The 55,848-nt window shown below is 71.1% G+C and carries 55 protein-coding genes, 2 tRNA genes and 1 pseudogene (2 of these 58 only partly in view); 38 read left to right on the forward strand and 20 right to left on the reverse strand.

Annotation, left to right across the window (positions count from 1 at the left end; genetic code table 11):
- Positions 1 to 600, forward strand: the 3' portion of a protein-coding gene (gene idi, locus ACILSK_RS02715) for an isopentenyl-diphosphate Delta-isomerase (RefSeq protein ID WP_395725579.1). The gene continues 27 nt to the left of window position 1, outside the view; only the last 600 of its 627 coding nucleotides appear in the window; its start codon lies beyond the left edge, outside the window; it ends in the stop codon at positions 598 to 600.
- Here the strand turns inward: idi and ACILSK_RS02720 are convergent.
- Together ACILSK_RS02720 and ACILSK_RS02725 are read right to left on the reverse strand one after the other, a co-directional pair.
- The gene (locus ACILSK_RS02720) at positions 597 to 1,142 is read right to left on the reverse strand and encodes a DUF1697 domain-containing protein (protein ID WP_395725580.1); all 546 of its coding nucleotides are present in this window, start codon (positions 1,140 to 1,142) and stop codon (positions 597 to 599) included. The genes idi and ACILSK_RS02720 overlap by 4 nt on opposite strands.
- Entirely contained in the window at positions 1,139 to 2,113 is a 975-nt protein-coding gene (locus ACILSK_RS02725) for a LysR family transcriptional regulator (protein WP_395725581.1), read from the reverse strand. Before ACILSK_RS02725 ends, ACILSK_RS02720 begins: the two co-directional genes overlap by 4 nt.
- A 72-nt stretch (positions 2,114 to 2,185) precedes the next feature.
- On the opposite strand from ACILSK_RS02725, the gene ACILSK_RS02730 reads away from it, so the two are divergent.
- The 5 genes from ACILSK_RS02730 (at position 2,186) to ACILSK_RS02750 (ending at position 6,161) form a co-directional block, all read left to right on the forward strand.
- On the forward strand, positions 2,186 to 2,338 hold the full coding sequence (locus tag ACILSK_RS02730) for a hypothetical protein (RefSeq protein ID WP_395725582.1): 153 nt from the start codon (positions 2,186 to 2,188) through the stop codon (positions 2,336 to 2,338).
- A gap of 170 nt (positions 2,339 to 2,508) precedes the next feature.
- On the forward strand, positions 2,509 to 2,997 hold the full coding sequence (locus ACILSK_RS02735; protein ID WP_395725583.1) for a DUF3145 domain-containing protein: 489 nt from the start codon (positions 2,509 to 2,511) through the stop codon (positions 2,995 to 2,997).
- A gap of 203 nt (positions 2,998 to 3,200) precedes the next feature.
- Positions 3,201 to 3,716 carry a hypothetical protein gene (locus ACILSK_RS02740; RefSeq protein ID WP_395725584.1) on the forward strand — a complete coding sequence of 172 codons (516 nt, stop codon included), beginning with the start codon at positions 3,201 to 3,203 and terminating at the stop codon, positions 3,714 to 3,716.
- Positions 3,717 to 3,727: 11 nt separating this feature from the next.
- Positions 3,728 to 5,191, forward strand: a complete 1,464-nt coding sequence (locus tag ACILSK_RS02745) for a glycoside hydrolase family 3 protein (protein WP_395725585.1) — start codon at positions 3,728 to 3,730, stop codon at positions 5,189 to 5,191.
- Between the two features lie 82 nt (positions 5,192 to 5,273).
- Positions 5,274 to 6,161, forward strand: a complete 888-nt coding sequence (locus tag ACILSK_RS02750) for a hypothetical protein (protein ID WP_395725586.1) — start codon at positions 5,274 to 5,276, stop codon at positions 6,159 to 6,161.
- On the opposite strand, the gene ACILSK_RS02755 is transcribed toward ACILSK_RS02750, so the two are convergent.
- From ACILSK_RS02755 to ACILSK_RS02780, 6 genes are all read right to left on the reverse strand, one after another.
- On the reverse strand, positions 6,127 to 6,876 hold the full coding sequence (locus ACILSK_RS02755) for a hypothetical protein (protein WP_395725587.1): 750 nt from the start codon (positions 6,874 to 6,876) through the stop codon (positions 6,127 to 6,129). The genes ACILSK_RS02750 and ACILSK_RS02755 overlap by 35 nt on opposite strands.
- Positions 6,873 to 8,360: an acyl-CoA carboxylase subunit beta gene (locus ACILSK_RS02760; protein WP_395725588.1), complete on the reverse strand. Its 1,488-nt coding sequence runs from the start codon at positions 8,358 to 8,360 to the stop codon at positions 6,873 to 6,875. Before ACILSK_RS02760 ends, ACILSK_RS02755 begins: the two co-directional genes overlap by 4 nt.
- Before the next feature lie 175 nt (positions 8,361 to 8,535).
- Positions 8,536 to 9,762, reverse strand: coding sequence for a beta-ketoacyl-[acyl-carrier-protein] synthase family protein (locus tag ACILSK_RS02765; RefSeq protein ID WP_395725589.1), 1,227 nt, complete (start codon positions 9,760 to 9,762; stop codon positions 8,536 to 8,538).
- Positions 9,763 to 9,850: 88 nt separating this feature from the next.
- Entirely contained in the window at positions 9,851 to 10,093 is a 243-nt protein-coding gene (locus ACILSK_RS02770) for an acyl carrier protein (protein WP_395725590.1), read from the reverse strand.
- A gap of 91 nt (positions 10,094 to 10,184) precedes the next feature.
- Positions 10,185 to 11,165, reverse strand: a complete 981-nt coding sequence (locus ACILSK_RS02775; protein ID WP_395725591.1) for a beta-ketoacyl-ACP synthase III — start codon at positions 11,163 to 11,165, stop codon at positions 10,185 to 10,187.
- A complete protein-coding gene (locus ACILSK_RS02780) occupies positions 11,162 to 12,085 on the reverse strand; it encodes an ACP S-malonyltransferase (protein ID WP_395725592.1) in 924 nt (307 codons plus the stop codon). The genes ACILSK_RS02775 and ACILSK_RS02780 overlap by 4 nt, the downstream gene beginning before the upstream one ends.
- Positions 12,086 to 12,614: 529 nt before the next feature.
- On the opposite strand from ACILSK_RS02780, the gene ACILSK_RS02785 reads away from it, so the two are divergent.
- On the forward strand, positions 12,615 to 13,736 hold the full coding sequence (locus ACILSK_RS02785; protein ID WP_395725593.1) for a hypothetical protein: 1,122 nt from the start codon (positions 12,615 to 12,617) through the stop codon (positions 13,734 to 13,736).
- Between the two features lie 107 nt (positions 13,737 to 13,843).
- Here ACILSK_RS02785 and ACILSK_RS02790 read toward each other — a convergent pair whose 3' ends face one another.
- The 3 genes from ACILSK_RS02790 to aceE all read right to left on the reverse strand — a co-directional run bounded on the left by ACILSK_RS02790 (position 13,844) and on the right by aceE (position 18,677).
- Complete coding sequence (locus tag ACILSK_RS02790) at positions 13,844 to 15,106, reverse strand: PucR family transcriptional regulator (RefSeq protein WP_395725594.1); 1,263 nt, start codon at positions 15,104 to 15,106, stop codon at positions 13,844 to 13,846.
- A gap of 264 nt (positions 15,107 to 15,370) precedes the next feature.
- Entirely contained in the window at positions 15,371 to 15,574 is a 204-nt protein-coding gene (locus ACILSK_RS02795) for a cold-shock protein (protein ID WP_395725595.1), read from the reverse strand.
- A gap of 367 nt (positions 15,575 to 15,941) precedes the next feature.
- Entirely contained in the window at positions 15,942 to 18,677 is a 2,736-nt protein-coding gene (aceE, locus tag ACILSK_RS02800) for a pyruvate dehydrogenase (acetyl-transferring), homodimeric type (RefSeq protein ID WP_395725831.1), read from the reverse strand.
- Positions 18,678 to 18,981: 304 nt separating this feature from the next.
- Between aceE and ACILSK_RS02805 the strand changes: the two genes are divergently transcribed.
- The 3 genes from ACILSK_RS02805 (at position 18,982) to ACILSK_RS02815 (ending at position 20,043) form a co-directional block, all read left to right on the forward strand.
- The gene (locus tag ACILSK_RS02805; RefSeq protein WP_395725596.1) at positions 18,982 to 19,410 is read left to right on the forward strand and encodes a DUF3052 domain-containing protein; all 429 of its coding nucleotides are present in this window, start codon (positions 18,982 to 18,984) and stop codon (positions 19,408 to 19,410) included.
- A 16-nt stretch (positions 19,411 to 19,426) separates the two neighbouring features.
- On the forward strand, positions 19,427 to 19,897 hold the full coding sequence (locus tag ACILSK_RS02810) for a peroxiredoxin (protein ID WP_395725597.1): 471 nt from the start codon (positions 19,427 to 19,429) through the stop codon (positions 19,895 to 19,897).
- A 71-nt stretch (positions 19,898 to 19,968) separates the two neighbouring features.
- Positions 19,969 to 20,043 (forward strand) — tRNA-Val (locus ACILSK_RS02815).
- A 171-nt stretch (positions 20,044 to 20,214) separates the two neighbouring features.
- Here ACILSK_RS02815 and ACILSK_RS02820 read toward each other — a convergent pair.
- Entirely contained in the window at positions 20,215 to 20,799 is a 585-nt protein-coding gene (locus ACILSK_RS02820) for a TetR/AcrR family transcriptional regulator (protein WP_395725598.1), read from the reverse strand.
- 106 nt (positions 20,800 to 20,905) lie between these two features.
- Between ACILSK_RS02820 and ACILSK_RS02825 the strand changes: the two genes are divergently transcribed.
- The gene (locus tag ACILSK_RS02825) at positions 20,906 to 21,292 is read left to right on the forward strand and encodes a DUF1304 domain-containing protein (RefSeq protein ID WP_395725599.1); all 387 of its coding nucleotides are present in this window, start codon (positions 20,906 to 20,908) and stop codon (positions 21,290 to 21,292) included.
- A gap of 25 nt (positions 21,293 to 21,317) precedes the next feature.
- Positions 21,318 to 22,340 carry an NADP-dependent oxidoreductase gene (locus tag ACILSK_RS02830; RefSeq protein WP_395725600.1) on the forward strand — a complete coding sequence of 341 codons (1,023 nt, stop codon included), beginning with the start codon at positions 21,318 to 21,320 and terminating at the stop codon, positions 22,338 to 22,340.
- A 158-nt stretch (positions 22,341 to 22,498) separates the two neighbouring features.
- Here the strand turns inward: ACILSK_RS02830 and ACILSK_RS02835 are convergent, their stop codons facing one another.
- The gene (locus ACILSK_RS02835) at positions 22,499 to 23,263 is read right to left on the reverse strand and encodes a 20S proteasome subunit A/B (RefSeq protein WP_395725601.1); all 765 of its coding nucleotides are present in this window, start codon (positions 23,261 to 23,263) and stop codon (positions 22,499 to 22,501) included.
- 207 nt (positions 23,264 to 23,470) lie between these two features.
- On the opposite strand from ACILSK_RS02835, the gene ACILSK_RS02840 reads away from it, so the two are divergent.
- On the forward strand, positions 23,471 to 25,429 hold the full coding sequence (locus ACILSK_RS02840; protein ID WP_395725602.1) for a SpoIIE family protein phosphatase: 1,959 nt from the start codon (positions 23,471 to 23,473) through the stop codon (positions 25,427 to 25,429).
- 24 nt (positions 25,430 to 25,453) lie between these two features.
- Here ACILSK_RS02840 and ACILSK_RS02845 read toward each other — a convergent pair whose 3' ends face one another.
- The 3 genes from ACILSK_RS02845 to ACILSK_RS02855 all read right to left on the reverse strand — a co-directional run bounded on the left by ACILSK_RS02845 (position 25,454) and on the right by ACILSK_RS02855 (position 27,954).
- Positions 25,454 to 26,461, reverse strand: coding sequence for an ANTAR domain-containing protein (locus ACILSK_RS02845; RefSeq protein WP_395725603.1), 1,008 nt, complete (start codon positions 26,459 to 26,461; stop codon positions 25,454 to 25,456).
- Positions 26,462 to 26,780: 319 nt separating this feature from the next.
- Positions 26,781 to 27,350 carry a hypothetical protein gene (locus tag ACILSK_RS02850; RefSeq protein WP_395725604.1) on the reverse strand — a complete coding sequence of 190 codons (570 nt, stop codon included), beginning with the start codon at positions 27,348 to 27,350 and terminating at the stop codon, positions 26,781 to 26,783.
- Between the two features lie 115 nt (positions 27,351 to 27,465).
- Positions 27,466 to 27,954, reverse strand: coding sequence for a phospholipase A2 (locus tag ACILSK_RS02855; RefSeq protein WP_395725605.1), 489 nt, complete (start codon positions 27,952 to 27,954; stop codon positions 27,466 to 27,468).
- 345 nt (positions 27,955 to 28,299) lie between these two features.
- Between ACILSK_RS02855 and ACILSK_RS02860 the strand changes: the two genes are divergently transcribed.
- The 3 genes from ACILSK_RS02860 to ACILSK_RS02870 are packed head-to-tail and all read left to right on the forward strand — an operon-like array spanning position 28,300 to position 31,090.
- Positions 28,300 to 29,286, forward strand: a complete 987-nt coding sequence (locus ACILSK_RS02860) for a sensor histidine kinase (protein ID WP_395725606.1) — start codon at positions 28,300 to 28,302, stop codon at positions 29,284 to 29,286.
- Positions 29,283 to 30,398 carry a hypothetical protein gene (locus tag ACILSK_RS02865; RefSeq protein WP_395725607.1) on the forward strand — a complete coding sequence of 372 codons (1,116 nt, stop codon included), beginning with the start codon at positions 29,283 to 29,285 and terminating at the stop codon, positions 30,396 to 30,398. The genes ACILSK_RS02860 and ACILSK_RS02865 overlap by 4 nt, the downstream gene beginning before the upstream one ends.
- Entirely contained in the window at positions 30,368 to 31,090 is a 723-nt protein-coding gene (locus ACILSK_RS02870) for a response regulator (RefSeq protein WP_395725608.1), read from the forward strand. The genes ACILSK_RS02865 and ACILSK_RS02870 overlap by 31 nt, the downstream gene beginning before the upstream one ends.
- A gap of 128 nt (positions 31,091 to 31,218) precedes the next feature.
- On the opposite strand, the gene ACILSK_RS02875 is transcribed toward ACILSK_RS02870, so the two are convergent.
- A tRNA-Arg gene (locus ACILSK_RS02875) sits at positions 31,219 to 31,290 on the reverse strand.
- A gap of 73 nt (positions 31,291 to 31,363) precedes the next feature.
- On the opposite strand from ACILSK_RS02875, the gene ACILSK_RS02880 reads away from it, so the two are divergent.
- Positions 31,364 to 32,182, forward strand: coding sequence for an MBL fold metallo-hydrolase (locus tag ACILSK_RS02880; RefSeq protein ID WP_395725609.1), 819 nt, complete (start codon positions 31,364 to 31,366; stop codon positions 32,180 to 32,182).
- 24 nt (positions 32,183 to 32,206) lie between these two features.
- Here ACILSK_RS02880 and ACILSK_RS02885 read toward each other — a convergent pair whose 3' ends face one another.
- From ACILSK_RS02885 to ACILSK_RS02895, 3 genes are all read right to left on the reverse strand, one after another.
- Positions 32,207 to 33,277 (reverse strand): DUF3592 domain-containing protein, encoded by a 1,071-nt coding sequence (locus ACILSK_RS02885; RefSeq protein WP_395725610.1) that lies wholly within the window; start codon positions 33,275 to 33,277, stop codon positions 32,207 to 32,209.
- 98 nt (positions 33,278 to 33,375) lie between these two features.
- Positions 33,376 to 34,188 (reverse strand): DUF305 domain-containing protein, encoded by an 813-nt coding sequence (locus ACILSK_RS02890; protein ID WP_395725611.1) that lies wholly within the window; start codon positions 34,186 to 34,188, stop codon positions 33,376 to 33,378.
- Positions 34,189 to 34,193: 5 nt separating this feature from the next.
- Positions 34,194 to 35,156, reverse strand: a complete 963-nt coding sequence (locus ACILSK_RS02895; protein WP_395725612.1) for a DUF3105 domain-containing protein — start codon at positions 35,154 to 35,156, stop codon at positions 34,194 to 34,196.
- Between the two features lie 301 nt (positions 35,157 to 35,457).
- On the opposite strand from ACILSK_RS02895, the gene argS reads away from it, so the two are divergent.
- The 21 genes and pseudogenes from argS to atpA form a co-directional block, all read left to right on the forward strand.
- Entirely contained in the window at positions 35,458 to 37,122 is a 1,665-nt protein-coding gene (gene argS, locus ACILSK_RS02900) for an arginine--tRNA ligase (RefSeq protein WP_395725613.1), read from the forward strand.
- The gene (lysA, locus tag ACILSK_RS02905; protein ID WP_395725614.1) at positions 37,119 to 38,552 is read left to right on the forward strand and encodes a diaminopimelate decarboxylase; all 1,434 of its coding nucleotides are present in this window, start codon (positions 37,119 to 37,121) and stop codon (positions 38,550 to 38,552) included. Before argS ends, lysA begins: the two co-directional genes overlap by 4 nt.
- Positions 38,549 to 38,785 carry a hypothetical protein gene (locus tag ACILSK_RS02910; protein ID WP_395725615.1) on the forward strand — a complete coding sequence of 79 codons (237 nt, stop codon included), beginning with the start codon at positions 38,549 to 38,551 and terminating at the stop codon, positions 38,783 to 38,785. Before lysA ends, ACILSK_RS02910 begins: the two co-directional genes overlap by 4 nt.
- Positions 38,782 to 40,119, forward strand: a complete 1,338-nt coding sequence (locus ACILSK_RS02915) for a homoserine dehydrogenase (protein WP_395725616.1) — start codon at positions 38,782 to 38,784, stop codon at positions 40,117 to 40,119. The genes ACILSK_RS02910 and ACILSK_RS02915 overlap by 4 nt, the downstream gene beginning before the upstream one ends.
- Positions 40,116 to 41,210, forward strand: a complete 1,095-nt coding sequence (gene thrC / locus ACILSK_RS02920) for a threonine synthase (protein ID WP_395725617.1) — start codon at positions 40,116 to 40,118, stop codon at positions 41,208 to 41,210. Before ACILSK_RS02915 ends, thrC begins: the two co-directional genes overlap by 4 nt.
- On the forward strand, positions 41,207 to 42,115 hold the full coding sequence (gene thrB / locus ACILSK_RS02925) for a homoserine kinase (protein ID WP_395725618.1): 909 nt from the start codon (positions 41,207 to 41,209) through the stop codon (positions 42,113 to 42,115). Before thrC ends, thrB begins: the two co-directional genes overlap by 4 nt.
- Before the next feature lie 359 nt (positions 42,116 to 42,474).
- Entirely contained in the window at positions 42,475 to 44,511 is a 2,037-nt protein-coding gene (rho, locus tag ACILSK_RS02930) for a transcription termination factor Rho (protein WP_395725619.1), read from the forward strand.
- On the forward strand, positions 44,508 to 44,963 hold the full coding sequence (locus tag ACILSK_RS02935; protein WP_395725620.1) for a PPOX class F420-dependent oxidoreductase: 456 nt from the start codon (positions 44,508 to 44,510) through the stop codon (positions 44,961 to 44,963). The genes rho and ACILSK_RS02935 overlap by 4 nt, the downstream gene beginning before the upstream one ends.
- A 145-nt stretch (positions 44,964 to 45,108) precedes the next feature.
- Complete coding sequence (rpmE, locus tag ACILSK_RS02940) at positions 45,109 to 45,321, forward strand: 50S ribosomal protein L31 (protein WP_395725621.1); 213 nt, start codon at positions 45,109 to 45,111, stop codon at positions 45,319 to 45,321.
- 214 nt (positions 45,322 to 45,535) lie between these two features.
- The gene (prfA, locus tag ACILSK_RS02945) at positions 45,536 to 46,621 is read left to right on the forward strand and encodes a peptide chain release factor 1 (protein ID WP_395725622.1); all 1,086 of its coding nucleotides are present in this window, start codon (positions 45,536 to 45,538) and stop codon (positions 46,619 to 46,621) included.
- 91 nt (positions 46,622 to 46,712) lie between these two features.
- Positions 46,713 to 47,594 carry a peptide chain release factor N(5)-glutamine methyltransferase gene (gene prmC, locus ACILSK_RS02950; protein ID WP_395725623.1) on the forward strand — a complete coding sequence of 294 codons (882 nt, stop codon included), beginning with the start codon at positions 46,713 to 46,715 and terminating at the stop codon, positions 47,592 to 47,594.
- Positions 47,591 to 48,241: an L-threonylcarbamoyladenylate synthase gene (locus ACILSK_RS02955; protein WP_395725624.1), complete on the forward strand. Its 651-nt coding sequence runs from the start codon at positions 47,591 to 47,593 to the stop codon at positions 48,239 to 48,241. The genes prmC and ACILSK_RS02955 overlap by 4 nt, the downstream gene beginning before the upstream one ends.
- A 385-nt stretch (positions 48,242 to 48,626) precedes the next feature.
- The gene (locus ACILSK_RS02960) at positions 48,627 to 49,580 is read left to right on the forward strand and encodes a class I SAM-dependent methyltransferase (protein ID WP_395725625.1); all 954 of its coding nucleotides are present in this window, start codon (positions 48,627 to 48,629) and stop codon (positions 49,578 to 49,580) included.
- Positions 49,581 to 49,617: 37 nt separating this feature from the next.
- On the forward strand, positions 49,618 to 50,793 hold the full coding sequence (locus ACILSK_RS02965; RefSeq protein WP_395725626.1) for a glycosyltransferase family 4 protein: 1,176 nt from the start codon (positions 49,618 to 49,620) through the stop codon (positions 50,791 to 50,793).
- A 37-nt stretch (positions 50,794 to 50,830) separates the two neighbouring features.
- On the forward strand, positions 50,831 to 51,328 hold the full coding sequence (locus ACILSK_RS02970) for a hypothetical protein (RefSeq protein ID WP_395725627.1): 498 nt from the start codon (positions 50,831 to 50,833) through the stop codon (positions 51,326 to 51,328).
- Between the two features lie 147 nt (positions 51,329 to 51,475).
- Positions 51,476 to 51,865: a hypothetical protein gene (locus tag ACILSK_RS02975; protein WP_395725628.1), complete on the forward strand. Its 390-nt coding sequence runs from the start codon at positions 51,476 to 51,478 to the stop codon at positions 51,863 to 51,865.
- The gene (gene atpB / locus ACILSK_RS02980; protein ID WP_395725629.1) at positions 51,862 to 52,674 is read left to right on the forward strand and encodes a F0F1 ATP synthase subunit A; all 813 of its coding nucleotides are present in this window, start codon (positions 51,862 to 51,864) and stop codon (positions 52,672 to 52,674) included. Before ACILSK_RS02975 ends, atpB begins: the two co-directional genes overlap by 4 nt.
- A 109-nt stretch (positions 52,675 to 52,783) precedes the next feature.
- Complete coding sequence (atpE, locus tag ACILSK_RS02985; protein WP_395725630.1) at positions 52,784 to 53,005, forward strand: ATP synthase F0 subunit C; 222 nt, start codon at positions 52,784 to 52,786, stop codon at positions 53,003 to 53,005.
- 34 nt (positions 53,006 to 53,039) lie between these two features.
- Entirely contained in the window at positions 53,040 to 53,561 is a 522-nt protein-coding gene (locus tag ACILSK_RS02990) for a F0F1 ATP synthase subunit B (RefSeq protein ID WP_395725631.1), read from the forward strand.
- Positions 53,561 to 54,385, forward strand: a complete 825-nt coding sequence (locus ACILSK_RS02995) for a F0F1 ATP synthase subunit delta (protein WP_395725632.1) — start codon at positions 53,561 to 53,563, stop codon at positions 54,383 to 54,385. The genes ACILSK_RS02990 and ACILSK_RS02995 overlap by 1 nt, the downstream gene beginning before the upstream one ends.
- A gap of 55 nt (positions 54,386 to 54,440) precedes the next feature.
- A pseudogene (gene atpA / locus ACILSK_RS03000) lies at positions 54,441 to 55,848 on the forward strand (F0F1 ATP synthase subunit alpha) (its annotated part continues 87 nt past the right edge of the window); the annotation flags it as partial.

The raw sequence follows: 55,848 nt of genomic DNA on the forward strand, positions 1-55,848 counted from the left end.
GACCCGAAGCACCCGGGTCGACGTCCGTCACCGCCCGCTCGCCGGTTCCCGCTGTCCCCGCTGGACGCGAACGAGCAGGTCGTCCTCGTCGACGAGGCCGGCACACCGATCGGCGTCGCCGCCAAGGCGACCGTGCACGGCGCGCACACCCCGCGGCACCTGGCCTTCTCCTGCTACGGCTTCCGCTCGGACGGGCGGCTGCTGGTCACCCGGCGGGCCGACGACAAGGCGACGTTCCCGTCGGTATGGACGAACACCGCCTGCGGGCACCCGGCCCCGGGCGAGGCCGTGCCGGACGCCGCCGCCCGCCGCATGCGGTTCGAACTCGGCGTCGACCCGGTCGAGCTGCGGATGGTGTTGCCGGACTTCTCCTACCGGGCGTCCGACGGCGCCGTCGAGGAGAACGAACTGTGCCCGGTGCTGGCCTGCCGCATCGACGACGACCCGGCGCCCCGGCCCGACGAAGTGGCCCAGTGGGCGTGGTGGACCTGGTCGGAGTTCCTGGCTGCCGCCGCCGACCCGGACAGCGGTCTGTCGCCGTGGGCGCGGTTGCAGGCGCCGCTGCTGGACGCGGCCCTGTTCCGGGCCGGCGATCGTTAGGACCCCAGCTCGAGCAGCTTGGTGACGGTGTTCCAGTTCCGCATGGTGACCGCCGTGCCCAACGCCTTGTCCCAGTTGACCTGCCATAGCGTCGAGCGCGAGATGCCGTTCGGGCACCACAGATACAGGTGCCCGGCGACGAGACGGGCCTCGTCCGGCGCGGTATCGGCCTCGGGTCCCAGTTGAGGTACCGCAGCCACGGCCGCGGCGGCCGGCTTCTCGTCCAGGAACCCCAGGAAGTGCTTGGACCCCTCGGCGGCCCGTTCGCCGAACGGATCGGCGTCGACGGCCTTCCCGAGCTGGGCCGGACTGCGCACCAGCACCCGGGCGGTGACCCCGAGCTGCCCGGTCATCGCCTCCTCGATGGCCGTCGCAACGGACGCCGCCGAACCGGGCGCGGTGAACACTGCATTGCCGCTCTGCAGCAGCGTCCGCACGTCGGCGTAGCCGAGGTCGGACAGCAGCGCACGCAGGTCGGCCATCGCCACCCGCTTGTTGCGGCCGACGTTGATGCCCCGGATCAGCGCGATGTGGGTCGTCATGACGAGGCCATCAGCGCCGCGGAGGGCGGGGAAAGCACCACGGGCCGGCACTCGACCGGCCCGAGCGCCACTCCCTGGGCGATCCGGCGCAGCGAACCGAGCACCGGCGCGATGTGCGGCTGGTCGGCCGTGCCGGCCCGGATCTGCGCGCCGATCTTGCGGACCGGGCTGATCCCCTTCACCGGCCGCAGCACGATCGGCTCGTGCACGAACTCCGGCTGGGCCAGCCGAGGGAGCAGGCTCACCCCGTGCCCGGCCGCGATCAGCCCGACCACCCCGACGAACTCGTCCGCGTAGTGCCGGGCCCGCGGCCGGAACCCGGCACGCTCGCAGGCGTCCCGGGTGAGCTGCCAGCAGGGGACTCCCGGGTTGGCCAGGATCCAGTCGGCGTCGGCCAGGTCGGCCAGTTCGACCTCGTCGTGGCCGGCCAGCGGGTGGTCGAAGGGCAGGGCGACATCCATCACGTCGTCCAGCAGGTGCTCGGACCACACCCGCTTGTCGTCCTGGCCGGGCATCAGCTCGGTGCTGGTCAGAATGAGCGAGACGTCGACCGTCCGGGCGAGCAGGTTGTCCAGCGCATCCTCGGGCTCGACCTCCCGCAGCTCCACCCGGATGCGGGTGGACGTCGCCAGATCGGAGATGACCGGCACCGCGAGCGCCTTGACCGCCGAACTGAAGGTGCCGACCCGGACGGTGCCCGCGTCACCGCGCCGGTAGGCGGCGAGGTCGGACTCGGCGTGTTCCAGGTGGGTGAAAATCTGGTGGGCGTGCCGCAGCAGCAGCTGGGCCGCTTCGGTGAGTCGCACGCGGCGGCCGTCCGGCTCGAGCATCGCGGTGCCGGTTTCCTTGGACAGCGCCGCCATCTGTTGGGAGACCGCCGACGGGGTGAGGTGCACCGCGGCGGCGGTGGCCGCGATCGTCCCGCACCGATCGAGCTCGCGCAGGATCTCCAACTTCCGCACATCGATCATGCAGAGCATCTTACGCATTGGCGGAAGAAGAAACAGATGGACGTGATGATTTTTCCGGATCAGTCTTGACCCATGACAGCAGCCCTGATCCTCCTGGTCCTGTTCCTCCTCCTCGCCGTGGTCGGCCCCCTGTTCGGTGCCGACAGCCGCCGGTCCGATGGGTGGGCCGCCAGTGAACCCGAGTCCCCGTTGTGGTCCGACGCGGGAGCGGCCCACCTGCGTTGATCGCCGGTCGACCGCCGTGACCGGACGGTCCGGCAGGCTCAATCCATCGGGGGGTGGCGTCACGGCCACCCCACGGTGCACAATGTCAACGCAGGCCACACCCGTCGCCGGTAGTTGCGCACGTCCACGTTGGGGAAGAACGATGGAAGTGCGAGCGGAGGTGGACGGTAGTGACCCGTGGAGTGGTGTACGTGCACTCGGCGCCCGCGGCAATCTGCCCGCACGTCGAGTGGGCAATCGGCAGCGTGACCGGCGGTCGCGTCACGTTGTCATGGACGGCGCAGCCGGCGCTGCCCGGTGCCCTGCGCGCCGATGTCGCCTGGTCGGGCCCGCCGGGGACCGCCGGCAAGCTGGCCAAGGCCCTCAAGGCGTGGCCGATGCTGCGCTTCGAGATCACCGAGGAAGGCAGCCCCGGGGCGGACGGAGAACGGATCTGTCACGTCCCCGGACGCGGCGTCTGGCGGGCCGCCATGTCGGCCAACGGTGACGTCATGCTCGGCGAGGACCAACTGCGCTCAGTCATGGACACGGCGACCACTCTCGACGCCCTCCAGCACAAGCTGTCCGATCTGCTGGGCGCGCACATGGACGCCGAACTCGAACCGTACCGCCGGGCCGGCGAGGGGACCGCGGTTACCTGGCTGCACCAGGTCGGCTGAGCCCGCGCCGGGTTGCGTACCGGTGCGGAGAAATGGATAACACCGCTCACGCCGCCAACGTTGACGATGCGTGACAACCCGCGACCCGCTGATACGTCGCTCAATGTGGACATTGCGACAGTTCGCAATCCCACAGCTCGCTTTCTCACAGCGACGACGGCGGAGGGTTCTTCTGCATGCGGTTACGTGGCCGACGACTGACGATGGTGCTCACCATCGTCCTGCTCGTCGTCCTCGGCGGGGGAGCGTCGGCCGCCTGGGCCCTGGGCAAGACCCGGCCCGGTTCGATTCCCGATGGCTACACCGCCGGACCGTCCGGCGATGAATCCGTGGTGGTGTCCCCCGCCGCCGGACTGCACCCCCGCGCGAGCGAGATCCAGCAGACCTTGCAGACGTACTTCGACGCCATCAACCGGCGCGATTTCCCCGCCTGGCACACCGTCGTCGGGCCGGACCAGTCGGCCAACCAGACGTCCGCGGACTGGTCGCAGGCCTACAGCACCACGGTCGACTCGAACCTGGTGATCGCCGATATCGCCGACGATCCCTTGCGGGTCCGGACGATGTTCACCTCCGAACAGTCCGCCGAGTTCGCACCCAAACGGTTGCCGGCGACCTGCATCAACTGGGATCTGACCTACCTGCTCAGCGACCAGGACGGGGCGCTGACGTTGAGCGGGATCGATCCGTCGACGCAGTCGATGACGGCATGCCGGTAGCGTCCACGGGCATGGTGGCTCGCGGGCGTTTCCATTCGACCGGGCGTAGGTTCGCCGCCCGCACGCTGGCCGGCGCGACGGCGGCCGCGCTGCTGCTCGCCGGCTGCGCGGCCACACCCGAGCAGGGTCCGCCGCCGTCCATCGGCGACACGCCGTCGGCCTCGTCGGCGGCCGGGCCGAGCAGCCCGCCGGCAACGAGTGTCCCCGCGACCATGGCGCCTGCGGCGTCGGGGACGTCGGCGGCCGAGCCGACCGGGTCGCCACTGCCGAGCCCGCCGCCGGAACCGCCCCCGGCCCCGGCCGTGCCGCCCGGCGGCCCGGTCACCGGGGCCGACATGACGGCGGCGGCCGCCGCGGTCGCGGCGATGAGCACGGCCGACCGGGCTGGCACTGTGGTGATGGCCAGCTCGGCGGATGCCGTCGGCACCGATCTGGTCGCCCGGCTGCACCTGGGCGGCGTCATCCTGATGGGCTCCAAAGGGGCGATCGACGGCACCGCGGACGGGACCCCGCCGCAGGTCGCCGCCGTCGCCGGGGACCTGCAGGCGCAGGTTCCGGCCGACCAGGCCGGGGCGCCGCTGCTGATCGGCACCGACCAGGAGTCCGGGCTGGTGACCAGGCTGGTCAACGGGTTCACCGACTTCCCGGGGGCGGACGAACTGTCCGGCATCGCCGACCCGGACGCCGCGGCGGCGCTGACCGAGCAGGTCACCGCGGCCAGCGCGGCCGAGATGCGGGCCGTGGGCATCAACGTCGACTTCGCGCCCGACGCCGATGTGCCTCCGGAATCCGGGGTGTCCGGGGTGGCCGAACGCACGTTCGGGTCCGACCCGGACCGTTCTGCGCGGCTGGTGGGCGCCGCGGTCCGCGGCTACCAGCAGGGCGGGGTCGCCGCCACGATCAAACACTTCCCCGGGATCGGCCGGACGGCCACCGACACCCACAAGGCGTTGCCGACCCTGGACATCGACTGCCCGGAATGGAATGCGGTCGAGGCCGTGCCGATGCGCGGTGGCGTCGACGCCGGCGCCGCGCTGGTGATGACCGGGCACATCGATCTGCCGGCGGTCGGCACGGCGGGCGCGTCGTCGGCGCTGAGCTCGGCAGTGGTCACCGACCTGCTCAAGGGGTCCGGGGTGGCCGGTTGTGACGGGCTGAACTTTCACGGCGTGGCCGTGTCCGACTCGTTCCAGATGGCGCCGATCAAGAACAACTTCGGTCCCGAGGAGGCCGCCTGGCGCGGCGTCGCCGCCGGACAGGACCTGGTGCTGATGCCGACCGACCCGGAGGCCGCCGTGTCCGGCATCGTGGCCGCGGTCGACGGCGGGCAGTTGTCGGGGGAGCGGCTGACCGACGCTGCCACCCGGGTCTACGCGCTGCGGCTGGCGCTGGGCCGGACTCCGGCGCCCGGCCTGGACACGGTCGGGTCGGCCGACCACGAGGCGATCGCGGCGCGGGCGCGGGCGGCCGGCTGAGCCCCCGGGTCGTAGGGCGGTCGGACCGAATTCCCTGAGTGATCTTTGCGCCCGATGTCCGATTCGGTGGGACGATGGGTGGGTGGCCAACCCATCCGGCGACGGAGGTCGCTACCCTGCGTCCGACCGGATCGGCTCGACGCCGCGCGACCGGGTGTTGCCGGCCACCCGAGCGCTGTGCATGTTCATCGTCCCCTTCCTGCTGGTGGCCTTCGTGCTGCTGTACTTCTGGCCGTCCGCCGACGACACCGGACGGCTGTTCGCCTGGCGCATCGCGCCCGACTTCACCTCGATGATGCTGGCGTCCGCCTACCTCGGCGGCGCGTACTTCTTCGCGCGGGCGGTGGCGGCGACGCAATGGCATCGGATCGGCGGCGGCTTCCTGCCGGTCGTGCTGTTCTCCGGATTGTTGGGCGTGGCCACGGTGCTGCACTGGGACCGGTTCGTGCACGGCAACGTGGGCTTCTGGCTGTGGGCCGGTCTGTACTTCACCGCGCCCCTGCTCGTGCTGCTCGCCTGGTGGTCCAACCGGAGTCAATCCCCGCCGGCCACCGTCGACGACGTGCTGCTGGCCGGTCCGGAGGTGGCCGTCATCGCCGCCGCCGGCGTGCTTGCCTGCGTGACGGCGGTCGTCCTGTTCGTGCTGCCGGGATGGGCGGCCACCGTCTGGCCCTGGCCGTTGACGCCGTTGACGTCACGAGTGGTCGGCTCGATCTTCGCGCTGGGCTTCGCCGCCGTGCAGGTGCTGGCCGACCGGCGGTGGACCAGTGCCCGGCTGCTCGTCCAGGTCGCACTCATCATGCTCGGTCTGATGACGGTGGCCGCGGTGCGCACGCTCGGAGACTTCGCCGCCGACCGCCCGCTGACCTGGCTGCTGGCCGCCGGATTGGTCGGATCGCTGGTTGGCCTGGCCGCGCTGTACGGGCGCCGGGAGATCAGCCGAGCCGGGTCCCGGACGGCACGGGGCTGACCGTGGCCATCGCCCGGCCGCCGCCGCGGTGCACCAGCCATGCCCGGCCGGCGCCGGCGACGCTCAGCCCGCCGTCGGCGTCGATCGTCACCAGGGTGTTTTCGTCGATGCCCAGCCCGTTCCCGCGACCCTGCCCGGGCTCGGTGGCCCGGATGACCTCGATCAGCCGGGGGAGCGTGCCCCACTGGGCGCAATGCACGTCCACGCTCCATTTGGTGAGCCCCAGGCCCGGCACCACGGTGAGCTCGTCCAGATCCTCACCGGTGTCCTCCGGGCACACCGGCACGCCGCCGGAGCGCCAGCCGCCGACGATCGCCCACCGCGCGGCGATCGCGGCGCCGGCGGAGAACCCGGCGTACGGGCGGCCGCCGCCGGCCAGCCAGGATCGGATGTCGGCGGCAACCGGCACCAGCGCGTCGGCGTAGCCCGGGGTGAGCCCACCGTCGACCAGCAGGGCGTCGGCGTCGCCCAGCCGGGCCGGGTCCAGCCGCTCGGCGAGCGGGACCAGCAGTGGCCGGATCCGGCACGGGGCCACCGCCGTCAGCGTGCGGGTCCACCGCTCGACCCGCTCCGCCCCGTCGCCCTCGTCCAGCACGAGACACGCGATCGCCGGCGGTCCGCCGGCCCGGACGGTCGCATCGGCCAGGAACGGTGCGTACACCTGGGCCGAGGCGGCCGTGTCCCAGCCGCCGCCGATCAGATGCAGGGTGCTCACAGGGGAATGTTGCCGTGGCTGCCTCGGCCCGCCGGGGCAGCCGCGAGGGCCTCGGCCAGCTTGCGCCGGGTCTGCGCGGGGGTGATGACCTCGTCGACCACGCCGAGCTCGATCGCCCGGTGCACGCCGCCGGCGATCTTCTCGTGTTCCGCGGCCAGTTGGGTGTGCAGGGCCTCACGCTGCTCGACCGGGGCCGCCGCGAGCTTGCGGCGGTGCAGGATGCCCACCGCGGCCTTGGCGCCCATCACCGCGATCTCCGCGTTCGGCCAGGCGAACACCGCGGTGGCGCCCAACGAACGGGAGTTCATGGCGATGAAGGCGCCGCCGTACGCCTTGCGGGTCACCAGGGTCACCCGCGGCACCACCGCCTCGGCGAATGCGTGCAACAGCTTGGCGCCGCGGCGGACCACGCCGTCCCATTCCTGCCCGACCCCCGGCAGGTAGCCGGGCACGTCGACGATCACCAGCAGCGGGATGCCGAACGCGTCGCACATCCGGACGAACCGGGACGCCTTCTCCGCGGACTGCGAATCCAGGCAGCCGCCGAGCCGCAACGGGTTGTTCGCCACCACGCCGAGCGATCGGCCGGCCAGCCGGCCCAGCCCGATGACGATGTTGGGCGACCACCTGGCCTGCAGTTCCTCGATCGGCCCGTCCATGATCCGGTCGATCAGCGGGCGGACCGGGTAGGCCCGGTTGGCCCGCTCGGGCAGCACACCGGCCAGCTCCGGGTCGTCCGGGATGCCGCTGACGCCGGCGATTCCCGGCTGGGTGAAGATGCCGGTCACCCGGCGGGCGCGGGCCAGCGCGTCGGCCTCGTCGTCGGCCACGATGTGCACGACGCCGGACTTGCGGTGGTGCGCGACGGGTCCGCCGAGGGACTCGGAGTCCACGTCCTCGCCGGTCACCGACCGCACCACATCCGGCCCGGTGACGAAGACCCGGCCGTCCGGCGCCATGATCACGATGTCGGTCAAGGCCGGTCCGTAGGCCGCACCGCCGGCAGCCGCTCCCAGCACCACGGAGATCTGCGGGACCCGCCCGGACGCCCGGACCATCGTGGCGAACACCTGGCCGACGCCGTCCAGGGCCTCGACCCCCTCGGCCAGCCGGGCGCCGCCCGAGTGCCACAGGCCGATCACCGGCGTCCGCTCGCGCAGCGCCACCTCGATCGCGTCGACGATGTGCGCGCATCCCTCATACCCCATGGCGCCGCCCATCCGGGTGGCGTCGGTGCAGTACGCGACGACCTTGGAGCCGTCGATCCGGCCCCGGACCGCGAGCACGCCGGACGTGTCGGTGGTGTGCAGCGGGACCACCGTGCCCGGGTCCATCAGGGCGGAGAGCCGGACCAGCGGTTCCCGGGGATCGAGGGCGCGGGGGGCCTTCGCCGGCGGTGCCTCCCCGGTCGCGGCCTCGGCGGCCGGTTCGGTCAGGGCGCCAGGCTGGGCCGGCAGCTCGGTGTGAGGCAGGACTGCGGTCATGGTCCACTCCTGACGCGCCGGACAAACGCGGCGCCGTTGCCGAGAAGTTCCTCGCCTGGGCGAGGGTGACCGGGACGCGGGCACGCCGGCATGGCGAGTCGTCCCGGGGTGGTGGTACGGCCCGGCGGTCGTCGCCGGGCCCGGTCGCGTGTTCGCGTCGGTGACGTGCGGCGGGTCAGGCCGCCGTGAAGATGAGCGCGACGTTGTGCCCGCCGAAGCCGAACGAGTCGTTCAGCGCGGCAGTCAGGGTCACTTCACGGTTCTCCGTGGCCACGTCGACCTTGATCTCCGGGTCGATCGTGGTGATGTTGCGGCTGCCGGGGATGATGCCGTCCCGGACGGACAGCATCGTCGCGATCGCCTCGAGGGATCCGGCGGCCCCGAGCATGTGCCCGGTCATCGACTTGGTCGAGGTGACCACCGGGTGGCCGCCCACCGAGCGCAGGATGGTGTTCGACTCGGCGATGTCGCCGACCGGCGTCGACGTGGCGTGCGCGTTGACGTGCCCGATGTCCAGGGGGGACAGGTCGGCGCTGCGCAGCGCCTTGGCGATCGCCCGGCTGGACCCCTCGCCCTCGGGCTCCGGGGCGGTGATGTGGTACGCGTCGTTGGACATGCCGATGCCGGCCAGCCGTCCGTAGATCTTGGCGCCGCGGGCCTTGGCGTGCGCCTCGCGCTCGAGCACCATGATTCCGGCACCCTCGCCGAGCACGAAACCGTCCCGGTCGATGTCGAAGGGGCGGGACGCGGTCTGCGGATCGTCGTTGCGGGTGCTCATCGCCCGCATCTGGGAGAAGCCGGCCATCGGCAGCGGGTGCACGCAGGCCTCCGCGCCACCGGCGATGGCCACGTCGAGTTCACCGGACTTGATCATCCGGTAGGCCCAGGCCAGGCCCTCGGCGCCGGAGGCGCAGGCCGAGACCGGGGCGTGCACGCCGCCGCGGGCCTTGGCCCACAGGCCGACTGCGGCGGCCGGGCCGTTGGGCATCAGCATCGGCACGGTCAGCACGGCGACCTTGCGAACGCCGTCCTGTTCCAGGATGTCGTCCTGTCCGAGCAGTGTCAGCGCGCCGCCGATGCCGGTGCCGATCACCACTCCGAGCCGTTCCAGGTCCATCTCCGGCGCGCCCGCGTCGGCCCACGCCTCGCGGGCCGCGACCAGCGCGACCTGCTGGCAGCGGTCGAGCCGGCGCGCCTCCACCCGCGAGAGGACCTCGCTGGGTTCGACGACCAGCGGCGCGTAGATGCGCACGGGCAGGTCGTACTTCTCGGCCCAGGGCTCGGTCAGCGCCTTGACGCCGATCGTGCCGTCGAGAAGGGCCTGCCAGGTTTCCGGCGCGGTGCCGCCGATCGGCGTGGTCGCGCCGATACCGGTGACGACGACGTCGTGATCGGAGCTCATCGCGTGGGTTCCCTTCGGAGTGGAGCGGGGTGACGGTGGTGGTGGCATCCCGGCCGCAGGATGGTGCACCGCGGCCGGGCCGGGGCCATCAGGACTTGTTGGCCTCGATGTAGGAGACGGCGTCCCCCACGGTCTTGAGGTTGGCCAGCTCGTCGTCGGGAATCTTCACGCCGAACTTGTCCTCGGCCTGCACCGCGATCTCGACCATGGACAGCGAATCGATGTCCAGGTCGTCGGTGAAGGACTTGTCGGCGGTGACGTCGGCGGCACTCACGCCGGCGACCTCTTCGACGATCTCGCCGAGGCCGGCGATGATGTCCTCGTTGCTCACGGTGGTTCCTTTCGGGGTTTTCCGGCCGTTCCCGAGTGGGTGTGACGACGGCCGCGGTTGGAATGGCAACTGGGCATTCTGCCCCATTGCGTCAGGGACAGACGAACACTTGGCTGGCGTAGGTCAATCCGGCACCGAAAGCGACGGACAGCACCACCTCGCCGGAGCTGACCTCGCCGGCGGCGCGCATCCGGTCGAGCGCGATCGGAATGGACGCCGACGAGGTGTTGCCGGTGGTGACGATGTCCCGGCCGACCTTCAGATCGTCCCGGCCGCCCTCCTTGACGATCTTCTTCGCGATGGCGTCGATGATCCGCAGGTTCGCCTGATGGGTGACCAGCACGTCGATGTCGCTCAGTTCCAGCCCGGCCGCCCGGGTCGCCCGGATCGCGACCGGGGCGATGGCCGACGTGGCCCAGCGGAAGACCGTCTGGCCCTCCTGGATGAAGTGGCCGTTGCGGCCCTCGATCCGGATGGTCCGGGTGTGGTCCTCGTCGCTGCCCCACTGGACCGGACCGATACCCGGTTCGTCGGAGGGCGACACGACGACGGCACCCGCGCCGTCGGCGAAGATGATCGCGGTGGCCCGGTCGTCGGACTTGGTCCAGTCGGTCAGCTTCTCCGACCCGACCACCAGGACGTTGCGTGAGGCCCCGGTCCGGACGGCCTGGTCGGCCGCGGCGACCGCGTAGCAGAACCCGGCGCAGGCCGCGTTGATGTCGAACGAGCCCGGGGCGTGAATGCCCAGCAGGCTGGCGATCTGGGTGGACGCGTGCGGCGCGGGCGAATCCAGGCTGCAGGTGGCGGTGATGACCGTGTCGATCTCCTCGGGCTGCAGCCCGGCCTCGGCCAGCGCCTTCGCGCCGGCCTGCGCGCCCATGCTGGCCACGGACTCGTCGGCGGCGGCGAACCGGCGCTCGGCGATGCCGACGCGGGCCCGGATCCACTCGTCGTCGGTCTCCATGATCTTGGCGAGATCGTCGTTGGTGACGACCTTGTCGGGCCGGTAGTGACCCAGGCCGACGATCCTCGAACCGGGCGCGCCGGGAGCGGTGCCGATCTTGGCCGTCATGGCTGTTTCACCCCGGCGTGTTCGGCCGCGAACGCCGCGGCGGCGTCCAGATCGGCGGGTGTCTTGAGGGCCATGGTGGCCACCCCCTTGAGATCACGCTTGACGAGTCCGACCAGCGTGCCAGCCGGCGGCAGTTCCAGCACGCCGGTGACGCCGAGGCCGGCCAGGGTCTGCATGCACTGGTCCCAGCGGACGGGATGGGTGACCTGGGCGACCAGCAGCTGCAGGTACGCCTGGCCCGATCCGATGACGGTGCCGTCGGAGTTCGTCAGCAGCACGTGGGTGGGGTCCTGCGGGGTGAGGCCGCCGACGTGCTCGCGCAGCGCGTGCTCGGCGCTGGCCATGAAGGACGTGTGGAAGGCCCCGGCCACGGGCAGCGGGATGATCCGGACGCCGGCCGGGGGCTCGGCCTTGAGCTGGTCGAGGGCCTCCAGCGGGCCGGCGGCCACGATCTGACCCCCGCCGTTGACGTTCGCGCCGACCAGATCGAGCTCTTCGAGCGCGGCCAGGACGGCATCCGTGTCGCCGCCCATCACCGCGGACATGCCGGTCGGGGTGAGCGCGCACGCGGCACCCATCGCCTGCCCGCGGACCGCGGCCAGTTCGACGGCGTCCAGATCGGCGAGGACGCCGGCCACCGACGCCGCGGCCAGCTCGCCGACGGAATGTCCGGCGACCGCGGCGGTGGACGGAATCCGCAGGTAGCGGGCCGCCAGCAGGGCGGTGGCGACCACCAACGGTTGGGTGACCGCGGTGTCCTTGATCTCCTCGGCCGTCGCCTCGGTGCCCAGCCGGGTCAGATCGAGATGGGCCCGGTCCGACATCTGGGCCAGCGCCTCGGCTGCTCCGTCCAGTTCGAGCCAACTGGAGAGCATTCCGGGTTTCTGGGCTCCCTGACCGGGAGCGACGATGGCCAGCACGCCATCTACCGTGACATGTCCGGTGGGGGCATGGTGATGACGGACGCCACCAAGTCGTGAGGAGTCTTTTGTAGGGATCCCACAGTCAACCCGGTGGGAGTCACCAAATCTTGATCATCGTCACAGGGTTGGTGCTGGTGTTAGGGCCGGTTCGTCGTGATTGACCCGCGCGCGGCCCGGCCCGGCCCGGGTTGGGCTGGCCCGGGCCGGGCCGGGTTGGGCCGCGCCGGGCTGGGCTGGGCTGGGCTGGCGGGCCGGTTCGCTGATCAAACCCGCGGCTGAATCCGGCAAAACGGGCACAAGGCTCGGAATTGATCAGCCAACCGCTGTCGAGGCCCGGCGTGCGCTGATCAAACCCGCGCTCGAAGCGGACTAATAGGACATCGAGCTCGGATTTGATCAGCGGACCGCGGCCGCGGCCCGGCGGGCCGTCGGTTGCGCGGGCTCCGCTGTGGACAACTCGTGCCCAGTTGTCCACACGGCACAAGAATTTTCCCTGTGACCGGCCGGCGACCCGCAGGCTGCGGGAATGTCCGCGACGATCCCGCCGATTCTGCTCGCCGCCCTCGCCGACGGCGGCGACCTGATCACCGCCGCACGGTGCCGCGAGCTCGGCGTCAGCGCCGACCGGATCGAGCGGCTGCTGCGGTCGGGTGCTTTGACGGCCCTGGCCAAGGGCATCTACGCCGAGCGGCGAATTGTCGCCGGTCTGAGCGAGTGGCCCGCGTTTCGCCTGCGCACCCGTGCGTTCGTCATGGCGTCACCACCCAACACCCATGCGTCGGACTGGTCGGCGGTGGCCCTGCACGAATTGCCCACTCGGCCTGAACCGCCGGCGGTGCCGAGCGTGATCCGGCTGGGGTCGCGGGGCAGCGGGTCGAACCGCACCCTGCATGGCCGAACCCGGTTCGCCGCGGTGGCCGATCGTTGGCTCACCGAAGTCGACGGCACGGCGACGCTGCGCCCGTCGTTCGCCGCTGTCGACCTGGCCCGCGGATGCGATCGGCGGATGGGGCTGATGCTCGCGGACGGAGCCGCCACTCGCGACGGTTCACGGGAGGAGCTGGCCCGTGCCGAGCGCGACATGGCGGCGTGGCCGGGCATCCAGCTAGCGAGGTGGGCCGTGGCCAACTCAGATCCTGACGTCGAGTCGCCCTTGGAATCTGCCGGCCGGTACGCCTTCTTGCGGGCCGGGCTTCCACCCGGCGTCTGCAACATCTGGGTCGGTGACGGTTATCCGCGCTTTCGCCTCGACCACTACTGGGCCGAACATCGGCTCGCCGCCGAAGCGGACGGCATCGACAAGTACGGGCTGACCGATCCGATGGAGGCGGTCCGCGCTGAGAAGCAGCGCGAGTGGCAGCTGCAGGAATGGGGCATCCGGGTCGTCCGCTACACCTGGAACACGGCATTCCTGACGCCCGACGTGCTGGCCGGCCGGATTGCCACGATGATGCGCGTCGAGCCGCTTCCCGCCGATCGTCCGGTCCAGACCTGGCTGCGACGGGAGGGCTTCGCCGTCCGCGGGATGACGCTGCCGGTGGTGCGCTGGTCCGACCCGCCGCCGCCCCTTCGTCGATCGCACTCGCCGGGCGACGCTGATCAAACCCGCGCCGCCGGGGGTCGGATGTCCGGTTCGGCCCGGCTTTGATCAGCGAACCGGGATGACGCCGGGCGACGCTGATCAACCCGCGCCGGCGGGGGTCGGATGTCCGGTTCGGCCCGGCTTTGATCAGCGACCAGGGGGAAAGCGCGCCGTCAGGGGGTGGCGGCCAGCCGACCGAGGATGACGGCCGTCTGCAGGACGAGCAGGTCCCGGGGATCCCACGGATCGCGGCCGGTCAGGTCGGCGACCCGGTGCAGGCGGTAGCGGACCGTGTTGGGGTGCACGAACAGGTTGCGGGCGGTCGGTTCCAGCGCGCCGCCGGCGGCGAGGTAGGCGTCGACCGTGGACAGCAGGTGCGGGGCGGCGGACAGCGGGCCGTACACCGAGGCGCGCAGCCGGGCCGCGGCCCGCGCGTCCCCGGCGAGCACCCGCTCCGCAAGCAGATCGTCGGCGTCGATCATCCGGGGCGCGTCCGGCCAGGCGGCCGCCACGTCCAACCCGGCCAGCGCGTCGGCGGCGGAGTTGATGGCCGCCCGCAGGCCGCTGCCGGCCCGGCCGAGCACGACCGGACCCTCGCCGAACAGGGACTCGACGCCGGCCTCCGGCGGCGCCGCGCCGGCCAGCACCAGCACCAGCCGGTCGCCGTGCACCCCGGACATTGCCGATCGTCGCGTCTTCGCGGCCCAGTCGGTCACCGCCGCCACGGCGTCCGCCCGGTCTCCCGTCGGGGCCGCCCCGGCCACCACCACGGTGTCTGCGGTCGGGTCCCAGTTCAGGGCCGCCGCGCGGGAGGACAGCGTGCCGATGTCCTCACCGCGGACCACCCCGTCGACCACCGCGGCCTCCACCCGGGCGTCCCACGCACCCCGGGTCTCCGCGGCGGCCGCATAGACCTCGGCCGCGGCGAACGCGATCTCCCGGCTGTAGCGCAGCAGGGAGTCGCGCAGGGCGATCTGTTCGGCCTCGTCCGCAGCCAGCGCCGGCAGGTCCTGTTCGGCGACCATGATGGCCACCCGGACCAGCTCCACGGTCCGCCGCAGCGAGACGGCGCGGACCAGCTCCCGGGGCGCCGTGCCGAACACCTCGCCGGTGATCCGGTACTCGTCGCTGCTGGCCTTGGCCCAGACCACGTAGCCGGAGATGCCGGCCTGAGCGACCAGCGTGACCCAGGAGCGCTGTTCGGCCGGCAGGGACCGGAACCAGGGCAGCCGTTCGTCCATCAGGGCGAGCGCGCGGCGGGCCAGCCGGCCACCCGCCCGCTCGATCTGGGCCAGGGTGTCCTCGCTGACCCCGTACACGGCCGCCGGAGGCGACCCCAGGGCCGAGCTGACGGCCCGCAACACCGATGACGGGGTCGGGCCGGGCAGCCGCGCCGGATCGACGGCCGGCGGGTCCAGGGTGCCGTCGGCCGTCATGACGGACAGCCTGCCACCTCGGACCGGGCCGGGACGGCGAGCGCGGGACGGGCCGGCGGGCGACAGGAGCGGCTGGGGGACAGCGACGACGGCCCGGGGGTCGGGACGGCGAGCGCGGGACGGGCCGGCGGGCGACAGGAGCGGCTGGGGGACGGCGACCACGGCCGGGGGCCGGGACGGTGAGCGCGGGACGGACCATCCCCCGGTACAGCACAGGGCCCGTACCGGCGGTGCCGGTGCGGGCCCTGGTGACGGAACTCGGAATCAGGCGGCGCTGACCCCGGTGGCCTGCGGTCCCTTGGGCGACTGCTCGACCTCGAAGTTGACCCGCTGTCCCTCCTCGAGCGACTTGTAGCCGGAGCCACCGATCGCCGAGTAGTGGACGAACACATCGCCCGACCCATCGTCCGGGGAGATGAAGCCGTAGCCCTTCTCCGCGTTGAACCACTTGACAGTTCCCTGCGCCATGCTTGCTCTCCTCGAGCGTTTGTCCGCGGTTGCCCGCTGATCGAACACCCCGGCCGATTCCTTCTCCGGCCGGGTGATTGCGCTTTACCCCGTGCATGCCATGCGGACACCAGGAGAAGAGCAACAACGTGCGTACCGTACCGCCTCTCCGGGCGCCATGCCAGCAGGTAGGCGGTCAAGAACCGATCAAGACTCCGGCCTGTTCGATCGCCGAAAGTGCCGGTCGCCGCCATCACTCGTCCGCCGGCGACCCTCGTGGGCGGGGGCGATCAAGCCCAACGAAGAAGGCGCGGACGCAACCGGCTCCTGATGCCGAATTGCGGTCCGCGCCGTCTCGTTTGGTTCTCAATTCACCCGCTGGGCGGACCTAGGAATCGCCACCCGCGTTTCCGGACCGTCCGGCCAGCACGTCGTGCAGTTGGTACTTCTCGGCCGCCTCGGCGGCCGCGCCCTCCCGGTAGGCGCCGCGGCGTTCCAGCGCGGCGAGGGTCGCGACCACCATCGACGGACCGTCGATGAGGAAGTGCCGGCGGGCGGCCGCCCGGGTGTCGGAGAAGCCGAACCCGTCGGCACCCAGGGCGACGAAGTCACCGGGCACCCAGGGGGCGATGAGGTTCTGCACCGCCCGCTGCCAGTCGCTGGTCGCGATAACCGGCCCCTCGGTCTGCGCCAGCACCTTGGAGATGTACGGCACGCCGACCTCGGCGGCCGGATCCAGCAGCCTGGCCCGCTCGATCCGCTCGGCGTCCCGGCTCAACTCGGTCCAGCTGGTCACCGACCACACGTCGGCGGCCACGCCCCAGTCCGCGGCCAGCAACTGCTGCGCCTCGAGCGCCCAGCGCACCCCGACGCCGGAGGCCAGCAGCTGCGCCCGCGCCTTGCCCTCGGTCTCGGCGGCCGGCGAGAGCTTGTAGATGCCCTTGAGTAGACCCTCGACGTCCAGGTCCTCCGGCTGCTTGGGCTGCTGGTACGGCTCGTTGTACAGGGTGATGTAGTACATGACGTTCTCGCCGTGCGGGAACTCGTCGCTCCCGCCGTACATCCGGCGCAGGCCGTCCTTGACGATGTGCGCGATCTCGTAGCCGTAGGCCGGGTCGTAGGACACGAAGTGCGGCTGGGTGGCGGCCAGCAGGTGCGAGTGTCCGTCACCGTGCTGCAGGCCCTCGCCGGTCAGCGTGGTGCGGCCGGCGGTGGCGCCCAGGACGAACCCGCGGCCCATCTGGTCGCCGATCGCCCACATGCCGTCGCCGGTCCGCTGGAACCCGAACATCGAGTAGAAGATGTACATCGGGATCATCGGTTCGCCGTGGGTGGCGTACGCGGTGGAGACCGCGGTGAGGGTGGCGATGGAGCCGGCCTCGTCGATGCCCTCGTGCAGGATCATGCCCTGTTCGGACTCGCGGTAGGCCAGCATCAGCTGGGCGTCGACCGCGGTGTACAGCTGCCCGGACGGGTTGTAGATCTTCTGCGTCGGGAAGAACGAGTCCATGCCGAAGGTGCGGGCCTCGTCGGGGATGATCGGCACCACGCGGTTGCCGATCTCCGGGTCCTTGAACAGGTCGCGGACCAGCCGGACGAACGCCATGGTGGTGGCGATCTCCTGCTTGCCGGAGCCCTTCTTGAGCACGTCGTACAGCTTGTCGCCGGGGAGCACCAGCGGCTTGGCGGTGACCCGACGCTCGGGCACGAAGCCGCCGAGGCGCTTGCGGCGATCCAGCATGTACTGGATCTCGTCGGAATCCTGGCCGGGGTGGAAGTACGGCGGCCGGTAGACGTCCTCGAGCTGGCTGTCCGGGATGGGCAGCTGCAGGCTGTCCCGGAACTCGTGCAGGTTCTGCGAGGTCATCTTCTTCATCTGGTGGGTCGCGTTACGACCCTGGAACGACGGCCCGAGCCCGAAGCCCTTGATCGTCTTGACCAGGATGACCGTGGGCTGCCCCGTGTGCTGGGTCGCCGCGTTGTAGGCCGCGTAGACCTTGCGGTAGTCGTGGCCACCGCGGCGAAGCCGCCAGATGTCCTCGTCGGACAGGTCCGTCACCATCTGCTTGGTCCGCGGGTCGCGGCCGAAGAAGTGCTCACGGATGTAGGCGCCGTCGTTGGCCCGGTAGGTCTGGAAATCGCCGTCGGCCGTGGTGTTCATCAGGTGGACGAGGGCGCCGTCCTTGTCCTTCTCCAGCAGGCGGTCCCACTCGCGGCCCCAGATGACCTTGATGACGTTCCAGCCGGCGCCCCGGAAGAAGGCCTCGAGTTCCTGGACGATCTTGCCGTTGCCGCGGACCGGCCCGTCCAACCGCTGCAGGTTGCAGTTGATGACGTAGGTCAGGTTGTCCAGGCCGTCGATCGCGGCGATGTGGATCAGCCCGCGGGACTCGACCTCGTCGAGTTCGCCGTCGCCGAGGAACGCCCAGACGTGCTGGTCGGAGGTGTCCTTGATGCCGCGGTGGTGCAGGAAGCGGTTGACCCGGGCCTGCTGGATCGCGTTCATCGGGCCCAGGCCCATGGACACGGTGGGGAATTCCCAGAACTCCGGCATCAGCCGGGGGTGCGGGTAGGACGGGATGCCGCCGCCCGCGTGCGACTTCTCCTGGCGGAAACCGTCCAGGTCGTGCTCGGACAGCCGGCCCTCCAGGAAGGCCCGCGCGTACATGCCGGGGGAGGCGTGGCCCTGGAAGAAGACCTGGTCGCCGCCGCCGGGGGCGTCCTTGCCGCGCCAGAAGTGGTTGAACCCGACCTCGTAGAGGGTCGCCGACGACGCGTAGGTGGAGATGTGACCGCCGACGCCGATGCCGGGGCGCTGGGCCCGATGCACGAGCATCGCCGCGTTCCACCGGATGAAGCCGCGGTAGCGGCGCTCGATCGCCTCGTCACCGGGGAAGAACGGCTCCGACTCGGTCGGGATCGTGTTGATGTAGTCAGTGGTGGTCAGCGCCGGCAGCGCGATGTGCTGCTGCTTGGCGCGGTCCAGCATCCGCAGCATCAGGTAGCGCGCGCGCTGGCTGCCGCCGGCCTCGAGCATGGCGTCGAACGAGGCGAGCCACTCGTTCGTCTCTTCCGGGTCGATGTCGTGCAACTGGGCGGCGATGCCGTCCTTGATCAGCGTCATCCTCGGCGCCGGTTCGTTCACTGTCGTCAACGCGTACTCCTTCAGGCAATCGTCGGCCGGGGCCGCATGGTGCGCCGAGCCGGTCGGGTACATCGACCCGTTCGGCGCCGTCAAGCGGTTCCCATCCTCTCGCATCATCGGGTGGCATCGCTCGTCGGAACGGGGCTTTTTGGCTCATTGGTGGTGCTGCTGTCGGCGCGGCCGGGCGATCGAATTAAGGTATGCGGCCAAGGACAGATCACGGCAGGAATCGGATGAGCGCAAGCCGGTTCGCGGCCGGGACCGTGAAGGGATGCGATACGGAGTGAGTGACGTCGCAGGGTACGCCGTAGCCGCGGCTACCCGGCTTGGCCTGCAGGCTGGGGACACGGTGGGGGAGTCCGGGTACGACGAGGACGTCGACCACGACCTGCGGGACGCGATCGCCGACCTCATCGAGTCCGAGTTGCTCGACGACGACTCGGACGAGGTGCTGAACGCGGTGCTGCTGTGGTGGCGCGACGGTGACGGCGACCTCACCGACGCCCTGATCAACGCGGTACCGCTGCTGGCGGCCGACGGGGTGATCTGGCTCATCACCCCCAAGACCGGACTGGACGGATATGTCGAGCCGAGCGAGGTGGCCGAGGCAACGCAAACCGCCGGCCTGGCCCAGACGACGTCGGTGAACGGCGGGCCCGGTTGGATGCTGGCCCGGCTGGCCCGGCCCAAATCGGGAAAGGCACGTCGTTGATGAAGGAACAGGGCTGATGTCGGGTCAGGGATTGTCCGTCGGTGCCACCGCGCCCGACTTCACGTTGCCGGACGCGAACAAGACCCCGGTGACGCTGTCGGAGTTCCGGGGGCGTCAGCCGGTGCTGCTGGTGTTCTACCCGTTCGCATTCTCCGGGACCTGTACCGGTGAGCTCTGCCAGCTCCGGGACGACCTGTCGACCTTCGAGTCGGCCGGCGTTCAGGTGCTGGCCATCTCCTGTGACACGTCGCAGTCGCTCAAAGCGTGGGCCGAGCAGCAGGGCTACCAGTTCCCGCTGCTGTCCGACTACTGGCCGCACGGTGCGGTGGCGCAGGCCTACGACGTGTTCTTCGACAAGGCCGGGATGGCGTTGCGCGGCACGTTCCTGGTTGATGTCGACGGGGTGATCCGCTTCGCCGAGGTGAACGGTCCGGGGCAGGCGCGCGACCAGTCGGGGTGGCAGCGGGCCGTCGCGGCCCTGGCCTGAACGGTGCGGGGCCGGTCCGCCGGAGTGGAATACTGTCTCGCGGCCGTCCGGCAGTGTCGGGCGGCCCGACGGGGCGCGTAGCTCAGCGGGAGAGCACCCGGTTTACACCCGGGCGGTCGGCGGTTCGAACCCGTCCGCGCCCACCACCGCTCCGGTGGCTACTCCGTAGGCTCCCGGGGTGAGCGACGCGAGCACTGTCCCAAGGCCGACCGGGAGGTGCAGGCCGTGCTGGTCGAGCCCCAGGGCACGGTGAACACCGGCGATGCCGGCGGGGCGATGACGGCGCAGCTGCGCGAACTGCGCTGAGTGCGCCCGACTCATTCCCGGGCGGCGATCAGTGCGCGGGCGGTGTCCAGGGCGCCGGCGGCCTGGGCCGGGTCGACGCGGACGAGCGCGAACGCGGCGACGACCAGCCCGGTGCACGCGTTGGCGAGCGTGTCCTGCTCGGCGCCGCTCAGCTGCGGCAGCCGGGCGCGGACCCCGCGACCGAGGCCGGCGCGGAGTTCGGCCCGGTAGTCGGCGACGATCCGGGCCACCTCGTCGTCCTGCCCGATCGGGGCGCCGGCGGTGTTGACCAGCAGGCAACCGCTGCTCGCGGGCAGTGTGTCGGCCCGCAGGAGGGCGGCGCGCAGACCGGTCAGGTAATCCTCGAGCGCGTCGGGTCGGACGGGGTCGGCCATCAGCGGCGCCAGCCGGGGGCGGACCACTTCGACCAGGTAGCTGTTCACCGCGGCACCGAACAGGCCGCGTTTGGAGCCGAACGCGTGGTAGATGCTGGAACGGCTCAATCCCGTCGCTCGTTCCAGATCGGGCAGCGCGGCCGCCTCGAACCCCTGCGCCCAGAACACCGACCGGGCGGCGCGCACGACCTGGTCGGTGTCGAATGACTGTGTGCGTCCCATCACTACCCCTGCCCGGCTCATTGTGCACTGACCGATCCAGTATATAGTGAACCGGTCAGTACAGAATATCGAGCGCCGGCTGGCGCAGCGAAGGAGCCCTTCGGTCATGGTCATTGCCGGTCTCGTGCTCGCCGGTCTGGCGGCCCTGGTGCACGTCTACATCTTCTATCTGGAATCCTTCGCGTGGACCGGTGCGCAGGCCCGGCGGACGTTCGGCACCACCGCCGCCGAGGCGGGCACGATGCGGGAGCTGGCGTTCAACCAGGGCTTCTACAACCTGTTCTTGGCGATCGCGGTGTTCCTGGGCATCGCCCTGTACGCCGCCGGGCAGCCGGTCGTCGGCGCCACGCTGGTGTTCACCGGGGCCGGCTCCATGGCCGCCGCGGCGTTGGTGCTGCTGCTGTCCAGCCCGGACAAGGCGGCCGCCGCCCTCAAGCAGGGCCTGATTCCGGCGCTCGGCGTGATCGCGCTCGCCGTCGGCCTCGTGCTCTGACAATCATTGCCAAGGAGAGAGTTTCATGACGAATTCGACCAGTACCCAGATCCGGTTGGCCCGCCGTCCGCAGGGTTGGCCCACCCATGACGACTTCCGCACCGTCACCGTCGAGTACGGCGACCTCGCCCCGGGCGAGGTCCGGGTGGTGAACGACTTCGTCTCGGTCGACCCCTACATGCGTGGCCGGATGAACGACGTCCGCAGCTACGTCGCGCCCTACGCGCTGGGCGGGACGATCACCGGCGGTGCGATCGGCCGGGTCGTCGAATCGGCCTCCGACGCGGTGCCGGTCGGTGCGGTCGTGCTGCACCAGCACGGCTGGACCGACGTCATCCAGGCCCCGGCGCAGACGTTCCGGGTGGTCCCGGACGTGCCCGGGATCCCGCGGTCGCTGCGGCTGCACATCCTGGGGATGACCGGCCTCACCGCCTACGTCGGGCTGACGGCCATTGCCGGGCTCAGGCCGGGGGACACCGTGTTCGTCTCCGGCGCGGCCGGTGCCGTCGGCAGCGCGGTCGGGCAGATCGCCAAGCTGCTCGGCGCGGGCCGGGTGATCGGGTCGGCCGGCTCGGCCGAGAAGGTCCGGCTGCTGACCGAGAAGTACGGCTATGACGCCGCTTTCAACTACAAGGACGGGCCGGTGCGGCAGCAACTGGCCGCCCTGCCCGAGGGCGTCGACGTGTACTTCGACAACGTCGGCGGCGACCACCTCGAAGCCGCACTCGACGTGATGAACGACGGCGGCCGGCTCGCGCTGTGCGGGGCGATCGCCGGTTACAACACCACCGATCGGCCGTCCGGTCCGGACAATCTGGCCAACGTCATCACCCGTGCGCTGACCATCAAGGGCTTCACCCTGGCCGGTTACCTGCACCTGGCACCCGAGTTCACCGAGCGGATGACCGGCTGGTTCGCCGCCGGGCAGATCGCCTACGACGAAACGATTGTCGACGGGATCGAGCACGCCGTCGACGCCTTCCTCGACATGATGCGCGGCGCGAACACCGGCAAGATGCTGGTCCGGGTCGGGTCGGCACCGGCCTGATCGCCGCGAGACCTGGCGCGGCGGCGGAATGATCACCCGCGCCCGGCCTCAGCGCAACGTGGGCCGCGGATCGCCGTCCAGGACGGACATCAGGATCGCCCGATGAGCCAGGCCGGCGGCCGGAGCGGGGTCCACGTCCACGCTGACGGTCGATATGGCTACGGCCGGGCGCGGCCGGGCTCGGCGACCAGCTCGTCCAGGTCGGTGACGGCCGGCAGTTCGTGCAGCGCGGCCATGATGTGCTTCTCCCAGAGTTCCAGCAGGCGATGCAGGATCGTCGAATCCTCGGTGATCCGGAACTCGTCGATGGTCAACGCATCGGTGCGATACACGCCGAGGTCGTACGGCGGACCAACGGACAGGTTGGCCCGCGCCGTGCTGATCATCGAGGCCAGCGCGATCTTCGCGGCGGCGGCCAGATCGGCGTGTGCGCGAACCGCGATGTCCAGCATGAACTTGCCGTACTTGGACTCGCCGATCTGCAGGAAGGGCCGCTCGTCGGAGGCGCGGATGTAGTTGCCCTCCGGGTAGACCAGCATGATGTCCGGCGCGCTGCCCCGGAGCTGCCCACCCAGGATGAAGGTCGCCGTCCCGTCCGCGCCGGAGGACATCAGCCCGTCCCGGTGCGCGGCGACGACGGTACGGCTCACCCGCCCGACATACAGCGCCGCCTGGAACATCTCCTCGACGGTGGCCAGCGATTCGGTGCCGGCCGGCGCGGCCAGGTCGTGGTGGATCCGGTCGAGCACCTCCTGGGTGGTGGCCAGGTTCCCGGCGGACTGCAGGACGAAGATCCGATCCGGGGCCGGCCGCAGGATGTGCAGCTTGCGGTAGTTGCTGATGTTGTCCACGCCCGCATTGGTGCGGGTATCAGACATGAAGACGAGGCCGTCGTCGAGGCGAAGGGCCAGGCAATACGTCATGTGGACTCCCCGGATGAGGGCCCGCCGACGTCGGCGAACCGGCGCCGCAGGCTATCGGTCCGATTCTTCGACGCATCGACCGGGGGTGGACCGGGAACAGGGTCATCGGTGTGTCGGTGGAAGTGCGTGCACCGATCACCATCCGCCCGGTCGGTTCAGCAGCGAGCCGGCCGGGCCACATACGACGGCGAATGCGACAGTGGTGAGGTGAGCCAGGCCCTGCCGAGCGAACCGGCCGACACGCCCGGTGACGTGGCCGCGGTGATCGACGCGTTCGACGAGTCGCCGGCGATCCACGTCGCGCTCGAAGGCCCCGACCACGTCATCGTCGCCATGAACGCCGTGTCTCGGCGGCTCCTGGGCGATCGGCCCGCCCTGGGTCGCCCGTGCCGCGAGGCGATCCCGGAGCTGGCCGGGCAACAGCTGCTGGAGCGGTTGGACGAGGTGTTCGACTCCGGGCTGCCGATCACCGCCCGCGATTGGCGGGTGCTGCTCGACGCCGACCAGGACGGTGCGATCGACCTGGAATGGTTCGTCACCTTCGTGATGTCGCCCTGGCGTCTGCCGGACGGCACCATCCGCGGGGTGATCGTGCAGGCGATGGACACCACCGCCCAGATGCAGGCGCGCCGGCAGGCCACCCAGCGCGGCACCGAATTCCGGCGTCGCTACCGGGCCGCGCTGGACGTCATCGACGAATTGCAGCGGGCGCTGCTGCCCTCCAGCCTGCCCGTCCTGCCCCAGCTGGAGTTGGCGGCCCGCTACCTGCTGGCCGACGTGGAGCACGCCGCCGGCGGGGACTGGTTCGACGGTTTCATGCTCGCCGACCACCGGCTCGCGGTGATCGTCGGCGACGTCGTCGGTCACGGGGTGGCGGCGGCCGGGGTGATGAGCCAGCTGCGGTCGGTGCTGGCCTACCTGCTGGACGCCGAGATCGAGCTGGCGCCCGCGATCGCGGCGCTGGACCGGTACGCCTCACGCACGCCCGGCGGGTTCGCCGCGACCGTCTGCGTCATCCTGATCGACCCGGCGGCCGGCGAGCTGACCTACGTCACCTGCGGGCACCCGGCCCCGTTGGTCGTCGACCCGGCGGGCACCGCCCGGTTCCTCCCGCTGACCGGGCACCGGCCGCTGGGCGCCGGGGCCTCGGCCACCCCGTTGACGGCCACCCTCGGCACCGGTGAGGTCCTGGTGCTGTACAGCGACGGGCTGGTCGAACGGCCGGGCCGCACCTGGGAATCGGGGCTGGCGATGCTGGCCACGGTGGTCGGCGACGCCGTCCTGGGGCGCGGGCTGCCGCTGGACAGCCCGAATTCGGTTCCCGAGCGGGTGTGTGCGCACACCGTCGAGCTGATGACCCGTCCCGGTCACCTCGACGACGTCACGATGGTGGCGGTGCAGCGCCGGGCGCTACCGGTCGCCCCGTGGTACGCCCAGTACCCGGCCCGACCGGACCAGCTCGAGTCGATCCGGGCGGACCTGCGGACCTGGTTGCGGGACCTGCAGGTGACCGACGAGGACGAGACGGCACTGGCCCTGGCGGTCAGCGAGGCGGCGGCGAACAGCATCGAGCACGGTTTCCGGCCCGGATCACCGGGGGCCGTGCGGGTGCAGGCGAACCTCACCACGCGCGGCGACGCACTGCTGGTCGTCGCCGACGACGGCGTCTGGCAGCCACCGATCACCAAGGCCGGCACCCGCGGCCGCGGGCTGGCGATGGTGTCGGAAGCGGTGGACGACTTCACCGTCGACGCCGAACCGGCGGGCACGGTCGTGCGGATGCGCCGCCGGCTGCACCGGCCGATCGGATTGGTCGCCGGGACCGGGGCGGTCAGTATCGCGGCGGCGCAGTTCCGGGCGTTGCCCTCCGGTCCGATCGGGGCGCGGCTGATCACCGTGTCCGGTCCGGTCGATCTCGAGTCCGCACCGCTCCTTCGGCAGGAGGTGCTGCGGGCGGGGCGGGGTGGCGAGCTGCCGGTCACCATCGACCTGACCGGGGTGACCCACCTGAGCAGCGCCGGCGTCCAGATGCTGCACACGCTGTCGGCGTCCGGTCAGCCGGGCGCGCTGCGCACCCCGCCGGTGCTCGTCACCGGGCCCGGGTCGCCGGCCGCGTTCGTCCTGGACCTGGCCGGACTGCCCCACCTGCCGCCCGAAGGCGGCTGAGCCGACGACGCTGAGCCGGCGGCGTCAGCTCACCGCCTGCTCGACGCTCTGAAATCCGGACAGCCCGGCCGAGCGCACCGACGGGAGCGACCCGAGTTCGCCGAATACCAACCGCAACGGGGTGCCCTTGCCGGCGCACCGCCGGTGGAACTGGGTCAGCACGGCGAGCCCGACGGAGCCGAGGTGGGTGAGTTCGGACAGGTCGACCACCACCGGCGCCGGGCGCTCGGCCTGCCCCACCGCGGTGGCCAGGACCGCGGTGAACTGCGGTCCGGTCGACAGGTCGACGTCGCCGGTGACGTGCAGCACGGGGACGCCCTGCTCGACCGTCACCGTGGTGACCAGGTCACCGGCCTCCGACGCCGCGGACGGCTCGGCCCGGCCGCCGGCCAGCGCGAAGAAGACCTCGTCCAGCCGGCGCCGGCTGTCCCCGCTCATCGGAACCCCTTGCGCCGTCGCGTTGACCAGGGTGTCGGCCAGGTCGCGCAGCTTGACGTTGGACCGTTGCGAGTACCAGCGCAGGAGGTTGAACGCGGCATCCTCGTCCATCCCGTAGACCAGCATGAGCGCGCCCTTGGCCTGGTCGATCGCGGCCCGGGACGCGCCCGCCGCCTCCACCGCCGCGTGGGTCGATTCGGCCAGGTCCCGCCGGAAGCTACCGGTGATGTCCACCATGAACCCGCTGATCCGGCGGATCTGCTCGGCGCCGTCGAGTTCGGCCTGGCCGACGCTGATGATCAGGCGTTCGGTCTGCCGGCTGTCCACGATCCGGTGCCGGGACGCGAACGGCCGGCCGGTCCGCATCGCTTCCAGCACCGCGGTCACGGTCGTGGTCCGGTCGTCCGGGTGCTGGTGGGCCAACATCAGGGCCGTCGTCGGAACGACCTCGCGCGGCCCGAATCCGTGCATGACGAAGATCTCGTCCGACCACGTCCACGCGTCGTTCGGTGCGTCGTAGCCGAACCGGCCGACCTGTTCGATCGTGGAACCGGAGATCCCGGCCACCGCCTCCGCGAGGAGGTCCGTCACCATCCGTCACCGCGCCCAATCGTCCGGCCTGTCGATCTCACTGTTGATCCGTGCGTCACCGCCTCGGGGACCGTGTTCCATCATAGGAATGTGATGTCTCGTTCACCCGACTAGCAGGGTACGGATGGGGCGCGGATGGGGTACAGCAAGGTCAGGTGCGTTCCTTGACCCGGGACAGTGGGCCGCACCAGGCCTGGCCGGTCAAAAAGTCGGCCGGTCCAGGCCGCCTCACCCGATCCATCGGTGCGGTCCTGACGGTCGGACAGGGCGGCGCCCCGACCCGAGGGGCCGAGGCGCGCCGAGTTGACCGGGGGAGCGATTACTACCAGCGACCTCCGGTGAATCGCGGCGGCCACCAGTAGACGGCCGCCCACAGGCCATGGCTGTTGCCGGCGCCCCAGCCTGCGGCAGCGCCGATCAGCCAGTTGCCAGCGGCGGAGCACAGCGCGCGCGGTATCCGGATGGCGCATGCCGCGACTGCGGCGGGCACCGCGCCCCGGGCAATATCGGCGTACGAGGCGGTGATCCAGAAGTGATCACCGGTGAATCCCGTGGCCAGCACCTGTTGCACGCGGGCGCCGGAGGGTGTTGATCCGGTTGCCTGCGGGGATGCGCCGTCACCGACCGTCGCCACCCCGGCGAACGCTTCGTTCAACTGCGCGATGATCTCCGCCCGCTGCCGCGGGGTCGCGGTGCGTTGCCGCCATTCGACGAGTTCGGCGGGACTGAGTGTGATGACGGAGTCGGTGATCTCCGGCGTCACCGGTGTCGCCCGTCCGGCGATCGTGCCGGAGCCGAATCCCGAGAGCGTCAAGGCGATCACCGTCGCCAGCGCGGCGATCGCCACTGCGCTCCATCGGATGGCCTGGCGCCACGAATGTACAGCGGTCATGCGGTACCTCCCGATTGCGGGCCGACCCCCAGCGGGTCGGCGAACAGACCCCCGTGGGCGGGGGGACGACGTCGGCGCAGATCCGAGCGGGCGCCGGCCGGGTCGAGGGCCCGCCTCAGTTGTCGAGCGGACCCAGGTAACCGGTGCCGAACGTGCGGACGGCGCGGTAGTAGACCGAGGCCCAGGTCGAGCACTGCCGGCCGGCCCAGGACGCCGTCAGGTCACTGCCGTGCTGCCACCGGCAACTTGCCTGCAGATCACCCAGGAACCAGCTGTCGCACTGCAGGCGGCTGACCCAGTAGGTCGGGCGGCCGTCCCGCGGGAAGCCGATGTAGCACCCGTCGTGATGGACGCAGGCGTGGGCGAAATCGAAGATCCCCGGCACCGAGCTGATCTTCGCGCCGGGAGTGGAGCATCCGTCGCTTGGCCATGGATGGGGCCCGCTGTTGCCCGGGGTGGCATTGCCCTGCCCGGTGTGGGCCGCGGCAGGGGCCGCCGGCAGGAGCAACAACAAGCCGGCCGCCAGGGCGAACGCGGCGCCCCGGCGCCCGGTGCTGCCGATGGGGCTCCGGCTGCGCGGCGGGCGTCGCCGTCGTGTCGACATCCCCATCGATCCCCCCAGGTTGTTGCTCCTCCACCGTTTCTCGGCCCGACAATTGTGGGCCCGCCGGCCGGTGGCCGGCGTCGGGTGTTCGCCCCTCATTGCCGGTTGCCGGCCGGCGGGAGCCGCCTGTGCCGTTGGCGAATGACCGTCGGTCGCGGACCACTATTCTTGCGCCCTATGGGGTGGACGGGGTGGGTTCGTGCGCCGGCGGCAACAGGGGATTCGGTGCCCGGTGTCGGGCGCCGCTATGCGGCGACAACCCGTGTGGCCACGCTGATTCCGACCGTTGTTGTGGCCATCACCGCGGCTGACCCCGGGTCGATGCGGCTGATCGTGTCCGGATTGATGATCGTATTCACCCTGTGGAGTGCATTCTATGCACACCGGATCACCTGGCCGGCGGGCGAATGGCTGACGTGGGTTGATATTGCATTTCTGGTGCTGCTGTCGATATCGGTGAAATGGACGGTCCCCGCCGACTGGATGGTGGCCGGCCAATCGTGGCTGGTGCCTTTCGTGTCGTTCGCCGCCGTCAGCTATCAGTTCTACGCGTCGAGGGTGACCGGTGCCGCCGCTGCTGTCGTCCTGGCGGTCGCGATGGTCACCGGCCTGGCGATCGCGTTGCCCGCGGGCACCTGGTCCGACAGCCTGATCACCGCCGCCTGGTCGGTGGTGCTGTGCCTGCTCGGTCGGATGCTGCGGGTTCTGGTGGAACGTGGTGGGCGGGCGGCCCGACGGGCCGCCGGCGAACTCGAGACTCTCCGGCGCGAGCAGCAGGTGGCTCACGCCGTGCGGTCCGACGAACGCCGGATGCTGGACACGCTGCACGACACGGCGGCCAGCACCCTGCTGATGGTCGGCATGGGCGCCGCCGGGCAGGACGGGGGCCGCACCCTGGTCGACCGGGTGGCGCGAGACCTGGCGGTGCTGGAGGCGATTCCCGAGCCGCAGGCGGCGCGCGCGGACCTGGTCGAGTCGGTCGTCTCCGCCTGTGCGGGACACGACATCGAGGTGCGGTTCGACGGGCCCGCGGAGTATCCGTGCGACGGGGAGGCCGTCCGGGCCCTGTCCGGAGCTGCCGGCGAGGCGGTGCGCAACGCCGCGCGGCATGCCGGCGTCCACTGGGTCCAGGTCCGGGTGCATGGTGACGGTGGCCCGGTCATCGTCGAGATCATCGATCGGGGAAGGGGTTTTGATCCGAGTGCGGTGACGATCGGGCGTCGCGGGATGCGCGGGTCGATCGTGCGCCGGATGGCCGACGTCGGCGGCAGCGCCGCGATCCGGTCCACTCCGGGCACGGGCACCGTCGTACGCCTGGGCTGGCCGGCGTGACGCCGGACCCGGCGCCGGCGCGCCCACCCTCCAGCCCGGCGGACCGCTACCGGTACGGCCTGCGCATCGGGGTCACCACCGTGGCGGGCACCCTGCTGCTCACCATGAGCATGTTGCGCAATGTCCGCTCCTACCATCCGGTCTGGTCCCAGGCGGTGGCCTGGGCGGTCCTGGCCGGGGTCGTGCTCATCGGCGTGGCGCAGGTGGCGCGGCACCGGCCATGGGGGCGGTCCCGGCCCGTGGCGATCGGCGCCGTGCTCACGGCCTCGGGGCTGTCGATGGCCGGTCTGCCCGCGGGGGCCGCGACGACCGCGGCGGACTGGTCGACGGGGGTCGTCGGCTGGGTGGGCCTGGTCGTGCTGTTCGATCGTCCACTGGCCGTGTTCGTCGGCTTCCTCTGTGTCCACGAGGCGATGGTGTTGGTGGACGTGCTGGTGACCCGATCCGGTGAAGTGGACACACTGCTGAACGCGCTCAGCGGCGCGATCGGCACCCTGGGCTATCCGCTGGCCGGGGCAATCGCCGCCACCGCGCTGGCCGGGGCGGCCCGCACGGTCGAGCGGTCGTGGCGGGAGAGCGAGCTCCTGCGAACCCGTGAGGTCATCGCCGCCCGGCTGCATTCCGGTCGCCGCCATCGTTTCGCGACGTTGGACCAGGGCGTCCTGCCGTTGCTGCGCGCCCTGCGCGACGGCACCGCCGAGCCGACGGATGCCCAGGTGCGGCGCGCATGCTCGATCGAGGCGGCGCGACTTCGGCGCCTGTTCGCCGAATCCGAGGACGCCGACAATCCGTTGTTGCACATCGTCCGGCATTGCGTCGACGTCGCCGAGCGCCGGCATGTCGTCGTCGAGCTCCAGGTCAGCGGCCAGTGGCCGGACCCGCCGGACGAGGTGCGGCGGGTGTTGACCGACGGCCTGCTGATTGTCGTCTCGACCGCGGTCAGCTGGGCGCGGGTGACCCTTGTCGGCGCGACCGGTCAGCTGACGCTGGGGGCCGTGGGCGACGGTGTCGAGATACCGGCAGCGGAATCGACGGTGACCAAGGACGTGGTGGTGGATACGATCAGCGAAGGGAGACTGACATGGGTTCAGGCTCGGTGGACGATGCCGTGACCCGGGGGGTCCCGGGCGAGGGGACGGCGGCGCCGCCGACGGCGCTGATCACTGCGGTCCTGGTCGATGACCACGAGGTGGTGACCGCCGGGGTCCGCTCCTGGTGCGCCGCCGCGGATCCGCCGATCGACGTGATCGAAGCCGGTGCCCGGCTCGCGGCCGCCTGGACCGGCCCCGGCGCAACGGCCGATGTCGTCATCATGGACTTGCAGCTCTCCGGCGGCGCCCAGGAGTTCGGCGATCTTCGTCGGCTGGCCCAGGCCGGTCGCCGGGTCGTCGTCTACACCGGCGACGGCCGCCGGGCCACCGCGGTGAAGTGCATCGGCCTGGGCGCGCTTGCCTTCGTGGCGAAGTCGGAGGGACGCGCGCACCTGGTCGCCGCGGTCCGGGCCGCCGCCGCCGGGCGCGCGTACACCCCGCCGTCGTTGTCCGGGGCCATCGCGGCCGACGACGCCGCGGATCGTCCACGACTGGCGCCGATGGAACTCGAGGCGCTGCGGGCCTGGTTCGCGTCTTCGTCGAAAGGGCTGGCCGCAGCGATGCTGGGCATCAGCCCGCGCACTGTCGACACCTATATCGAGCGTGTCCGGATCAAGTACGCCGCGGTCGGCCGGGAGGCGCCGACCAAGAGTGCACTGGTGGCGCGGGCGTTGGAGGACGGTCTGGTCACGCTCGACGATCTGGGCCGCTGAGGGCCACGACGCGACGACCGGGCGATCGGCGGACGAGGCGACTCACGCGCGCCACCAGGACCTGGAAGAGCGAACAGCCGAACCTACGGCGTAGGTTCGGCTGCCCATGATGCGCCCGGCATCACACGTGCCCCCGGCAGGATTCGAACCTGCGCACCCGCCTCCGGAGGGCGGTGCTCTATCCCCTGAGCTACGGGGGCGCGGCACGCAACATTACCGCATCGCCGGCGTCGCCCTGACCAATCCTGGGCCGGGCGGCCTACTGTCGGCCGGATGGACCTGACCCATCCGATGTGCCGGACCTGCGGGGTGCAGTACGAGGCCGGTCCCACCCCGGCGCGTTGCCCGATCTGCGAGGACGACCGGCAGTACGTGCCGCCGGCCGGTCAGCAGTGGACGTCGATCGGGGAACTCGTGGATGCCGGGTTCCGCAACCGGCTCGCGCCCGAGGCGCACGGACTGATCGGGATCGGCACCGAGCCGCGATTCGCCATCGGGCAGCGGGCCCTGCTGGTGCCGGGTGCGGGCGGGAACCTGCTGTGGGACTGCATCTCGCTGCTGGACGACGAGACCGTCAGCGCGGTCCGGGACCGGGGCGGGGTGGCGGCGATCGCCATCTCGCACCCGCACTATTACAGCTCGATGATCACCTGGAGTGAGGCGTTCGGCGGGGTACCGGTCTACATCCACGAACGCGACCGGCAGTGGGTGCAGCGGTCCGGCAACGTGCGGTTCTGGTCCGGCGACGGCATCGAAGCGCTGCCCGGACGCACCCTGTACCGGGCCGGCGTCCACTTCGCGGGCGGCACGATCCTGCACTGGCCGGCCGGTGCCGACGGGCGCGGTGCCCTGCTGACCGGGGACATCTTCCAGGTGGTGGAGGACCGCCGCTGGCTCTCGTTCATGTACAGCTACCCGAACTACATCCCCGAGCATCCGGACACGATCCGGCGGGCGGTGGACCTCGTCGACCCGCTGGACTTTGCGGTGATCTACGGCGCCTGGTGGGACAAGGTCCTCACCGAGGACGCCAAGGGCGCGGTCGTCCGGTCGGCGCGGCGGTACTTCCACCACATCGGCCTGCAGTTCTGACCCTGCCGGCCCGCGGGTCGGCGGTCAGAGCGCCAGCACCGCGACGCCGGCGGCCACCGCACCGAGGGCGCCGACGGCGGCCACCCACAGCCCGATCCTGGACTGGGTGTCGAAGGCGGTGGACCAGCCGGCCCGATCCAGTGTGGTGCTGACCAGCTGGTGCAGCTCGCCCGAATCGAGCCGGTAGTCGACCACCTTGGTCACCCCGTCCGGCCCGAACGCCCAGATCTTCTCCGCGCCGACGGCCCAGACCCGGCCACCCGCCGATGAGACCCGTCCGGTCAGCCGGGGGACCAGCCGGCCATCGGGTCCGGCGGCCCACTCGAATTCGCTGAGCAGGTCGGAGCGGGCCGCCTTGCCCGGTCCGACGGGGGACAGGGTCGTCGAGTACGACGTGGTCAGGCCCTGCCGTTGCAGCAGGGCCCACCAGCGGGCGTCGGCCAGATCGATCCGGACGGTCACCGCGTCGCCGGACCGGTCAACCGTGTACGGGGTGCCGGTGGTCCGGCGCGCCAGGTCGCGCACCACCTCGTCGAACGTCCAGGGGCGTCCGAGATCGGTGGCGGCGCCGGGGTCGGCCGGGATGGGGCCGGCAACCCGGGCGCCGGGGGCCGGCGTGATCGGGCCGGGACGTCGCCGCAGACCGAGGGCCAGGAGGGTGGCGCCGAGAACGCCGAAGAGCAGCCCGGTCCCGAGCCCGACGAACAGCAGCAGCGTCGCGCCGCCCTCGACGGTGCCGGCCCACACCGCCTGCTGCGGGTCAGCGGGCGGGAAGGCGACGGCGACGGTGTCGCCGGTGGACAGGTCGCCGCCTGAGCGGACGCCGCCGATATCGGTGATCCGATAGGTCCGGCCGTCGGCGGTGAACTGCACGTCGTAGTCGCGGGTGGTCCTGGTCTTGCCGTTGCTGCGGGAGGTGTGCACGTCGACGTCGACCACGGTGGCGCCGGCCCGGGCCGTGTAGGCCGAGTAGTCCTTCGAGCCGATGAGCACGAACACCGTGCCCAGGACGAGGCCCACGGCCAGGAAGACGGATCCGACGATGATCATCAACCGGTTCCGGCGAGGAGGTGCGAACGTGAGTGCGGTGGTCATCGGTGTCTGTCCCCAGGGGTGCGGAATCCTGCTGCCACGCGTCAGGACGGGGCCGGAGCCGCAGAAATACCGCCCCGTGACGCGGACCGCACCGGGATTCAGCCGGCAGGGGCAGGCAGCGGCTCGGCACCCCGCTCGGCGAGCATCTGGGTCATCACGGAGATCTCCGCGGATTGGGACTGGGCCATCTTGTCGGCGAAGTTGCGGACGACGGGGTTGGTGGCGTGCTCGGCCGCGTACTCCATCATCGGCTGGCCGCCCTGATGGTGACGGATCATCAGCTGCAGGAAGTAGATGTCCGATTCCGTCCCGCGCAGCGCCTGCAGGCGCGCGATCTCGCTGTTCGTTGCCATCCCCGGCATCAGCGGGGTCTCGCCCGCCGAGGTGGCGGGTGCGCTCGACGGTGCCGACGTCGCACGGGTGGCGCCGGTCGGCGCGGCGGTCGGCGCGGCGGACGTCATCGCGCCCATGTCGTGCCCGCCCTGGCTGCCGGACATCCAGCCCATCCGCGGGGCGTCGGTCGACTCGGGCAGATCCCACAGGGACAACCAGCCCTGCATCTGCCCGATCTGATCGGTCTGCGTGTAGCCGATGTCGTAGGCCATCACGCCGATCTCCGGGTCCTGCGTGTTCTGCTCGGCGTAGTGCGCCATCAGCACACCCTGGTCGTGATGCACGATCATGTCCCGGGCGAAGCCGGCGTCCACCGACGAGCTGTCCGGCGTCGCGGGCTCGGAGCGGAACGCGCCGGACAGGGCCAGCCCGAGGGTCGCGCCGACCAGCAGGAGGACGACCGCCGCCGCCACCAGCAGCAGGATGGTGACCGGGCGGGACAGTCCGGGGCGGGGCGTGGTGACGTCGCCGGGCGGGCCGGCGGCGGAACCGGATGTCGGGTCGGTCGGCCGGGTCATCGTGGTCAGCCCGCGGTGGTCGGCGTTTCCGCGGCCGGCGGTGACGGCGCCTCCGCGGGCGACTGATCGGCGGTCGTCACCGGGACCGAGGCCGTCGCGTCGACCGACTCGTCACTGCTGGCCACCGACATCTCGGTGGAGTTGACCACGCCGCCGGTGCCGGACATCGGGATCGCTCCGGCGCCGGGCGGCGTCGGGTCGAAGGCCGGCGGGTTCGCCGTGTCGAAGGACGGCTGCTGGCACGTCGCGCCGGTCTCCGGGTAGACCCAGCGGTTCTGCCGCAGCGCGGTGACGAACTGCTTGACCCGCTCGTCGGACGCGGAATCGACCTTCAACTGGTGCGCCCAGGCCTGCAGGGCGATCGGCCGGTCCAGGCCCGGGTAGGGGGACAACGAGGTGTACGGCTGACCGTTCACCAGCGACTTCAGGACGTCCAGGTCACCCGGTGCGATGGTGTCCGGGTTGTAGGTGATCCACACGGCCCCGTGTTCGAGCGTGTGCACCATGTTCTCGTTGCGCACGGCGGTCTGGTAGACGATGCCGTTGCAGTTGGCCCATGTCCCGTCGTGCGGGCCGCCGACCGGCGGGAACCGGTTGTAGGCCACCCGCTGGTCCGCGTTGATGTGGATGGCGGCCTTGTAATCGACGTAGCTGGCCGGACCGTCGGCGGTGGCCGGGGTGTTCGCGCCGACGTAGATGCCCGCGATGTTCACCGACGGGTCCTGGTTCGACTCCGACGGTGTCCATGGCGCGAGCGCGTCCGCGGCCGCACTCTTCTCCTGCGTCTTGTTGAACACCACGAAGAAGATGCCGGCGGCCAGTGCGACCACGGCCACGACGGCGGCGATCGTGAGCCAGGGCAGGCCCTGCCGTCGGGAGACCACCGGCGCGGGGGGACGGCTCTTCTTCGTGCTCTTGCCACTGACCATGATGCGGGTGCGGTCCTTGCTGTTCGACGCTTGTTCCAAGGTGCTTCCGCCGGTCTCGGCAGGAGCGCAGGGTGGCCGGTGGCCGACGGTCCAGTCTACGTACCGGCCCCGTCGCGTCTGCGTGAGCGCGGGGACCGTCGTCGGCACGGTCGGCCGCCGGATCCACGACGCGCCGCGCGAGGGCGCCGCCCGCGGCGGCGGAGTCGACCGATCCGGCCGGAATCCGGTCGGGTCCACGTCGCCCGCCGGGTGCCCGGGGACCCGGCCGCCCGTCGGCCGCACCGCGCCGTGGAACGCCCGGCGTGCAATCACCCCGGCGGTTGCTTCCTAGAATGGCCCGGTGGATCCCGTGCAGTTGGCCGACGCCGTTCGCCGTGCCCTGGCATCGGCCGTGGCCGACGGTCACATCGACGTCGAGGTACCGGCCGACATTCCCCTCGACCGTCCCAAGTCCCGCGACCATGGCGACTACGCCACCCCGATCGCGATGAAGCTGGCCAAGGCGGCGCGCCGGCCGCCCCGGGAGATCGCCGAGGTACTCGCCGCCCACCTGCGAGCGGCGCCCGGCATCGCCGATGTCGAGATCGCCGGTCCGGGCTTTCTGAACATCACCGTGGAGACCGCCGCGGCGGCCGCCCTGGTCGGCCGGATCGTGGCCGACGGCGCCGGGTACGGCGCCGGCGATGCGCTCGCCGGCCGGCAGGTCAATCTGGAGTTCGTCTCGGCCAACCCGACCGGACCCATCCACATCGGCGGTGCCCGCTGGGCCGCGGTCGGCGACGCGCTGGGCCGGATCCTGGCCACCCAGGGCGCCTCGGTGCTGCGCGAGTACTACTTCAACGACGCCGGCGCGCAGATCGACCGGTTCGCCCGCTCGCTGCTGGCCGCGGCCCGGGATCAACCGGCCCCCGAGGACGGCTACGGCGGCGACTACATCGGCGAGATTGCCGGCCGGGTGACCGCCGAGCAGCCCGCGGCCCCGGACCTGCCCGACGAGCAGGCGACCGAGATCTACCGCCGGGCGGGCGTCGAGCTGATGTTCGAGGAGATCAAGGCCACCCTGCACACGTTCCGCACCGACTTCGACGTGTACTTCCACGAGAACTCGCTGCACGAGAGCGGTGCGGTGGACGCCGCCGTGCAACGGCTCAAGGACTCCGGCCATCTCACGTTCGCCGACGGCGCCTGGTGGCTGAACTCCATGGCCTACGGCGACGACAAGGACCGGGTCGTCATCAAGTCCGACGGGCAACCCGCGTACATCGCCGGTGACCTGGCCTACTTCCTGGACAAGCGCTCGCGCGGCTTCGACCTGTGCATCTACATGCTCGGCGCGGACCACCACGGGTACATCGCCCGGCTCAAGGCCGCCGCGGCCGCGTTCGGCGACGACCCCGACGTGGTCGAGGTGCTCATCGGACAGATGGTGAACCTGGTCCGGGACGGCCAGCCGCTCCGGATGAGCAAGCGGGCCGGTACCGTCATCACCCTGGACGACCTGATCGAGGCGCTGGGCGTGGACGCCGCCCGGTACGCACTGATCCGCTACTCGGTGGACACCACCCTGGACCTGGACCTGGACCTGTGGACCCGGCAGACCAGCGACAATCCGGTGTTCTACGTGCAATACGCGCACGCTCGGCTGGCCTCGCTGGCCCGCAACGCCGCCGACCTGGGCATCGACCTCGGTCTGGAAACGGGGGGGACCTACGACCCCGCGCTGCTCGACACCCCGCGGGAGTCGGAGCTCATCGCGCTGCTCGCCGCGTATCCCGGGGTGCTGGCCACCGCCGCCGAGCTGCGCGAACCGCACCGGGTGGCCCGCTACCTGGAGGACCTGGCCTCGGGTTACCACAAGTTCTACGACTCGGTGCGCGTGCTGCCCCTCGGGTCAGAGATGGCAGGGGCGCCGACTATCGCCCGGCTCTGGCTCTGCGCGGCCACCCGGCAGGTGCTGGCCAACGGTCTGGCCGTGCTCGGCGTCGACGCCCCGGAGCGGATGTGAGGACGCATCCGGCGGGGCCCCGCTCGGGTGAGCTGCACCCGGACCGGCCCGGGCACGGCGCGCCCCCCGACCTGAACCGGCTGGACCCGACGGTCTGGCCGCGCGGTGCGACCCGCACCGACGCCGGCTCGATCAGCCTGGCCGGAGCGGACGTTCGCGATCTGACCAGCCGCCACGGAACCCCGCTGATGGTGATCGACGAGGCCGACTTCCGCAGCCGTTGCCAGGATTTCGCGCACGCGTTCGGCGGCGCCGGCAGCGTGCACTACGCCGGCAAGGCATTCCTGTGCAGTGAGATCGTGCGCTGGCTGGCCGACGAGGGGCTGGCGCTGGACGTGTGCACCTCCGGTGAGCTGAAGCTGGCGCTGCGGGCCGGATTCCCGCCAGCGCGGATCGCGCTGCACGGCTCCAACAAGTCCGACGCCGAGCTGGCGCTGGCGGTCCAGAACCGCATCGGGTCGATCGTGATCGACTCGTTCGACGAGATCGCCCGGCTGGCCGGATTTGTCGAGCATCGGGCGGACGACCCGGTGCCGGTGATGGTCAGGGTGACGGTGGGCGTCGAGGCGCACACGCACGAGTTCATCGCGACCGCGCACGAGGATCAGAAGTTCGGGTTCTCGCTGACCGGCGGCGACGCGGCCGAGGCGGTACGCCGGGTGGTCGCGCTGCGCGGCCTGCGGCTGGTGGGACTGCACTCGCACATCGGCTCGCAGATCTTCGATCCGTCCGGCTTCGAGGTCGCCGCGCACCGGGTGGTCGGGCTCCTGCGGGCCATCGTCGAGGAGTTTCCGCAGGTCACGCAGACGCTCACCACGCTGGACCTGGGCGGCGGGCTGGGCATCGCCTACACCGCCGACGACGACCCGCCCGCGCCCGACGTGATGGCCAAGTCCCTGCTCGACATCGTCGGCCGGGAGTGCCAACTGGCCGGGCTGAGTGTGCCGGCGGTGATGGTCGAACCGGGCCGGGCCATCGCCGGACCGGGCACCGTGACGCTGTACGAGGTCGGCACGATCAAGGACGTGAAGCTGGACGGCGGCCTGACCCGCCGATACGTCTCGGTGGACGGCGGGATGAGCGACAACATCCGCACCGCCCTGTACGACGCCGAATACACGGTCGCCCTGGCGTCCCGTTCCTCCGACGCCACGCCGGTCCTGTCCCGGGTGGTCGGCAAGCACTGCGAGAGCGGCGACATCGTCGTCCGCGACTGCTACCTGCCCGGCGACCTGGCCATCGGTGACCTGCTCGCGGTGGCCGCCACCGGCGCCTACTGCTACGCCATGGCCAGCAACTACAACCGGGTGCCGCGCCCGGCGGTCGTGGCGGTATTCAATGACGGAACGGGCGGGGCTGCCAGCGGCGTTTCCCGAGTGGTGTTGCGACGCGAGACCGACGACGACCTGATGCTCCTGGAGACCCGGTGACCAGTCCTGCCGACGACCCCGACCAGAAGCCGGCCAAGCCGGCCTCGCTGGTCCCCGGCGTCGTCCTGCTCATCCTGGCCGGGGTGCTGATCGTCATCACCCTGATCAAGCCGGACCTGCCCCAATGGCTGACGATCACTATCGCGATCGCCGCGATCGCCGTCGTGATCCTGCTGCTGATCTACGCGTTCCGGGTGTTCCGGGACGTCACCAGACCGGGAGGGTCGCGATGACCGGGCGGGTCGAGTTCAACCCCGAGGTGCCGGCCGTCGCCCCGGTGGTCCGGGTCGGGGTGCTGGGCGCGGGCGTCGTCGGGTCCCAGGTGGTCCGGCTGCTCGTCGAGCAGGCCGACGAACTCACTGCCCGGGTGGGCGCGAAGCTGGAGCTGGTGGCGGTCGCCGTCCGGCGGCCGGAGCGGCACCCGGACATCCCGGCCGGGTTGTTGACCACGGATGCGGCCGGGGTGGTGACCGATGGCGGCATCGACGTCGTCGTCGAGGTGATCGGCGGCATCGAACCGACCAAGGACCTGTTGCTGACCGCGCTCGGACGCGGCGCCGGGGTGGTCACCGCGAACAAGGCGCTGCTGGCCGAACACGGCCCGCAGCTGTACCGGGCGGCCGACGCGGCGGGCGCCGACCTGTACTTCGAGGCGGCCGTGGCCGGCGCGATCCCACTGATCCGCCCGCTGCGCGAGTCCCTGGCCGGTGACCGGATCGTGCGGATCATGGGCATTGTCAACGGCACCACGAATTTCATCCTGTCGAACATGGTCGACACCGGGATGGGCTATCACGAGGCGCTGGCCGAGGCGACCCGGCTGGGCTACGCGGAGGCCGACCCGACCGCCGACGTCGACGGGTTCGATGCCGCGGCCAAGGCCGCGATCATGGCCTCGATCGGTTTCCACACCCGGGTCGCCGCCCGCGACGTCTACCGCGAGGGCATCGCGAACGTGTCGGCCGCCGACATCGCCGCCGCCCGCGAGATCGGTTGCACGGTCAAGCTGCTGGCCATCTGCGAGCGGGTGCCGGGGCCGGACGGCGCGGATGCTGTCTCAGCACGGGTGCACCCGGTGATGCTGCCCACCTCGCATCCGCTGGCCTCCGTGGACGGCGCCTACAACGCGGTGTACGTGGAGGCCGAGGCGGCCGGGCGGTTGATGTTCTACGGCCCCGGCGCGGGTGGCGCGCCCACCGCCTCGGCGGTGCTCGGCGACCTGGTGGCGGTGGCCCGGAACAAGGTCGCCGGCGGGCGCGGGCCTCGCGAGTCGTCGTACGCGGCGTTGCCGATCCTGCCCATGGGGGACGTCCTGTCGAAATACCACATCAGCCTCGACGTGGACGACAAGGCCGGCGTGCTGGCCGCGGTCGCCATGGCGTTCGCGGACGCCGAGGTGTCCATCTCCACGGTGCGGCAGGAGGGCCGCGGCGACGACGCCCGGCTGGTCGTCGTCACCCACAGTGCGCCGGACGCCGCGCTGTCGGCCACCGTGCGGCGGCTGGCCGACCTCGATTCGGTGCGTGCGGTCACGTCCGTGATGCGGGTGACGGGGGACATGCGATGAACGGAACGACCGCCGCGCCCGGCCTGACCGGCCTGGGCTGGCCCGGGCTGATCGCTGCCTACGGCGACCGGGTGGCCGTGCCCCCCGGCGCCCGGGTGGTCACGCTGTTGGAGGGTGGCACCCCACTGCTGCCGGCGCACACGCTGTCCGAGCGACTCGGCGTGCAGGTGTACCTGAAGGTCGAGGGGGCCAACCCGACCGGGTCGTTCAAGGACCGTGGCATGACGGTGGCCGTCACTCACGCGCTGGCCCGCGGGGCGCGCGCGGTGATCTGCGCGTCCACCGGCAACACGTCGGCGTCGGCGGCCGCCTATGCCGCGCGGGCCGGTCTGACCAGCGCGGTGTTGATCCCGCAAGGCAAGATCGCCGCCGGCAAACTGGCCCAGGCGGTGGCCTACGGCGCGCGGATCCTGCAGATCGAGGGCAACTTCGACGACTGTCTGGAACTGGCGCGCAAGACCGCGGCGACCACCGACGAGATCGAACTGGTCAACTCGGTCAATCCGGTGCGCATCGAGGGGCAGAAGACCGCGGCCTTCGAGATCTGCGACGTGCTCGGCCGGGCCCCCGACGTCCACCTGCTCCCGGTGGGCAATGCGGGCAACATCACCGCGTACTGGAAAGGTTATCGGGAGTACCACGCCGACGGCGTCATCGACGCGCTGCCGCGGATGTTCGGATTCCAGGCCGCCGGCGCGGCCCCGTTGGTGTTGGGCCACCCGGTGTCCGATCCGGACACCATCGCCACCGCCATCCGGATCGGCGCGCCCGCGTCCTGGAAGGGCGCGACCACCGCGCGTGACGAATCTCACGGGCTGATCGACATGGTCACCGACGAGCAGATCCTGAGCGCCTACCGGCTGCTCGCCGGCACCGAGGGCGTGTTCGTGGAGCCGGCCTCGGCGGCGTCGGTGGCCGGGTTGATCGCCACCGTCGCCGATGGGCGATTGCCGGGCGACTCCGTGGTGGTGTGCACCGTGACCGGCAACGGGCTGAAGGACCCGGACACCGCGATGGGCTTCATGACCGATCCGGTGGTCCTGCCGGTGGCCGCCGAGGCGGTCACCGATGCGCTCGGCCTGACCGGATGACGCGGGGGGAGACGGACGGCCCGACGTACACCGTGCGGGTGCCCGCCACCTCGGCCAACCTGGGTCCCGGGTTCGACAGCTTCGGGCTGGCGCTGGCCCGGTACGACGAGGTCAGCGTCTGCCGCACCGACGGCCCGCTGGAGGTCGTGGTCTCCGGGTTCGGGGCCGGGGACGTGCCGTTGGACGAGCGGCACCTGGTGGTGCGGGCGATGGTCGAGGCCTATCACGCGGCCGGCGCACCGCTGCCCGGGATCCGGCTGACCTGCGTGAATCGGATCCCGCACGGGGGTGGGCTGGGATCGTCGGCCGCCGCGATCGTGGCCGGCCTGCTGCTGGGGCGCGCCCTGGTGGTGGCCGACGGCGGTCCCATGCTCTCCGATGAGACCGTGCTGGCCCTTGGCACCGCGATGGAGGGACATCCCGACAACGTTGCCCCCGCGCTGTACGGCGGGTTCACCGTGGCATTCACCGACAACGCCGGGCAACCGGTCGCCGTCCGCCGGGCGGTGCATCCGGATATCCGGGTGGTGGTTTTCGCCGCCGACGAGTCCAGTTCCACCCATCACACCCGCGGCCTGCTGCCGGCCACCGTTCCGCATGCCGACGCCGGCGCCAACGCCGCCGCGGCGGCGCTGCTCGTGCACGCCATCACCGAGGACCCGTCCTTCCTGATGCCGGCCACCCGCGACCGCCTGCACCAGCAGTACCGGGCCGCGGCCATGCCCGCGTCGGCCGCGTTGATGACGCAGCTGCGGGACACCGGAGTGGCGGCCGTCATCTCCGGCGCCGGCCCAGCGGTGATCGCCCTGGTGACCGGCGACTTCGACGTGAATCGATGGCGGCGACCGGGTTTCGACGTCGACTTCGTGCCCGTCTGCACATCGGGCGCGCAGCTGCTCGATTGATCGTCGGAGTGGGTGCCTGATCGATGCTGGATCGATGCGCCATCGACGCCGGCGCGACACGCTCACCCACAGTTGCTGATGCGCGTCCGATGCGGTTACTGTTGAGAGCGATCACCGGCTGTACCGCCGCGGTGTTGGAGATTACATCCCGCCGCTCCCATCCTGACGAAGCTGCCGACGGCACCTGCTGACGGCAGTGGATCCGACTGAGGATCCGACAGGTCCGGTTTCGAGCCGAGGCGTCAATGGCGGTGATCGGTGTATCTGGTCGTGTCCTCGCAGGGCACGCCATGGCAGCCGCCCGCTGGGCGGCGCTCCAATCCCGGTCGAACCGAATCGGCCGGACAGGAAGGATCTTCGTGACGGAAACCACGGAGTCGCTCGAAGCCCCCACCGCCCCGGCCGGCGCCGATGCGCCGCGGGCCGGGCGCGGTCGCGCCCGCAAGGGTGAGGGACTGTCGGGCATGGTGCTGACCGACCTCAAGGCCCTGGCCTCTCAGCTGGGCATTCGCGGCACGTCGGGCATGCGCAAGGGCGACCTCGTCGCCGCGATCACCGCGAAGCAGGGCGAGGGCGCGCCGAGCAAGGCGCCGGCGACCAACGGCCACCGCCGTGAACCGGAACTGCCGCTCGGCGAGTTGGCCACGGCACCCGCCGAATCTGCGGCGGACCAGCGGCGGCCCGCTCCGGCCGTGGAGGAGTCGGCTCCCGGCGCCAGCGCGTCGAGCACCACCGCGTCGAGCACCACCGACACCACCGACAGCACCGACGGTGCCGCCGGCCGGGACGGTGACGTCGATCAGGAGTCGGGTGCCGCATCCGGCGAGGACGGCCAGCGCGGTCGCCGGAGCCGGCGCGGCCGGCGCGACCCGCGGGATCGAACCGAACCCGCCGAGGGTTCGAGCAACGGTGCCGCCACTGGCGCGGTCACCGGCGAGCGTCCGCAGCAGGGCCGTGACCAGCAGCGCGACCAGGGTCGTGAGCAGGGCCGGGATCAGGCTCGGGATCAGAACGTCGGGCAGCAGAACCGCGATCAGAACCGTTCGGGCGGCCCGCAGACCCGGCCGGACAATCGCGGCGACAACCGGCGCGACGACAACCGGCCCGACAACCGCCGGGACGACAACCGCCGGGACGACGACGACGAGGGTGACGGCCGTGGCCGGCGCGGCCGCCGCTACCGCGATCGCAACCGGCGCGGCACCCGGACCGACCGCTACGCGGAGGGCCCCAGCGAGCCGGAGCTGCGCGAGGACGACGTGCTGGTGCCGGTCGCCGGCATCCTCGACGTGCTGGATTCCTACGCGTTCATCCGCACCTCGGGGTACCTCACCGGCCCGAACGATGTGTACGTGTCGTTGTCCCAGGTCCGCAAGAACGGGCTGCGCCGCGGTGACGCGGTCACCGGCGCGGTCCGCGCCCAGCGCGAGGGGGAGCAGCAGCGGCAGAAGTTCAACGCGCTGGTCCGGCTCGACTCGGTGAACGGCCTCGACCCCGAGCAGGCCAAGAACCGGCCCGAATTCACCAAGCTGACGCCGCTGTACCCCAATGATCGGCTGCGCCTGGAGACCGAGGCGCACCTGCTCACCACCCGCGTCATCGACCTGGTGATGCCGGTCGGCAAGGGCCAGCGGGCGCTCATCGTGTCGCCGCCCAAGGCCGGCAAGACGATGGTCATGCAGGCCATCGCCAACGCGATCACCACGAACAATCCGGAATGCCACCTGATGGTGGTGCTCGTCGACGAGCGGCCGGAAGAGGTCACCGACATGCAGCGGTCGGTGAAGGGTGAGGTCATCGCCTCGACCTTCGACCGTCCGCCGGCCGACCACACCCTGGTGGCCGAACTGTCCATCGAACGGGCCAAGCGGCTGGTCGAGATGGGCCGGGACGTCGTCGTGCTGCTGGATTCGATCACCCGGTTGGGTCGCGCCTACAACCTGGCCGCCCCCGCATCGGGCCGGATCCTGTCCGGTGGTGTCGATTCGACGGCGTTGTTCCCGCCCAAGCGGTTCCTCGGCGCGGCCCGGAACATCGAAAACGGCGGCTCGCTGACCATTTTCGCCTCCGCACTGGTGGAGACCGGGTCGGCCGGCGACACGGTGATCTTCGAGGAGTTCAAGGGCACCGGCAACGCCGAACTCAAGCTGGACCGGCGGCTGGCCGACAAGCGGATCTTCCCGGCGATCGACGTGGATCAGTCCTCCACCCGCAAGGAGGACCTGCTCATGTCGCCCGACGAACTCGCCGTGGTGGTCAAGCTGCGCCGGGTGCTGTCCGCGTTGGACACCCAGCAGGCCATCGAACTGGTGCTGGACCGGCTCCGCAAGACGCGCAGCAACGTCGAGTTCCTGATGCAGGTGGCCAAGACCACGCCCGGTGGGAACAACGATTGAGCCGACCGGCCCGGCCGGATCCGGCTGACGTACTGAGCCGGGCGGACTACATGCTGCTCACCAGTTTTCGTCGGGACGGCACGCCCGTCCCGACGCCGGTGTGGGTGATGCCCGCGGACCCGGACTGGCCCGGGACCGCCGGCGATCAGCTGTGGGTCTGGACGAACCCGACGGCGGGCAAGGTCAAACGCCTGCGCCGCGACGGGACCTGCACGGTGGGGCCGTGCAGCATCCGGGGCGAGCCGCTGGGCCGCGCCGTGCCGGCGGTCGGTCGGGTCCTGCCGGCGTCGTCGGTGGACCGCGTGCTGGCCGCACTGGTGCGCAAGTACGGCCTGCGCGGCCGGTTCTCCACACTCGGGGGGCGGCTGGGGTTCGCCCCGGCCGGGGCGTTGGGCATCCGGTTGGTGCCTGCGTCGGCGGGTGCGGACGCCACTCCGGACGGCGGGGAATAGGCGCGGACGGGCCCGCGTTTGGCATATCGACCGGCTGATCTGGAATACTGGTCGGTCGAGCCCGGCTCCGGTTCACGTCTGCGCGCATTGACGCGGGCGACCCGGCGGCCCGTCCGAAAGGCTCTCCCGGAAAGAGGAACCCGCAATGAAGACCGGCATTCACCCTGCGTACGTCACCACCGAGGTGCACTGCGGCTGTGGTAACACCTTCACCACCCGCAGCACCGAGACCAGTGGTTCGATCCACGTCGAGGTCTGCTCCAACTGCCACCCGTTCTACACGGGCAAGCAGAAGATCCTGGACACCGGCGGCCGGGTCGCCCGCTTCGAGGCGCGGTACGGCAAGCGCAGCCGTTAGCACGATCACGGCGCCCGCGGGCTCCTCACGAGGGAGCCGGCGGGCGCCGTTTCGCGTCCCGGGCCGCCCGTTCGAGGGGGTCGTCCCGGGCCCGGCGCGCGGGTTCGCTGATCAAACCCGCGCCGGATGCGACATTTCGGGCACGTTCTCGCGGGTTTGATCAGCGAAGGAGACCGGCCGAGGCCGGGTCCCGACAGGCGGAGGTGGTGGGCGGATGAGCACGAGCAGCGCGTCGGCGGTGGATTCGCTCGTCGCCGAGTACGAGGACCTGCAGATCAAACTGGCCGATCCGGCGGTGCACGCGGACCAGTCGGCCAGCCGCAAGCTGGGCCGCCGGTACGCCGAGCTGACCCCGATCGTCGCCACCGCCCGGGATCTCGAATCAACTCGGGGCGACCTCGGGGCCGCCCGGGAGCTGTCCGAGGAGGACCCGGCGTTCGCCGACGAGGCCCGCAGCCTGGCCGCCCGGGTGGACGAGCTCGAGGCCAGGCTGGCCGAATTGCTGGTGCCCCGCGATCCGGACGACGGCAAGGACGTGCTGATCGAGGTGAAGGCAGGGGAGGGTGGCGAGGAGTCGGCCCTGTTCGCCGGTGACCTGCTGCGCATGTACCTGCGGTACGCCGAACGGCGGGGCTGGAAGACCGAGGTGCTCTCGGCCACCGAATCGGACCTGGGCGGCTACAAGGACGCCACGGTCGCGGTGAAGGCGGGCGGCGGGCTGCCGGACGGGGTCTGGGCCCGGCTCAAGTACGAGGGCGGCGTGCACCGGGTGCAGCGCGTCCCGGTCACCGAATCCCAGGGGCGGGTCCACACATCGGCGGCCGGCGTGTTCGTCGCCCCCGAGGTCGAGGACGTCAACGATGTCGAGATCAACGACAACGACCTGCGGATCGACGTGTTCCGGTCCTCCGGACCGGGCGGCCAATCGGTGAACACGACCGACTCGGCGGTGCGGATCACCCATCTGCCGACCGGCATCGTGGTGTCCTGCCAGAACGAGAAGTCGCAGCTGCAGAACAAGGAACAGGCGATGCGGATCCTGCGGGCCCGGATGCTCGCCGCGGCCCGGGCCAGCGCGGACGCCGCTGCGGCCGACGCCCGCCGGTCCCAGGTCCGCACGGTCGACCGGTCCGAACGCGTCCGCACCTACAACTTCCCGGAGAACCGCATCGCCGATCACCGCGTCGGCTACAAGGCCTACAACCTGGACGCCGTCCTCGACGGGGACCTGGACGCCGTCCTGGACGCACTGTCCGCCGCCGACCGGGCGGAACGGCTGGCCGGCGCGGGTTCGTCATGAGCGAGACCGGCCGAGAGCACGTCGGACGCGATCAACCCGGCGTCCCGGTGGACGCGACCGGGCCGGCGACGTGCGTCGAGAGGGCGGCGGGATGAGCCGGCACTCCCTGCGCGCGGCGATCCTGGATGCGTCGCGGACGCTGGCGGCCGCCGGTGTGGCCAGTCCGGACGTCGATGCCCAGGAGTTGGCGGCGCACCTGCTCGGCGTCCAGCGCACCCGGTTGGGCCTGACCCCGCTGGTCGAGGACGACTTCCTGGCGGACTACGGCGCCCTGATCGAGCAACGGGCCCGGCGCATCCCGCTGCAGCACCTGCTGGGCACTGCGCAGTTCGGCCGGGCCACCCTGGCGGTCGGCCCCGGGGTGTTCATCCCCCGACCCGAGACCGAATCCCTACTGGCCTGGGCCGTGCATGCGATCGCCGCCGTCGAGCGGCCGGTGGTGGTGGACCTGTGCACCGGCAGCGGGGCGCTCGCCCTGGCCATCGCCGCGGAACGCCCGGACGCCCGGGTGATCGGGGTCGAGCGATCGTCCGTCGCCCTGGCCTGGGCCCGGCGCAACGCCGTTGCCCAGGCGGACGCCGGGCGGACCCCGGTCGAGTTGCGAGGCGGCGACATCTTCGACGATCGCCTGCTGGCCGACCTCGACGGCGTCGTCGACCTGGTCACCGCGAACCCGCCGTACGTGCCCGACGGCACCCCGGTCGAACCGGAGGTGGCCGAGCACGACCCGCCGGATGCGGTGTTCGCCGGCCCGGACGGGTTGTCGGTGATCCGCCCGCTGCTGTCGGTGGCGGCGGCGATGCTGAAGGTCGGCGGGGTGCTGGCCGTCGAGCACGACGACACCCAGGGTGAATCGGCGCCGGCGCTGCTGCGGTCCCGTCGGGTCCTCACCGATGTCCAGGAGCACCAGGATCTGGCCGGGCGGCCGCGGTTCGTCACCGCGACCCGGGTGCGGTTGACTGGCCACTCGTGAGCACCTTCGATTGCGCGGATCCCATCGACCGGCGGGCCGGGTTGGAGGCCGCGGCGCACGCCGCCGCATCCGGCAACCTGGTGGTGATGCCCACCGACACGGTCTACGGCATCGGCGCGGACGCGTTCAATGCGGCCGCGGTGCGCGCATTGCTGGCCGCCAAGGGGCGCGGTCCGGACATGCCGGTGCCCGTGCTGGTCGGTTCCTGGACCACCATCGAGGGCCTGGTGATGGCGGTGCCGCCGGTCGCCCGAACCCTGGTCGAGGCGTTCTGGCCGGGCGGGTTGTCGCTGGTCATCGAGCACGCCCCGTCATTGCAGTGGGACCTGGGTGACGCGAACGGCACGGTGATGGTGCGGATGCCGCTGCATCCGGTGGCGATCGACCTGCTGCGGCTGGTCGGGCCGATGGCGGTGTCCAGCGCGAACCGGAGCGGGAACCCGCCGGCCACCACCGCCGCCGATGCGCACGACCAGCTCGGCGAGCAGGTGTCGGTGTACCTGGACGGCGGCCCGTCACCGATCGGGGTGGCGTCCACCGTGGTGGACATCACCGGCGACATCCCCCGGGTGCTGCGGGTCGGCGCGGTCCCGCTGGACCGGCTCCGGGACGTCGTCGGCGCCGTCGAGGACGCCACCGCCCGCTGAGCCGGCGCGCGCACCCGACCGGGTGCGTCCCCGAGTGCCCGCGGGACGGGCTGTCGTGCCCCGACGGGACCGGAAGAAGCCGAAGGCCCGATCCGACGGCGTGTCGTGATCGGGCCTGCGGGCAGCTCCCGGCGTGGGGCTCATGTTCAGTTCGGCACAACTGACAGTTCGGCAACGCTGATTCGCCTCGCGCGGCGGCGGTGACGGTGACCGGGTCCGGGCATCGAACCCGGTCACTGTCCTGGCGAATCGGAGCTACCTGATGGAGACGGACCACCCGTCCCGCCGTTGCGCGAATGGCACGTTGCGGTTCGGTAAAGCTCGTCCATGGGCGCCTCGCCGGGTCGCCGGGTCCGGCGTGCGGCCCGGGTGGTAGCTTGCGGCGATGTCCGCTTCGACCGATGCCGATCGGACGCTCAGCACCCTGCTTGCCTGCCCGCTGGACCGCTCCGACCTGGAGAGCGACGGGTCCGGGTGGCGCTGCCGGAATGGAGGACACTCCTTCGGCCGCGGCGACCACGGCTATCTCGAACTCGCCCGGCCGGGTAGCCCGGTGCTGACCATCGAATCCACCAGCAGTGAGTGCGCGCACATCCAGGAGTCCGGCGGCGAGCGCGTGTACCGCGAGTACCTCGCGGACTGGCTGCGCGGTCCCCGGGGTGGGACCGGGCTGACCGTTCTCGACGCCGGATCCGGGACGGGCACCGCCGTTGCCGAGGCGCGTCGCGATGGTCACTGCGCGGTCGGCCTGGACATGAGCGCCGTGGCCGCTTACTGGCGGGCGGCCGGGCGGCCGGCCGACCAGTTCGTGGTCGGCTCGGTCACCGAAATGCCGTTCGCGGATGACGCCTTCGACGTGGCCTGGACTCTCGGCGTCATGGAGCATGTCGGAACCACCACCGGTCATCTCACGTTGGCGTCCGACTGGCGGCAGCAACGGGCGGAATTCGCCCGCGAGTTGCTCCGGGTGGTCCGCCCCGGCGGGCGGATCCTGATGGCCTGCCCGAACAAGTCGTTTCCCCTCGACATCCAGCACGGCCCGACCGACGAGCAGACGCAGGCTCCGCTGCGAGCCCGCATCTTCGATCGATTCGGCGTGAACGTTCACCAGGTGTGGGGCAGTTACCACCTGCCGTCCTACCGCGACGTCGACCGCTGGTTCGGGCGTGAACGGGTCCGGCCGCTCCCGCTGGCGAGCTATTTCGGATTCAGCGCCCTGGAACGACCCGGTGTTCCGCAGCCGGCGGCGCGAGCAGCGCGGTGGTGGGTCGAGTCGATGCCGCCAGCGCTCCGGCGAACCGGGCTCAATCCGTACGTTCTCGTCGAGATCGTCGTGTAGCACCGGTGGTTCCGGGTCGGCGCACTACCCTACGTCGGTGACGCCCTACGTCCTTCCGTTGCGCGAATACGCCCTGGTCTGCGGCGCTGCGGTGGTCGTGACATTCCTGCTGACCGGGGTGGTGCGGCTGATCGCCGTGCGGGTCGGCGCGGTGTCGCCGATCCGGGAGCGCGACGTCCACTCGCTGCCGACGCCGCGGATGGGTGGCCTGGCCGTCTACCTCGGCTTCGCCGCCGCGGTGCTGATGGCGCTGCAGCTGCCCGCGCTGGGCGCGGCGTTCTTCTCCTCGTCCGAGATCGTCGGCGTGCTGGCCGCCGGCGGGGTGATCTGCCTGGTCGGCATCATCGACGACCGGTTCGATCTGGACGCGGTCGCCAAGCTGGCCGGCCAGATCCTGGCCGCCGGCGTGATGGTGCTGTTCGGCGTGCAGTGGCAGGTGTTGTGGCTGCCCAGCAGCGGGCCGTCGGGCGGCAGCCTGGTCAGCCTGGACCAGACCCAGGGCATCGTGCTGACGGTGCTGTTGATCGTGGTGCTGACCAACGCGATGAACTTCATCGACGGGCTCGACGGGCTGCTCGCCGGGGTCGCCGCGATCAGCGCGTTCGCACTGTTCATCTTCTCCGCCCGGCAACTGGTGCTCTCCGGCGACGACACCTCGGCCTCCCAGCCGCCGCTGATCGCGGCGGCGTTGCTGGGCGCCTGCATCGGGTTCCTGCCGCACAACTTCTATCCGGCCCGGATCTTCATGGGCGACTCCGGCTCGATGTTCATCGGGCTGGCGATGGCCGGGGCGATCGTCAGCGCAGGCGGGAAGCTGGACCCGGCCACCTTCGGTCCGCGGTCCACGATCGCCCTGCTGACCCCGCTGATCGTGGCCCTCGCCGTGATCTTCATCCCGGTGCTGGACTTCCTGCTGGCGGTGATCCGGCGCACCAAGGAGGGTCGACACCCGTTCAGTGCGGACAACCGGCATCTGCACCACCGCATGCTGGCCATCGGTCACACCCACCGGCAGGCCGTGCTCATCTTCTACTACTGGGCCTTCGCCCTGGCCGCGAGCGCGGTCTCGCTGACGTTCGTCACCTGGCAGATCGCCCTCATCCCGACGACTGTGCTGTTCCTGGTGGGGCTGATGTTCTCGGTGTGGCCACGGGTGCAGGCCGGGCGGCGGACGCGGCGCGAGCGCAACCGGATTCCTGCCACACTGCGGTGAACGCCGGAACCCGACCGCAAAGGTGAGCCAAGATCCCGTGACCGGAGAATCGCCCCCGAACGAGCGGCCGAGCCGACCGCCGGTCGACCTGTCGGCGCAGATCCAGGCGGCCGCCAAGATCGCCGACCGCAGCCGGTCGGCCGGCGCCTGGTCGCTGGATCACCTGAAGCTGTGCCTGCCGGTGCTGGTGGCCGGCGGACTGATCCTCGGCGTGGTGGGAGCCGTCGTCGCGGGCTGGGGGGCCGTGCTCGGGGTGCTGATCGGCACTGTGATCGTCGGCGCCTTCTTCACGTTCTCGGCCGTCGTCATCGCCTGGGTCGGCCGGACCAACCCGAATACTGTGATGGTTGCCGCACTGTTCGCCTACGTGATCAAGGTCTTCATCCTCGCCCTGATCCTGATGACGATGCCGATCGACGGTCCGGTGAACGTCCGCTGGATGGCCGGCGCCATCGGCCTCGGCGTGTTTCTGTGGCTGGGCGCACATATGAGATATGTCTGGACATTGAAGCTCTTCTACGTGGACCCGCGGTAACCCGACGCTTGTCCGGTCCGAGCCGACGGAGCCGACGGGGCCGGCAAACCTGCAGGCCAAAGGGTTGCGAAAGCGTTGCGGCGGGCGCCACGCCATGAGAACCGGGTGCACGGGACGTCTGAGTCTCCTGATAAGGTCCGGGACGCCATGAAGATGTTTCCCAAGGCCAAGCCCCCATCGCCGGGAGCCGACGAGGGATGGGCCGTGCTGGGCAGCCTGATGTCGGGACTGCTCCTGTTCGGTGGCCTGGGCTGGTTGCTCGACCAGTGGTGGGACATCCGGGTGATGGCGCCGGTGGGCGCGGTCGTCGGCATGGCACTGGGTATCTATGCAGTGGTGACGCGGCACGCGGTGCGGGCCGACGCCACGCCGGAGACCAGCGAGTTGACATCGTCCGCGCGAGCGAAGGCGGACGCGGCACGAGCACTACGTGAAGCGAAGACAGCGAATCGGCGCAGGGCACTGCGTCCGACCGGGTCGATGACCCGGCCGGATGCGGCGCCCTGCACCGGTACCCGAAGGGAGACGGTGGCGTGAGCCTCCTGTCAGCGGTGATGCTGACCGCGACGGACGACGGCGGCATATTCGAGCCGCCCACCGTCGAGCATTCGTTCTTCTTCGACAAGGTCGGGGAGGGCGAGATCGTCTCCTCGGTGAAGGCGATGGTCCTGCTGGGCCTCGGCGTCATCCTGATCATGGCGTTCTACCTGGCCGCGTCGCGCAAGGCGGCGGTGGTCCCCGGGAAGATGCAGTTCGCCGGTGAGAGCGCCTACGGGTTCGTCCGCAACGGCGTCGCGATCGAGATCCTGGGCGGCGCGAACGGGCGCAAATGGGCCGGCTTCCTGGCCACCCTGTTCGCCTTCATCATCGTGCAGAACCTCTGGGGCATCGTGCCTTTCGCCCAGATGCCGGTGACGTCGCACTTCGCGATCCCGGTCCTGCTGGCGCTGACCGTGTGGTTCATCTACATGTTCGTCGGCATCCAGAAGCACGGTTTCTTCGGCTTCTTCAAACTCATGTGCTACATCCCCGGGATTCCCGCGGCGATGCACCTGCTGCTGATTCCGATCGAGTTCCTGTCCAACATCATCCTGCGGCCGTTCACGCTGGCCATCCGGTTGTTCGCCAACATGTTCGCCGGCCACATGCTGATCACCATCGCGGCGGTCGGCACGCTGTATCTGTGGGGGACCGGGACCCCGGTGAACATCGTGCTGGGCATCCTGCCGTTCGTCGGCAGTCTCGGCCTGGTGTTCTTCGAGCTGCTGATCTGCTCGCTGCAGGCCTACGTGTTCTGCCTGCTGACCGCGATCTACCTGGAATCGTCACTGGCCGACTCGCACTGAACCCGCCACCGGCACCCGTCCCACCCGACCGCAGTACCTGGCCCGCACCGGCGCGGTCAGCGATCGACCACCTGGATCCGCCACGGATCGCGTGAAAGGAAATGCACTCATGGATCTCGCCGAACTGACCGGCAACGTCGGCACTCTCGGTTACGGTCTGTCCGCCATCGGCCCGGGTATCGGCGTCGGCATCGTGTGGGCGGCCTACATCTCCTCCACCGCACGTCAGCCGGAGTCCGCCGGCCTGACCCGGACCTACGCCTTCCTCGGGTTCGCGGTCTCCGAGGCGCTGGCCCTGCTGGGCTTCGTGGTGCCGTTCATCCTGACCTGATCCGCCCCCGACCTTTCGAGAGTGCAGGATCGTGATGAATCAGAACATTGCCGCTGAGGGGACGACCAACCCGATCGGTCTGCCCTGGGGCGAGGTCGTCATCGCGGCGATCGGGTTCGCGCTGCTGCTGATCGTGCTGGGCAAGTTCGTCTGGCCCCAGTTCGAGAAGGCGTTCGCGGCCCGGACCAAGGCGATCGAGGGTGGCATCGCCAAGGCCGAGGAGGCCCAGAACGAGGCCAAGGCCGCGCTGGATCGGTACAACCAGCAGCTGGCCGGCGCTCGCGAGGAGGCCGCCAAGATCCGCGAGGATGCCCGGGCCCAGGCTCAGGCGATCCGGGACGACATGCTCGCCCAGGCGCACGCCGAGGCCGAGCGGATCGCCGCGGCCGGCCGGGCGCAGCTGGACGCGCAGCGGGCCCAGATCGTCGCCGAACTGCGCGCCGATCTCGGCCGGGTGTCGGTCGAGCTGGCCGGCAAGGTGGTCGGTGAGTCGCTCGATGACGAGGCCCGGCAGAACCGCACCGTCGAGCGCTTCCTGGCCGAGCTGGACCGCTGATGATCCAGCACATCGCCAGCCGCGAGGCCCTGGAAGCGACCAACCGGCACCTGCTGGAGGTGTCCGAGCCACTGAACGGCGTCGGGTTGGCCGCCCTGGGCAGCGACCTGGACGGTGTCTCGGACCTGCTGCTGGTTCAGGTGTCCCTGCGCCGGACGGTGTCGGAGAACACGCTGTCGCCCGATATCCGGGCCGGCATCATGGAACGGCTGCTCACCGGCAAGATCGGCGCGCCCGCGCTGGATGTCGTGCAGTTCGCCGTCCGGCTGAAGTGGGCGTCGTCCCGCGACCTGCAGGACGCGATGCGGCGGTTGAGCCGGACCGCGATGTTCCGCCGGGCCGAGCGGACCGGCGAGCTGGACGAGGTCGAGGACCAGCTGTTCCGGTTCGGCCGGATCGTCGACGCCGCCCCCGAATTGTCGGTCATCCTGGACGACCCGACCGCGGATCCGGAGGCCCGATCAGCGTTGGTGCACCGGCTGCTGTCCGGCCGCGCCCACACCCTGGTCACCGAACTGGTCGATGCACTGGCCCGGGACACGGCCGGGCGTTCGTTCACCCACGGGGTGCGCGAGCTGCTCGACCAGGCGGCGCAGCGGCGGGACAAGATCGTCGCGTTCGTCAAGACGGCCCGTCCGTTGACCGACGAGCAGCAGGCCCGGCTGGGTGCGTCGCTGGGCCGGATCTACGGCCGTCCGGTCACCACCCACGTGGAGGTCGAGCCGGGCCTGCTCGGTGGCATCCGGGTGCAGATCGGCGACGAGGTCATCGACGGCACGGTGGCCGGGCGGCTCGACGAGCTGCACCGAAAGATGGCCGGCTAGCACCGCTTTTCGGCAGACTCGCAGCACAATCTTCACGACACAGAACGGGAACGCGATGACCGAGTTGACGATCTCACCCGACGAGATCCGCTCCGCGATCGAAAGCTACGTCTCCACCTACTCGCCCGAGGTGACCCGGGAGGAGGTCGGCATCGTCGCCGAGACCGGGGACGGCATCGCGACCGTCGAGGGCCTGCCGTCGGCGATGGCCAACGAGCTGCTGTCGTTCCCCGGCGGTGTGCTCGGCGTCGCGCTGAACCTGGACGTCCGGCACATCGGCGCCGTGCTCTTGGGCGACGCCAACACCGTGGAGGAGGGCTCCCAGGTCACCCGCACCGGCGAGGTGCTGTCGGTGCCGGTGGGCGATGCCTTCATGGGCCGGGTGATCAACCCGCTGGGCCAGCCGATCGACGGGCTGGGCGACATCGAGTCCACCGAGGTCCGCGCCCTCGAACTGCAGGCGGCGACCGTCGTCGAGCGGCAGGGCGTGAGCGAGCCGCTGCAGACCGGCATCAAGGCCATCGACGCGATGACGCCGATCGGGCGCGGCCAGCGTCAGCTGATCATCGGTGACCGCAAGACCGGCAAGACCGCCGTCTGCGTCGACACGATCATCAACCAGAAGCAGGCGTGGGCGACCGGCGACCCCCAGCAGCAGGTGCGCTGCATCTACGTCGCGGTCGGTCAGAAGGGCACCACCATCGCCGGTGTCCGGCAGTCCCTGGAGGACGCGGGGGCGCTGGAGTACACCACGATCGTCGCGGCGCCCGCGTCCGATTCGGCCGGCTTCAAGTGGCTGGCCCCGTACACCGGCTCGGCCATCGGCCAGCACTGGATGTACCAGGGCAAGCACGTCCTGATCATCTTCGACGACCTGTCCAAGCAGGCCGAGGCGTACCGCGCCATCTCGCTGCTGTTGCGCCGCCCGCCGGGCCGCGAGGCCTACCCGGGCGACGTCTTCTACCTGCACTCCCGCCTGCTGGAGCGTTGCGCGAAGCTCTCCGACGAGTTGGGCGCCGGTTCCATGACCGGCCTGCCGATCATCGAGACGAAGGCCGGCGACGTCTCGGCGTACATCCCCACCAACGTCATCTCGATCACCGACGGGCAGTGCTTCCTCGAGGGCGACCTGTTCAACTCGGGTGTCCGGCCGGCCGTCAACGTCGGCATCTCGGTGTCCCGGGTCGGCGGCGCCGCGCAGGTCAAGGCGATGCGGTCGGTGTCCGGCACGCTGCGGCTGGACCTGTCGGCCTACCGCGAGCTGGAGGCGTTCGCCGCCTTCGGTTCCGACCTGGACGACGTGTCCAAGCGGGCGCTGGCCCGCGGTTCACGGCTGGTCGAGTTGCTCAAGCAGCCGCAGTTCACCCCGTACCCCGTCGAGGAGCAGGTCGTCTCGATCTGGGCCGGCACTCGCGGCCACCTGGACCGGGTGCCGGTGGAGGACATCCGCCGGTTCGAGAGCG

The organism is Nakamurella sp., assembly GCF_044224575.1.
In the GTDB taxonomy this organism is placed as follows: Bacteria; Actinomycetota; Actinomycetes; order Mycobacteriales; family Nakamurellaceae; genus Nakamurella.

What these genes read in the sequence shown, in the direction of transcription:
- ACILSK_RS02720 (WP_395725580.1), bottom strand. Translation starts at nt 1,142, where the DNA reads ATGACGACCCACATCGCGCTGATCCGGGGCATCAACGTCGGCCGCAAC.
- ACILSK_RS02725 (WP_395725581.1), bottom strand. Translation starts at nt 2,113, where the DNA reads ATGATCGATGTGCGGAAGTTGGAGATCCTGCGCGAGCTCGATCGGTGC.
- ACILSK_RS02730 (WP_395725582.1), top strand. Translation starts at nt 2,186, where the DNA reads ATGACAGCAGCCCTGATCCTCCTGGTCCTGTTCCTCCTCCTCGCCGTG.
- ACILSK_RS02740 (WP_395725584.1), top strand. Translation starts at nt 3,201, where the DNA reads ATGGTGCTCACCATCGTCCTGCTCGTCGTCCTCGGCGGGGGAGCGTCG.
- ACILSK_RS02745 (WP_395725585.1), top strand. Translation starts at nt 3,728, where the DNA reads ATGGTGGCTCGCGGGCGTTTCCATTCGACCGGGCGTAGGTTCGCCGCC.
- ACILSK_RS02760 (WP_395725588.1), bottom strand. Translation starts at nt 8,360, where the DNA reads ATGACCGCAGTCCTGCCTCACACCGAGCTGCCGGCCCAGCCTGGCGCC.
- ACILSK_RS02765 (WP_395725589.1), bottom strand. Translation starts at nt 9,762, where the DNA reads ATGAGCTCCGATCACGACGTCGTCGTCACCGGTATCGGCGCGACCACG.
- ACILSK_RS02775 (WP_395725591.1), bottom strand. Translation starts at nt 11,165, where the DNA reads ATGACGGCCAAGATCGGCACCGCTCCCGGCGCGCCCGGTTCGAGGATC.
- ACILSK_RS02785 (WP_395725593.1), top strand. Translation starts at nt 12,615, where the DNA reads ATGTCCGCGACGATCCCGCCGATTCTGCTCGCCGCCCTCGCCGACGGC.
- ACILSK_RS02790 (WP_395725594.1), bottom strand. Translation starts at nt 15,106, where the DNA reads ATGACGGCCGACGGCACCCTGGACCCGCCGGCCGTCGATCCGGCGCGG.
- ACILSK_RS02795 (WP_395725595.1), bottom strand. Translation starts at nt 15,574, where the DNA reads ATGGCGCAGGGAACTGTCAAGTGGTTCAACGCGGAGAAGGGCTACGGC.
- aceE (WP_395725831.1), bottom strand. Translation starts at nt 18,677, where the DNA reads ATGACGCTGATCAAGGACGGCATCGCCGCCCAGTTGCACGACATCGAC.
- ACILSK_RS02810 (WP_395725597.1), top strand. Translation starts at nt 19,427, where the DNA reads ATGTCGGGTCAGGGATTGTCCGTCGGTGCCACCGCGCCCGACTTCACG.
- ACILSK_RS02820 (WP_395725598.1), bottom strand. Translation starts at nt 20,799, where the DNA reads ATGGGACGCACACAGTCATTCGACACCGACCAGGTCGTGCGCGCCGCC.
- ACILSK_RS02825 (WP_395725599.1), top strand. Translation starts at nt 20,906, where the DNA reads ATGGTCATTGCCGGTCTCGTGCTCGCCGGTCTGGCGGCCCTGGTGCAC.
- ACILSK_RS02830 (WP_395725600.1), top strand. Translation starts at nt 21,318, where the DNA reads ATGACGAATTCGACCAGTACCCAGATCCGGTTGGCCCGCCGTCCGCAG.
- ACILSK_RS02835 (WP_395725601.1), bottom strand. Translation starts at nt 23,263, where the DNA reads ATGACGTATTGCCTGGCCCTTCGCCTCGACGACGGCCTCGTCTTCATG.
- ACILSK_RS02845 (WP_395725603.1), bottom strand. Translation starts at nt 26,461, where the DNA reads ATGGTGACGGACCTCCTCGCGGAGGCGGTGGCCGGGATCTCCGGTTCC.
- ACILSK_RS02850 (WP_395725604.1), bottom strand. Translation starts at nt 27,350, where the DNA reads ATGACCGCTGTACATTCGTGGCGCCAGGCCATCCGATGGAGCGCAGTG.
- ACILSK_RS02855 (WP_395725605.1), bottom strand. Translation starts at nt 27,954, where the DNA reads ATGTCGACACGACGGCGACGCCCGCCGCGCAGCCGGAGCCCCATCGGC.
- ACILSK_RS02860 (WP_395725606.1), top strand. Translation starts at nt 28,300, where the DNA reads ATGATCGTATTCACCCTGTGGAGTGCATTCTATGCACACCGGATCACC.
- ACILSK_RS02870 (WP_395725608.1), top strand. Translation starts at nt 30,368, where the DNA reads ATGGGTTCAGGCTCGGTGGACGATGCCGTGACCCGGGGGGTCCCGGGC.
- ACILSK_RS02880 (WP_395725609.1), top strand. Translation starts at nt 31,364, where the DNA reads ATGGACCTGACCCATCCGATGTGCCGGACCTGCGGGGTGCAGTACGAG.
- ACILSK_RS02885 (WP_395725610.1), bottom strand. Translation starts at nt 33,277, where the DNA reads ATGACCACCGCACTCACGTTCGCACCTCCTCGCCGGAACCGGTTGATG.
- ACILSK_RS02890 (WP_395725611.1), bottom strand. Translation starts at nt 34,188, where the DNA reads ATGACCCGGCCGACCGACCCGACATCCGGTTCCGCCGCCGGCCCGCCC.
- ACILSK_RS02915 (WP_395725616.1), top strand. Translation starts at nt 38,782, where the DNA reads ATGACCGGGCGGGTCGAGTTCAACCCCGAGGTGCCGGCCGTCGCCCCG.
- thrC (WP_395725617.1), top strand. Translation starts at nt 40,116, where the DNA reads ATGAACGGAACGACCGCCGCGCCCGGCCTGACCGGCCTGGGCTGGCCC.
- thrB (WP_395725618.1), top strand. Translation starts at nt 41,207, where the DNA reads ATGACGCGGGGGGAGACGGACGGCCCGACGTACACCGTGCGGGTGCCC.
- rpmE (WP_395725621.1), top strand. Translation starts at nt 45,109, where the DNA reads ATGAAGACCGGCATTCACCCTGCGTACGTCACCACCGAGGTGCACTGC.
- prfA (WP_395725622.1), top strand. Translation starts at nt 45,536, where the DNA reads ATGAGCACGAGCAGCGCGTCGGCGGTGGATTCGCTCGTCGCCGAGTAC.
- prmC (WP_395725623.1), top strand. Translation starts at nt 46,713, where the DNA reads ATGAGCCGGCACTCCCTGCGCGCGGCGATCCTGGATGCGTCGCGGACG.
- ACILSK_RS02960 (WP_395725625.1), top strand. Translation starts at nt 48,627, where the DNA reads ATGTCCGCTTCGACCGATGCCGATCGGACGCTCAGCACCCTGCTTGCC.
- ACILSK_RS02975 (WP_395725628.1), top strand. Translation starts at nt 51,476, where the DNA reads ATGAAGATGTTTCCCAAGGCCAAGCCCCCATCGCCGGGAGCCGACGAG.
- atpE (WP_395725630.1), top strand. Translation starts at nt 52,784, where the DNA reads ATGGATCTCGCCGAACTGACCGGCAACGTCGGCACTCTCGGTTACGGT.
- ACILSK_RS02990 (WP_395725631.1), top strand. Translation starts at nt 53,040, where the DNA reads ATGAATCAGAACATTGCCGCTGAGGGGACGACCAACCCGATCGGTCTG.
- ACILSK_RS02995 (WP_395725632.1), top strand. Translation starts at nt 53,561, where the DNA reads ATGATCCAGCACATCGCCAGCCGCGAGGCCCTGGAAGCGACCAACCGG.